General features: G+C 41.3%; 52 protein-coding genes and 2 pseudogenes (1 of these 54 running past the window's edge). 35 read left to right on the top strand and 19 right to left on the bottom strand.

Annotation, left to right across the window (positions count from 1 at the left end; translation table 11 throughout):
* A protein-coding gene (locus RMY64_RS23990) for a M28 family peptidase (protein ID WP_322701312.1) crosses the window boundary here: on the top strand, position 1 shows a 1-nt sliver of it. 848 nt of this gene lie to the left of the window's left edge; just 1 of its 849 coding nucleotides falls inside the window; the start codon falls outside the window, past its left edge; the stop codon is cut by the window's left edge — 1 of its three bases falls inside, at position 1.
* Positions 2 to 87: 86 nt separating this feature from the next.
* On the opposite strand, the gene RMY64_RS23985 is transcribed toward RMY64_RS23990, so the two are convergent.
* Positions 88 to 1,002, bottom strand: coding sequence for a bestrophin family protein (locus RMY64_RS23985; RefSeq protein ID WP_322701311.1), 915 nt, complete (start codon positions 1,000 to 1,002; stop codon positions 88 to 90).
* A 448-nt stretch (positions 1,003 to 1,450) separates the two neighbouring features.
* The gene (locus RMY64_RS23980; RefSeq protein WP_322701310.1) at positions 1,451 to 1,858 is read right to left on the bottom strand and encodes a VOC family protein; all 408 of its coding nucleotides are present in this window, start codon (positions 1,856 to 1,858) and stop codon (positions 1,451 to 1,453) included.
* Between the two features lie 577 nt (positions 1,859 to 2,435).
* On the opposite strand from RMY64_RS23980, the gene RMY64_RS23975 reads away from it, so the two are divergent.
* Complete coding sequence (locus tag RMY64_RS23975; protein WP_322701309.1) at positions 2,436 to 2,654, top strand: hypothetical protein; 219 nt, start codon at positions 2,436 to 2,438, stop codon at positions 2,652 to 2,654.
* Positions 2,644 to 2,946 carry a type II toxin-antitoxin system PemK/MazF family toxin gene (locus tag RMY64_RS23970; RefSeq protein ID WP_322701308.1) on the top strand — a complete coding sequence of 101 codons (303 nt, stop codon included), beginning with the start codon at positions 2,644 to 2,646 and terminating at the stop codon, positions 2,944 to 2,946. Before RMY64_RS23975 ends, RMY64_RS23970 begins: the two co-directional genes overlap by 11 nt.
* 634 nt (positions 2,947 to 3,580) lie before the next feature.
* Here RMY64_RS23970 and RMY64_RS23965 read toward each other — a convergent pair.
* The 3 genes from RMY64_RS23965 to RMY64_RS23955 form a co-directional block, all read right to left on the bottom strand.
* Positions 3,581 to 4,402: an SIMPL domain-containing protein gene (locus RMY64_RS23965; protein WP_322673287.1), complete on the bottom strand. Its 822-nt coding sequence runs from the start codon at positions 4,400 to 4,402 to the stop codon at positions 3,581 to 3,583.
* Between the two features lie 178 nt (positions 4,403 to 4,580).
* A complete protein-coding gene (locus tag RMY64_RS23960) occupies positions 4,581 to 4,955 on the bottom strand; it encodes a hypothetical protein (RefSeq protein ID WP_322673286.1) in 375 nt (124 codons plus the stop codon).
* A gap of 508 nt (positions 4,956 to 5,463) precedes the next feature.
* Entirely contained in the window at positions 5,464 to 6,552 is a 1,089-nt protein-coding gene (locus tag RMY64_RS23955) for an NAD(P)/FAD-dependent oxidoreductase (RefSeq protein WP_322701307.1), read from the bottom strand.
* A gap of 128 nt (positions 6,553 to 6,680) precedes the next feature.
* On the opposite strand from RMY64_RS23955, the gene RMY64_RS23950 reads away from it, so the two are divergent.
* The 3 genes from RMY64_RS23950 to RMY64_RS23940 all read left to right on the top strand — a co-directional run bounded on the left by RMY64_RS23950 (position 6,681) and on the right by RMY64_RS23940 (position 9,687).
* Complete coding sequence (locus RMY64_RS23950) at positions 6,681 to 7,523, top strand: YaaW family protein (RefSeq protein ID WP_322673284.1); 843 nt, start codon at positions 6,681 to 6,683, stop codon at positions 7,521 to 7,523.
* Positions 7,505 to 8,893, top strand: coding sequence for an O-antigen ligase family protein (locus tag RMY64_RS23945; RefSeq protein WP_322673283.1), 1,389 nt, complete (start codon positions 7,505 to 7,507; stop codon positions 8,891 to 8,893). The genes RMY64_RS23950 and RMY64_RS23945 overlap by 19 nt, the downstream gene beginning before the upstream one ends.
* A 542-nt stretch (positions 8,894 to 9,435) precedes the next feature.
* Positions 9,436 to 9,687, top strand: coding sequence for a hypothetical protein (locus RMY64_RS23940; RefSeq protein ID WP_322701306.1), 252 nt, complete (start codon positions 9,436 to 9,438; stop codon positions 9,685 to 9,687).
* A 9-nt stretch (positions 9,688 to 9,696) separates the two neighbouring features.
* Here the strand turns inward: RMY64_RS23940 and RMY64_RS36890 are convergent.
* Positions 9,697 to 9,774, bottom strand: a pseudogene (locus RMY64_RS36890) (DUF6888 family protein); the annotation flags it as partial.
* 341 nt (positions 9,775 to 10,115) lie between these two features.
* Here RMY64_RS36890 and RMY64_RS23935 point away from each other — a divergent pair.
* The 4 genes from RMY64_RS23935 (at position 10,116) to RMY64_RS23920 (ending at position 13,775) form a co-directional block, all read left to right on the top strand.
* A complete protein-coding gene (locus tag RMY64_RS23935; protein WP_322673282.1) occupies positions 10,116 to 10,637 on the top strand; it encodes a Ycf51 family protein in 522 nt (173 codons plus the stop codon).
* Between the two features lie 517 nt (positions 10,638 to 11,154).
* Positions 11,155 to 11,310, top strand: a complete 156-nt coding sequence (locus tag RMY64_RS23930) for a hypothetical protein (RefSeq protein ID WP_322689236.1) — start codon at positions 11,155 to 11,157, stop codon at positions 11,308 to 11,310.
* 45 nt (positions 11,311 to 11,355) lie between these two features.
* The gene (locus RMY64_RS23925) at positions 11,356 to 12,546 is read left to right on the top strand and encodes an iron-containing alcohol dehydrogenase family protein (protein WP_322701305.1); all 1,191 of its coding nucleotides are present in this window, start codon (positions 11,356 to 11,358) and stop codon (positions 12,544 to 12,546) included.
* Positions 12,543 to 13,775, top strand: a complete 1,233-nt coding sequence (locus tag RMY64_RS23920) for an aspartate aminotransferase (protein WP_322689238.1) — start codon at positions 12,543 to 12,545, stop codon at positions 13,773 to 13,775. Before RMY64_RS23925 ends, RMY64_RS23920 begins: the two co-directional genes overlap by 4 nt.
* 529 nt (positions 13,776 to 14,304) lie before the next feature.
* Here RMY64_RS23920 and RMY64_RS23915 read toward each other — a convergent pair.
* Entirely contained in the window at positions 14,305 to 14,709 is a 405-nt protein-coding gene (locus RMY64_RS23915) for a hypothetical protein (RefSeq protein WP_322673279.1), read from the bottom strand.
* A 196-nt stretch (positions 14,710 to 14,905) separates the two neighbouring features.
* Between RMY64_RS23915 and ppsA the strand changes: the two genes are divergently transcribed.
* From ppsA to RMY64_RS23865, 10 genes are all read left to right on the top strand, one after another.
* Positions 14,906 to 17,386 (top strand): phosphoenolpyruvate synthase, encoded by a 2,481-nt coding sequence (gene ppsA, locus RMY64_RS23910; protein WP_322701304.1) that lies wholly within the window; start codon positions 14,906 to 14,908, stop codon positions 17,384 to 17,386.
* Between the two features lie 12 nt (positions 17,387 to 17,398).
* Positions 17,399 to 17,836, top strand: a complete 438-nt coding sequence (locus RMY64_RS23905) for an element excision factor XisH family protein (RefSeq protein ID WP_322701303.1) — start codon at positions 17,399 to 17,401, stop codon at positions 17,834 to 17,836.
* A complete protein-coding gene (locus RMY64_RS23900; protein WP_322701302.1) occupies positions 17,806 to 18,165 on the top strand; it encodes a XisI protein in 360 nt (119 codons plus the stop codon). Before RMY64_RS23905 ends, RMY64_RS23900 begins: the two co-directional genes overlap by 31 nt.
* 146 nt (positions 18,166 to 18,311) lie before the next feature.
* Positions 18,312 to 18,935 (top strand): GNAT family N-acetyltransferase, encoded by a 624-nt coding sequence (locus tag RMY64_RS23895; protein WP_322673275.1) that lies wholly within the window; start codon positions 18,312 to 18,314, stop codon positions 18,933 to 18,935.
* A 279-nt stretch (positions 18,936 to 19,214) separates the two neighbouring features.
* Positions 19,215 to 20,816 carry a dolichyl-phosphate-mannose--protein mannosyltransferase gene (locus tag RMY64_RS23890; protein ID WP_322701301.1) on the top strand — a complete coding sequence of 534 codons (1,602 nt, stop codon included), beginning with the start codon at positions 19,215 to 19,217 and terminating at the stop codon, positions 20,814 to 20,816.
* A gap of 322 nt (positions 20,817 to 21,138) precedes the next feature.
* Positions 21,139 to 23,445, top strand: coding sequence for an ATP-binding protein (locus RMY64_RS23885; protein WP_322685361.1), 2,307 nt, complete (start codon positions 21,139 to 21,141; stop codon positions 23,443 to 23,445).
* A complete protein-coding gene (locus RMY64_RS23880; protein WP_322673272.1) occupies positions 23,390 to 23,836 on the top strand; it encodes a response regulator in 447 nt (148 codons plus the stop codon). The genes RMY64_RS23885 and RMY64_RS23880 overlap by 56 nt, the downstream gene beginning before the upstream one ends.
* Before the next feature lie 125 nt (positions 23,837 to 23,961).
* On the top strand, positions 23,962 to 25,125 hold the full coding sequence (locus tag RMY64_RS23875; RefSeq protein WP_322673271.1) for a hybrid sensor histidine kinase/response regulator: 1,164 nt from the start codon (positions 23,962 to 23,964) through the stop codon (positions 25,123 to 25,125).
* Between the two features lie 529 nt (positions 25,126 to 25,654).
* The gene (locus RMY64_RS23870; RefSeq protein ID WP_322701300.1) at positions 25,655 to 26,284 is read left to right on the top strand and encodes a helix-turn-helix domain-containing protein; all 630 of its coding nucleotides are present in this window, start codon (positions 25,655 to 25,657) and stop codon (positions 26,282 to 26,284) included.
* Between the two features lie 16 nt (positions 26,285 to 26,300).
* Positions 26,301 to 26,531, top strand: coding sequence for a hypothetical protein (locus tag RMY64_RS23865; protein ID WP_322689636.1), 231 nt, complete (start codon positions 26,301 to 26,303; stop codon positions 26,529 to 26,531).
* A gap of 304 nt (positions 26,532 to 26,835) precedes the next feature.
* Here the strand turns inward: RMY64_RS23865 and RMY64_RS23860 are convergent, their stop codons facing one another.
* From RMY64_RS23860 to trmB, 3 genes are all read right to left on the bottom strand, one after another.
* Entirely contained in the window at positions 26,836 to 27,057 is a 222-nt protein-coding gene (locus RMY64_RS23860) for a hypothetical protein (protein WP_322685357.1), read from the bottom strand.
* Between the two features lie 42 nt (positions 27,058 to 27,099).
* On the bottom strand, positions 27,100 to 27,504 hold the full coding sequence (locus RMY64_RS23855) for a hypothetical protein (protein WP_322701299.1): 405 nt from the start codon (positions 27,502 to 27,504) through the stop codon (positions 27,100 to 27,102).
* 397 nt (positions 27,505 to 27,901) lie between these two features.
* Entirely contained in the window at positions 27,902 to 28,549 is a 648-nt protein-coding gene (trmB, locus tag RMY64_RS23850; RefSeq protein ID WP_322673266.1) for a tRNA (guanosine(46)-N7)-methyltransferase TrmB, read from the bottom strand.
* A gap of 397 nt (positions 28,550 to 28,946) precedes the next feature.
* Here trmB and RMY64_RS23845 point away from each other — a divergent pair, with 397 nt between their 5' ends.
* The 3 genes from RMY64_RS23845 (at position 28,947) to RMY64_RS23835 (ending at position 31,219) form a co-directional block, all read left to right on the top strand.
* The gene (locus tag RMY64_RS23845) at positions 28,947 to 29,675 is read left to right on the top strand and encodes a MotA/TolQ/ExbB proton channel family protein (protein ID WP_322673265.1); all 729 of its coding nucleotides are present in this window, start codon (positions 28,947 to 28,949) and stop codon (positions 29,673 to 29,675) included.
* A gap of 42 nt (positions 29,676 to 29,717) precedes the next feature.
* A complete protein-coding gene (locus RMY64_RS23840; RefSeq protein ID WP_322673264.1) occupies positions 29,718 to 30,410 on the top strand; it encodes an ExbD/TolR family protein in 693 nt (230 codons plus the stop codon).
* Between the two features lie 446 nt (positions 30,411 to 30,856).
* A complete protein-coding gene (locus RMY64_RS23835) occupies positions 30,857 to 31,219 on the top strand; it encodes a phage holin family protein (protein ID WP_289798955.1) in 363 nt (120 codons plus the stop codon).
* Between the two features lie 75 nt (positions 31,220 to 31,294).
* Here the strand turns inward: RMY64_RS23835 and psb29 are convergent, their stop codons facing one another.
* Entirely contained in the window at positions 31,295 to 32,002 is a 708-nt protein-coding gene (gene psb29, locus RMY64_RS23830) for a photosystem II biogenesis protein Psp29 (RefSeq protein ID WP_322673263.1), read from the bottom strand.
* Between the two features lie 209 nt (positions 32,003 to 32,211).
* On the opposite strand from psb29, the gene RMY64_RS23825 reads away from it, so the two are divergent.
* The gene (locus RMY64_RS23825) at positions 32,212 to 32,817 is read left to right on the top strand and encodes a chromophore lyase CpcT/CpeT (protein WP_322701298.1); all 606 of its coding nucleotides are present in this window, start codon (positions 32,212 to 32,214) and stop codon (positions 32,815 to 32,817) included.
* 76 nt (positions 32,818 to 32,893) lie between these two features.
* On the opposite strand, the gene RMY64_RS23820 is transcribed toward RMY64_RS23825, so the two are convergent.
* Both RMY64_RS23820 and hemF read right to left on the bottom strand, forming a co-directional pair.
* Positions 32,894 to 33,262 carry an STAS domain-containing protein gene (locus RMY64_RS23820; protein WP_094351701.1) on the bottom strand — a complete coding sequence of 123 codons (369 nt, stop codon included), beginning with the start codon at positions 33,260 to 33,262 and terminating at the stop codon, positions 32,894 to 32,896.
* Positions 33,263 to 33,523: 261 nt separating this feature from the next.
* Positions 33,524 to 34,564, bottom strand: a complete 1,041-nt coding sequence (gene hemF / locus RMY64_RS23815; RefSeq protein WP_322701297.1) for an oxygen-dependent coproporphyrinogen oxidase — start codon at positions 34,562 to 34,564, stop codon at positions 33,524 to 33,526.
* A 447-nt stretch (positions 34,565 to 35,011) separates the two neighbouring features.
* Between hemF and RMY64_RS23810 the strand changes: the two genes are divergently transcribed.
* The 8 genes from RMY64_RS23810 to RMY64_RS23775 all read left to right on the top strand — a co-directional run bounded on the left by RMY64_RS23810 (position 35,012) and on the right by RMY64_RS23775 (position 44,696).
* On the top strand, positions 35,012 to 35,536 hold the full coding sequence (locus RMY64_RS23810; RefSeq protein WP_322673260.1) for an SRPBCC family protein: 525 nt from the start codon (positions 35,012 to 35,014) through the stop codon (positions 35,534 to 35,536).
* 345 nt (positions 35,537 to 35,881) lie between these two features.
* The gene (locus RMY64_RS23805) at positions 35,882 to 36,952 is read left to right on the top strand and encodes an Mrp/NBP35 family ATP-binding protein (RefSeq protein ID WP_322685435.1); all 1,071 of its coding nucleotides are present in this window, start codon (positions 35,882 to 35,884) and stop codon (positions 36,950 to 36,952) included.
* Between the two features lie 154 nt (positions 36,953 to 37,106).
* Entirely contained in the window at positions 37,107 to 38,420 is a 1,314-nt protein-coding gene (rodA, locus tag RMY64_RS23800; protein WP_322673258.1) for a rod shape-determining protein RodA, read from the top strand.
* A 95-nt stretch (positions 38,421 to 38,515) separates the two neighbouring features.
* Positions 38,516 to 38,713 (top strand): NAD(P)H dehydrogenase subunit NdhS, encoded by a 198-nt coding sequence (locus RMY64_RS23795; protein WP_322673257.1) that lies wholly within the window; start codon positions 38,516 to 38,518, stop codon positions 38,711 to 38,713.
* 79 nt (positions 38,714 to 38,792) lie between these two features.
* A complete protein-coding gene (locus RMY64_RS23790) occupies positions 38,793 to 39,449 on the top strand; it encodes an HAS-barrel domain-containing protein (RefSeq protein WP_094351696.1) in 657 nt (218 codons plus the stop codon).
* Between the two features lie 148 nt (positions 39,450 to 39,597).
* Positions 39,598 to 41,736 carry a cation:proton antiporter gene (locus RMY64_RS23785; protein WP_322673256.1) on the top strand — a complete coding sequence of 713 codons (2,139 nt, stop codon included), beginning with the start codon at positions 39,598 to 39,600 and terminating at the stop codon, positions 41,734 to 41,736.
* A gap of 469 nt (positions 41,737 to 42,205) precedes the next feature.
* Positions 42,206 to 43,156, top strand: coding sequence for a UDP-glucuronic acid decarboxylase family protein (locus RMY64_RS23780; protein WP_322673255.1), 951 nt, complete (start codon positions 42,206 to 42,208; stop codon positions 43,154 to 43,156).
* A gap of 148 nt (positions 43,157 to 43,304) precedes the next feature.
* On the top strand, positions 43,305 to 44,696 hold the full coding sequence (locus RMY64_RS23775) for a UDP-glucose/GDP-mannose dehydrogenase family protein (RefSeq protein ID WP_322685431.1): 1,392 nt from the start codon (positions 43,305 to 43,307) through the stop codon (positions 44,694 to 44,696).
* Positions 44,697 to 44,837: 141 nt separating this feature from the next.
* Here the strand turns inward: RMY64_RS23775 and RMY64_RS23770 are convergent, their stop codons facing one another.
* The 6 genes from RMY64_RS23770 to RMY64_RS23745 all read right to left on the bottom strand — a co-directional run bounded on the left by RMY64_RS23770 (position 44,838) and on the right by RMY64_RS23745 (position 51,629).
* Positions 44,838 to 45,632, bottom strand: a complete 795-nt coding sequence (locus tag RMY64_RS23770; protein ID WP_322673253.1) for a DUF2993 domain-containing protein — start codon at positions 45,630 to 45,632, stop codon at positions 44,838 to 44,840.
* A 561-nt stretch (positions 45,633 to 46,193) separates the two neighbouring features.
* Positions 46,194 to 47,165: an aldo/keto reductase gene (locus RMY64_RS23765; protein ID WP_322701296.1), complete on the bottom strand. Its 972-nt coding sequence runs from the start codon at positions 47,163 to 47,165 to the stop codon at positions 46,194 to 46,196.
* Positions 47,166 to 47,409: 244 nt separating this feature from the next.
* The gene (locus RMY64_RS23760; RefSeq protein ID WP_322689627.1) at positions 47,410 to 47,715 is read right to left on the bottom strand and encodes a DUF4090 family protein; all 306 of its coding nucleotides are present in this window, start codon (positions 47,713 to 47,715) and stop codon (positions 47,410 to 47,412) included.
* Positions 47,716 to 47,870: 155 nt separating this feature from the next.
* On the bottom strand, positions 47,871 to 48,125 hold the full coding sequence (locus RMY64_RS23755; protein WP_322673250.1) for a hypothetical protein: 255 nt from the start codon (positions 48,123 to 48,125) through the stop codon (positions 47,871 to 47,873).
* A gap of 51 nt (positions 48,126 to 48,176) precedes the next feature.
* Positions 48,177 to 51,290, bottom strand: coding sequence for a phosphoenolpyruvate carboxylase (locus RMY64_RS23750; protein WP_322701295.1), 3,114 nt, complete (start codon positions 51,288 to 51,290; stop codon positions 48,177 to 48,179).
* A gap of 84 nt (positions 51,291 to 51,374) precedes the next feature.
* Positions 51,375 to 51,629 (bottom strand): hypothetical protein, encoded by a 255-nt coding sequence (locus RMY64_RS23745; RefSeq protein WP_322701294.1) that lies wholly within the window; start codon positions 51,627 to 51,629, stop codon positions 51,375 to 51,377.
* A gap of 467 nt (positions 51,630 to 52,096) precedes the next feature.
* Here RMY64_RS23745 and RMY64_RS23740 point away from each other — a divergent pair, with 467 nt between their 5' ends.
* The 3 genes and pseudogenes from RMY64_RS23740 to RMY64_RS23730 form a co-directional block, all read left to right on the top strand.
* Positions 52,097 to 55,111: a DUF1574 family protein gene (locus tag RMY64_RS23740; protein WP_322701293.1), complete on the top strand. Its 3,015-nt coding sequence runs from the start codon at positions 52,097 to 52,099 to the stop codon at positions 55,109 to 55,111.
* A gap of 101 nt (positions 55,112 to 55,212) precedes the next feature.
* Entirely contained in the window at positions 55,213 to 56,712 is a 1,500-nt protein-coding gene (locus tag RMY64_RS23735; RefSeq protein WP_322673246.1) for an MBOAT family protein, read from the top strand.
* A gap of 352 nt (positions 56,713 to 57,064) precedes the next feature.
* Positions 57,065 to 57,671: pseudogene (locus RMY64_RS23730) on the top strand (photosystem II q(b) protein); the annotation flags it as partial.

The raw sequence follows: 57,671 nt of genomic DNA, 5'->3' as shown, positions 1-57,671 counted from the left end.
AAAGCGTGAGTCTTGCATTTTTCACCTCACTTACTTGTTACAAACTGCTATATATTCTTTTTTATTAATCAATATCTTCAACTTTTTTCAATTAGTTATACTATCTTGTTGATGCGATCGCGCATTAGGAGTCAAAGTAATTAAATCGTCTATATTACGCTTCATTGTTTCACAAATTGCATCTAATGGTAAATCATTAGCGTCATAACCAAAGGGATTTTCTATCTCTAAGCCAATGGCTTCGATACCAAACACAGTGAACCCAACCAAAGCAGAAATTAAACCTGTCCACCAACCGAGCTTCTCAACTATTTGAAAAGGTAGCAGAAAACAATATAATATTAGCAATTGCTTCAAATGAAGGGCATAAGCAAGCGGCATAGGTGTTTTTAAAATACGTTCGCAAGCACCTAAATTATCCACAAGATTATTCAATAATTCTTGCATTGATGTTAGCTGGTAGCTATTAAGGCAGTTACGATTATACTGTTCTTGTAAATAATCTCCTATCCAAAAGGCAACCTCTATAGGGGGATTATTCATAATCTTCAGTTTTATATACTTAGTAGATGGCATTAAGTCTTCTAACTCGCTATTTACAGCCTCTCCTCGCAAATGTAATTTAGTTGTTACCGCAAAAGCCGCCAATAAGTTTAATGCTGTAATTTTCTTGTCTTTATCTTCTGGTGAAATTTCATCAACTGATACCCAAATTTGCCGCGCTAGATTTCGGACGTTATTTACTATAGATCCCCAGCATTTTCTCCCTTCCCAAAATCGCTCATAAGCAGTATTTGTCCGAAATACAAGTAACAAACCTAAAACAATACTAGGAATAACACTTCCTAAAATAGGTTGGGATACAGGCTTGTCAAAATGGTAAAGCAAAGAAATTAAAAATCCGAAAGCTCCACACCATAGAATATGTTTGAAAATTGCTTTCGTGACTGAACCTTTAGGTTGTAGTACTGTGCGTAACCATTTGATTTTTTCGGCTATCATGTAGTCACCCTAATAAAATATTTATTGAACCGATACACTCAATATTTATTAGCTTAAAAATAATTATAAAAGTAGCATATTTAATAAAGAAATACTTCCAAAAATATTTTTGCTAAGAAAATATACTGGCGACAATGTATTCTAGCTTTTGCGATCCAATATTAACTCTGGTTAAAATCAGGATTTACACAGAGAGTTTTTTGATCGTCAATTAGATAGACATTATATAAAAGTCAAAAGCGATACATAAGCAGCAATTGTAAATAAATGTAAAAATTTTTCTGTGGCTGCATAAACTCCACATTTCATCCCGATAAATCTATGGAAGAAAAGGTATACTCCTATCGTTAATGTTTATACAACATTAGTCGGTATTATGTACCTTAGTAAATCAAAAAGTTCTAGCCTGTAAAAATCCTGCCCTGTATATTAAACATCTAGACATAACTTATTGGGTTATGTCTTTTTTGTTGTCGTTAGTCTCGAAACGTTGAATTTCAATCAAATAACCATCAGGATCGCGGAAAAAGCAATGGTAAATGTTGTACTTTTCATTTAGTGTCGGTGGCTTTTCAAATTCAACGCCACGTTCTTTGAGATATTCAAACCATTCATCCACCTGCTGTGTTACTAGGGTAAAAATAACACTTGATTGCTTTTCGGTTGGAGGAGCTAACGTTTCGCTTGCTTGACACAATCCTAAGTATCCAGAACCACTAACAGTATAAATTCGGCAGGTTCCTTGGTCAAGCCATAACTCCAAACCTAGCTTTTGTTCGTAGAATTCTGTAGATACATTGAGATTATAGGTAGAAAGGAAGGTAATTTGCTGGTCTATTTGCGGATGAGTAGACATAAAACACATTTGAGTATATACCCTAACGACATCGGGCGATCGCAGATGTAAAAATTGATTGATGTTAGAAACCTGTTACTGCTCCAGAATGCCTTAAGTGCATCTGGAGTTTTTTTTGAAAAAAGCCATAAAAATTTTCCCAATCATCCTGATATGGCAAAACATAGCTGAATAAGGATGCATACTGAATTATCTATATTTAACATGGGCATCACTTATTGATGTACCCCTTCTATCAAACAACTCTCGCAAAACAGCCTCAGCTTATCTGGGGCTGTTTTGCGTTACTTCCAATAGAGAAGGGTGTAATGAGAATCCTCAAACACTTTTATCCGTATTTGAGTGTATACCCTGATGACGTAGGTTTATCTCAAGGTGAAAATTTGGTATAGGTAAATGCGTATCTTTCCTGGCTCCAGATTTGTCACAAACATTTCTGGAGTTTTTCCATTACTGAAGTTTGAAATCAGCAATCTAGTCTAGATTCAAGTGAATATTTGATTTTGAACACGCATATTATAGCTGTGCAGTAAAATAAATATAAATTAGGAATTTTTATAAAAATTACTGAGAAAGTATGGAAATCTCAAATTCTACTCCTCAGAGAGATATACCACAGCTACAAGCTTCGGAAATACTTGTACAAGCAAAGAGTATCAGTCGTCGGGAGTTTATGAAATTGCCATTAGAAGAACGGCGATGCATATTAGCGGCACAGGCTGAGTTAATGTTATTACATTACGAGCAAGATAGAGAAGGGCAGGAATTACAGACAGGAGACTTGATTGATTACTAAATATACATCTCCTAAACGGGGTGATATTTGGCTTGCTAATTTCGATCCGACAGTGGGAGCAGAAATAAAAAAAGTCCGTCCTGCTATAGTAGTAAGTTCTGATGGTGTTGGCAAGCTACCCATTAAGTTGATTGCACCAATCACAGACTGGAAAGAATATTATGCTGGCAATATTTGGCACGTTAAAATTGAACCAGACAGTGCAAATAGTCTAACAAAAACTTCTGCTGTAGATATTTTGCAACTGCGCGGTATGGATATACAAAGATTTATCCGTAAAATTGGAGGATGATCGAGTGAAATTATGGAGGAAACTGCTGCTGCTATTGCTGCTGTAGTTGAGTATTATTAGTGATTTGTATAATTCATTTATTAACGTGCATATTAAAACTATAGGGTGCGTCAACATAATGTAACGCACCTTGAATTACCTTACTATTTTTTGTTTTCTTTCCCGTAGTGATAGGCTCCTAAAGCAGCCCCTATTCCTAATACAGCAGGAGCAGCAACGCCAACAGCAATAGCAGCACCTCCTCCTACAATAAAAGCAGCAGCTCCTCCGGCCAGTCCTCCAGCTATTGATCCTATTTTTCCTGCATCTCTACCATTTTTCCTAGCTTCACGTTCATGTTCAGATAAGTTTTCATCATCTTCTAGAACTTTAGTAAATGCCGTAAAAATTTCCGATAAAGTTAAAGCAAAATATTTAGAGATACAGTTAGAAAAACTAAAATATTATTTAAGCAAATTTTGGGATATATCAAGAGAAAAATATGAAATATTATAGATAAAAGTTTGCAAAGTATGAAGTAAATAAGAAGCGCAATCGCACCTATCCTTCTTGATTCGACTCAGAAAAAAATAGTTAAGCGATCGCACTTTCAATTTTGACTATATAAAAGTGCGATCGCAGTAAATATAAATGTTTATTTCGTTGTATATGTTACAAAAATATCCTTTTTCATTTCAACTTCTGCCGGTGCTTCTGGATCGTAAGCTGGTGATAACAAAAAACTAGCAAACGACGGCAAAGGAACTCCAGTTTTAGAACTACATGAGGGATAAAATAATGTGTAAAATGGCTCGGCGACAGAAGGAGTACCAAGTTTAACTTCCATCGCAGATGCTAAAGCCTGGGCGCGGCTTTGAGCATCTTTCATCGCTGATTGATAAACTGAACTCTGCAAACTCTGGCAATCATTAACTGCGTACTCAACATCCACACTCTTGACAGAAAGGTTTTCAATTTGGCTTGTGGAATTGTTTGCTGTCGCAACAATTTCCTGGACGCGATCGCGCGTTGGTTTTTCTAGTCTCACCAATATCTTGGCGTTATTTTCACTGGAATTAGGATTAATTTGCACTTGAATTTTATCAGCCTTAATGCCTTTAGCAACTAAGCTATCCACTACAGGCTGAAGAGTTGCTTTAGTTAGGGATTTTTTGTTTGGTAAAGGTTCTGCTGCTGTTTTGTAATTAAAAAGTAGAGTTGGTGAGGATATGCGGCGGGTTTCTGGGAAGGATGATGGTTGCGTTTGTAACTCATCATTGCTACCTCCACTACTGAATACCAACTCAATATCCGCTGTATCTGCTGGCACTCTCACTACCCCTTGACCGATTACCATTAATGAATGGCGATCGCTTGCTGGTGGGTAAAACAATTGGGCATTAGTGACTTTAGGTGTTAATGCCCCTACCCCAACAGTCACGGAAATACTTAGCATTAGAGCAGTTATTTTTCTCATATCCTGGGAATATCCTTTGAACTTATGTGATTGTCAAAGTTTACACCTCAATAGGAATATACTTAAAAAAATATTGAGCTAATCTCACAACCTTTAGTCGTGGGATTAACTCAAATATTCAAAATTCACTGCGGACGTTATTGATATCTCAGCAAAGAGCCAAATCTGGTTAGAACTATTAACCAAACCAATGAGAGGGTTCACAAGCTGGTTGAACTGTTTCACAAACACGATGGCTAATCCAATCTGACTTTTCTTGAACGATTAGACAAATGCCTTGGTGAATCAAATTCTGTAAATGTAGTTGCTGCTCTAAAGGTTTACGAGGCAATTTGTAATAAGCCAAGCTTCCTTGTTCAGCCTCCGCTGGAATCTGTTCATTAGACATGACGCTGTAAAAGGAGGGAATGCGGTTGAGGACGAAAGTAATTAGCTCTTGGCGTAAATCAGGAATCGCAAAGGCTTGTTGATATGGATGGGATGGATATGTATTCAAAATACTTTCAATTTCTCCCACTATTGATTGTTGTGTTAAATTGACTACCGTTTTCATGGTTTTTAAACTCCTTTTTTAATCAAGTCAATGCTTGGTGGAGAGAATAACTTTTTTAGATGGCAAAGTCGTGATGACAATCAGTTAAAATTAATTAAACTTACAGATGCAATCAACCCCAAAACTAGCCTCTTATGTTGGTACAATCTCAGACATTTGGCTTTGCTTATTTTAGTTAAAGTTTATACTGTTTTACAGCATTACTTATTAAAACAGCGTCCCATAAGCTGGTAAGTCACCGACATTTTATATTTATAATCCTAATTATTTCAAATTTGTGCCTTTTTGACAGAAATCTACATAAAACGCAGTACAAAGACTAGGGGATCAAGGTTAACAGCAGTAAAATAACCTGAATTAGGAACAAGTTTTTCATTAAGTTAAGCTTTTTGGCTAATTGGCATCACTTTTTAGGTTCGCAGCAAAATTTGCTATTTCATCTAAAAAACTTATTTTTTGCACTTTGATTTAGTCAGTCATAAAAATAGCGACTCACGATAGTGCAGGATCAGTCTAGCGACAGATGAAATGATTGGGCAAAAATGTTTAAAAAGTTCACATTATCAAAAGATAGATGATGCAACTGATTGTTAATTTCATCAGCCGCAGCTAATCCAGAAAGCATCGCACCTTCGACAAGATTGCCGCCACACCAATCACCACAGCAAACTAAAGGTAAGGGAGTTTTGGCAGACAAAAAAGCTTCGTGCCAAGGACGGCTAGGAAAGGCATAACGCCAACGATGTACTTGCATCCATTCGGGAGTATTTAGCCAAGGAAGGGACAGAGATTCAGCTGCTCGTTGCAACATATATTGTCCGGCAGGTTGTAAATCCTGTGATTCTAGATGACTTTTGGCAAAATCAGCGCTACTTTGCACCACAAAATGTGGTTGTTGAGGGTTAGGACGCTTGCTACTGTCCAAACCAATCCATGCTAAATCAGCATCATCTACAAAAGTTAAAGCTTTCCACTGAGGGAGAGGTTGAGATGTAGAAGGATATCCAGCGATCGCACTAATCGAAGGATAAAATTCTACAGAACGCAAGTTATTAAGAAAGGCTGCATCCAATACACTCTCACCCAAAGATTCCAATAACATCACTGCTTGGGGTGCAGGAATAGCGACAACTATAGCTTTTGCAGTTAATTCTTCATTACTAGATTCCAGAGTCAGACGCCAGCTATCTTCGGAAGTTGGAGTAATAGCGATGACACGCTGATTCAGTAATATTTCTAAACCTGGAGCGAGGGATTTAGCGATCGCACTCATTCCCGCAGGCGCAACATAACGCGGACTGCGGTTTTTCGGTTCAGATAAAGGAGCGCCTGTTGTAAGTTCGTAAACCTCATCTGTCCAAACTTCTAGGATATGGTGGGATTGCAATATCTCCACAAAACGTTTCAACAATTCACCCTTTGGCTTCAGGTAACAAGCCCCATGATCCGCCAAAGTTCCATGCAAGCGGCGTGTAGCCAGTCTTCCTCCCAAACCACGCGACTTTTCCACCACTACCACCGAATATCCAGCTTGACTTAACTGCTGGGCACAGACTAAACCGGCAATTCCGGCACCAATCACTGCAATATCAGTCATGAGTCAATAGTCCTTTGTTATTCGTCCTTAGTCATTATTTATCAAATGACCAAGGACGAATAACAAAGGACAAAATAGCTAATAGTAGAATAAGGTACAGAAAGCTGCACGGAAGGGAGGAAGGGAAATTGGATGAAATGAGGGCGGCGCTAGAGTTAGCGACCGAAGAAGAATTGCAAGACTTAACGGCAATTCTATTTAGTCGTAAGTTCAATCCCTTAGACTATGTACACACACCCGAACCCATCGAAGTGCAAAGCCAAGACCGCAAAGCTTGGTTAGATGCACTAGAGGGCCGCTTTCGTTTTTTGGCGGCAGATGGGATGACAGTATTACGAGGACGCACAGGACAGGTAACTTACCGACAAGCGTTAGTTCAAGTATGTAAGTATCTAAAAATTCCCTATTCTCATCAGCTGGCAACTATTGATTTAGAAGCAGAAGTCTTTTTGCATCTACTAGGACAGGTGTGGAAAAAATTGCCGGAACAAGAAAAACAAAAATTGACTGTACAAGTGCAGCGCCAGCTGCTCAAATCAGAATTAAAACAACCTTTACCACTTTTATTACAACGCGACCCCTTGGGGTTACTTTTCAAAGGCGGTAGTGCGATCGCGATTACTTCTCTTCTCCAGCCGCTTGTACTTAAGCAAATTGCCCGTCAATTTGCCATCCACTTTGCTACTTATGAAGTAGCCAAACAAGCGGCAATTACAGGCTCAGAAGCAGCTGCAACGCAATTTCAAAGCTATGTAGCAATGCAAATGGCGCAACGGGGTATGACAGTGAGTGCAGCTCGTTATGGGGCAGCCCGCACGATGTTTGCCGTGATTGGGCCAATGATGTGGACTTGGTTTATTGCAGATTTGGGCTGGAGAGCGATCGCTACTAACTATGGTCGAATCATCCCCACTATCTTCGCCTTAGCTCAAATTCGCCTCACTCGTGAGGAATGTTGGGAGCCAGCTTGAACAAGGTTTTTGAATATTTCAAGTCTCGTTGGCAATCTTCTTGGAACTACTCTCTATGGGCACTGTTAATCTTCCCATTGAGTCCTTTTGTGGGGGCTGTAACTGTAGGTTTTGTCTCATTAATAACTTGGCTGAAACAATCCCGCAAAATTAATCGCCGCCCCCTCAACTGGGGATTTGCCCTGTTGAGTGTATTACTGATCGTGAGTGCTGGGTTTGCCCAAGACAAAACAGCAGCTTTCCTCGGCTTATTTAATTTATTACCATTCTTTTTACTTTTCGCTGCCCATAGCGCTCTGATTCAAACATTTGTCCAATTGCGGCAAATGGCTTGGGCTTTGGTAATTGGTTCCATGCCTGTAGCAATTATGGGCTTGGGACAATTATTTTTCGGCTGGAGTTTCAAGTTCCAGTTTATCTGGGTTGTGTTTAGTTGGACAATCACACCAGGCGGAAACCCACCAGGTCGTATCGCTTCACTTTTCTTGCACGCTAACACCTTCGCAGCTTATCTAGTAATAGTTTTCATTCTTAGTCTAGGGTTGTGGATCGAGCAATGGCGATTAGGGATGAGGTATTGGGGATTAAGCATAAGAGGCAGAGGGGCAGAGGGGCAGAGGGGCAGAGGGGAAAGACTTACTGCGCCCCACTCTCCAGTTCCCTTTCTCTTTCTAACGCTGGCGGTAATTACAAATTTCATTGCCTTAATTTTCACCAACTCGCGTAATGGGTGGGCGATCGCTATTTTTGCCTGTTTAGCTTATGCACTCTACCAAGGTTGGCGCATTCTTGTAGGTAGCGTTGCTGCGATCGTCTCTAGTATTCTTTTGGCAGCTTTTGCTCCCTCATCAGTCGCTCACATTTTTCGCTTCGTAGTTCCTGCCTTCTTTTGGGCAAGGTTAAATGACGATATGTATCCAGATAGACCAGTCGCTTTAATGCGAAAAACTCAGTGGGAGTTTGCCTGGTCTTTAGCTCAACAACATCCTTGGACTGGTTGGGGGTTACGCAGTTTTAGTACACTTTACAAAGCAAAGATGCAGATTCCCTTGGGTCATCCCCATAACTTGTTTTTGATGTTATCTGCTGAAACAGGTTTTCCCAGTACTTGTTTATTTTGTGGCTTACTAGCTTGGATTGTGATTACAAGTGTCCAATTACTGCAAAATTCAAAATATATAGATGCAGGAGACAAATTGATATTTTTCAGTTATCTTCTATCCTTTGTTGGGTGGATTTTATTGAATACAGTAGATGTAACTCTCTTTGATTTTCGTTTGAATGCGCTTTCATGGCTAATTTTGGCTGCTATTGTTGGAGTGGTACATCGCGATCGCGATAAAGACAAGCTTGCATCTCGTCAAAATTAACTATTAGTTTTTTCAGTGTATGCACTGGGGACATTGAGAGTTTTAAGTTAATAAGATTGTTATATTCACGTCTGTGAGTGTGACTAATACCTAATTAGTCACTGTTGCTGATTGTTGGGAAGGTGTAGGGACATCCCTTTGGGGTTTTCCTGCATGACGGGCATCTCTTGTAGATGCCCTTTTGTATATTTATTATTTTTATTCAGTTAAACACTATTTTAAAAAGATTGAATCTAACGCAATATCTGAAAATTTTTATCTTTGATAAAGAAACATAAAATATGATTGCTGAAATTAAACTAGGTCTTTGTAACCCACCAAAACCTATTTATTTATATGTGAAAAGCGGAGAATTAAATGGTGAATCCTACTTGTGGTAGAACTACGATAAAGATTAAACTATTCATGTTTACAAAACAGGGCTAACTGGGTATATATCGGAACTTAAATTAACGACGAGAGAATATAGAGAAAGGGACAACAATAAGTTAGATATCTTTGTTAGAGCAGATGAAATTTATGTTATTAGGACTGGGAGAGAAATGAACTTTGCTAAAAGTTTCCTTTTAGCTGCATCATGTATCCAGGACTTTTCCAAGCCACTGATTATCGCTGCAACTGCTGGAAAAGAAAATGTGGTTTTTTGTAACCTCTACGACGCAGCAACTAAAACCAGGATTCACTCTGAATGGAATAGAGATGCTGATTGGCTAGCAATAATTGATAGTATTCAAACTAGGTTGCAGACATCTAAAAATTCCCATATCGTCTCTAGTGAACCAATACTGTTTTAGGAAAACTAGGTAAACCAAGAGATACATTCGCGTTAACCAAGTCAAGACTCTGTATAACTGTTTCAATTGTTCTGACGTTGGCTCCATTCACCGCTAAACTTAGGCGAAACTCGATAACCTTTATGATCTGGTAGCAATTCTTTGTGAAACTGCACAAAATTAGGCTTGGTGATATATAGCGTTTCCCGACCTGCTGAGGTACTGAGTAAATCACTAATAAAATTAGGTAAGCCTCTGCGTACCTTTGCGTTTGACTCTGCGCTCCTCTGCGTTTAAAAACATTATTTCTGTACCTCACGTAACTAGAAATTGCTATAAGCGGCTTGAGCAAGTTGTTGTATCTATGCAACCTCACAGGTAATCGGTGTAAGCTCTCGGTAAAATGGGTGTGTCGGTAACGAAAAAAAGACGCCTCCATAACCAACCTTATGCTCACAACAGCTAACTTTTTTCAGTACACCCAATGGTCAGGTATAGCTACATTGGTATTTGCTGCCTTGACATTTTTGGCTTTTATTCTCAAATGGGGCATCCGCTTTCGGTTGGTGGGTACGACTGGCTTTATGCTGGTGGTGACTGCTGGTTTATTTGGACTCTCAATAGTCCCCTTGAGTCGGACTGTGATTCCTGGAGCAGCCCGGTACACTCTAGTTTATGACAATGGTTCAACACAAGCGGTGATTGCCACATCACCCCAAATTACACCCACACAATTAGAAGCAACTTTACGTCAAGCAGCTAGCAATCTTTTTTCTTATGGCCGTTCAGGTACACAGGAAGACGGAAACTTGACAGTTCGCGCCCGTACCATTATCCACCCAGAAACAGGGATTTCTGTCCCAGTTTACTTGGGTGAGGTCAAGCGATCGCTCGTTTCTCATCAAAATTCTCCGGTAACAGTCAAAATTTACACAGACAATTTCGCCAAATTGCCAAAACCTACTGCTTAAGAGGCAGGGAGCAGGGGAGCAGGGGAGCAGGGGAGCAGAGGGGCAGGAACAGGGGGAGAAGAATTAATAATCAGTGCCCAATGCCCAATGCCCAATGCCCCATGCCCAATGCCCAAAGAACAAAAGTAAATTACCTGTTATCAGGATGACAAAAATTATTTTGTATTTACTGATACATTAATGGTTATTTTTAGATTAAGATATTCACACTTTAGTGGTTATACTGTGGGAAAAAGTTAATCAGCGTGGGGTAATGGGTACTGACAGTTGTAATTTGTCAGTTGTTGTCCTAATTGCCCCTGTTGCCATTTTCAAAATTCTTTGCAGCAAATCAAGGGATTGTAGGGAAATATATTTGCATACCTTTACATATATATCTGTAGCTAAAAATTGCATCAAATAATACAACCGCCTACACATTATCAATTCTCGATTGCTTTTCTTGAGAATCTGACAATGTTAATGTTAATTAATTATACGGTTATTCAAAACTTTGATAGTTCGGAATTTCAGACCAATGGGTATTTATAGATTCAAGCAATGTCGTCAAACTACTCAATCAGTCGGCAACAGGACTTATCTATTTAATTGCTTGGTTCAAATCCAGATCGGCTGGGTGTCAGGTTGGAGCCAGCCAAAAACCAGTTTGGCAACAAGTATCCTCGATCGCTAGTCTATTTATATTAAGAAGTATCAAGGTTTTGGTAAACGAGATTATATGCCCAATAATTTTTCTACTCAACCTTCTTTGTCTACTCAAACCTCTAGTTCATTATTTACGCTCACAGTTTCCCCCGCAAAAGTAATCCGTGGTTCTGGGGTGTTGCAAACAGCCGCAGCAGAAATTGCCTGTTTGGGAAGTCGTCCCTTAATTGTGGCAGGTAAGTCTACTCTCGCTATCAGCCAACAAAATTTGCAACCAGTTTTAGAAGCGCAGCAGTTACATACTGTCCAAGCTTCTTATGGTGCAGATTGCTGCGAAGCTAGCCTAAAATCTTTACAGAAGAAGGCAAAAGAACATAAAGCTGATGTAATTATCGGTGTTGGTGGTGGCAAAGCCTTAGATACAGCGAAATTAGTCGCACAACAGTTACATCTACCAGTGGTGACAATTCCGACTTCTGGGGCTACTTGTGCAGCTTGGAGTGCCTTATCGAATGTTTATTCGGAAGATGGGGCTTTTCTCTACGATGTGGGGCTATCTCGTTGTCCCGATTTATTGATACTCGATTATGACTTGATTAAAACTGCACCACAACGTACCTTAGTAGCTGGAATTGGTGATGCGATCGCTAAGTGGTACGAAGCCTCAGTTAGCAGTGGACACCTGCAAGACACTTTAATTATTGCTGCGGTGCAACAAGCACGAGTTTTACGAGATATCTTGTTGCAAAAGTCAGCCGCCGCCCTCGAAGAACCAGGTAGTGAGGTTTGGCGAGAAGTGGTAGATGCTACTGTGTTACTAGCTGGAGTAGTTGGGGGACTGGGAGGGGCGCAGTGTCGCACAGTTGCCGCCCATGCCGTGCATAACGGTTTAACTCATATTTCTGGACATGGCAGTATTCATGGCGAAAAAGTTGCTTTTGGAATTTTGGTGCAACTGCGTTTAGAAGAGATGCTACAAGGCAATCAACTAGCAGCATCGGCACGACAACAGTTGTTAAAGTTCTACACAGAAATTGGACTACCCCAGAAGTTAAGTGATTTGGGATTGGGCAATATTACATTAGGTGAATTGCAAACAGCCGCCGAAATGGCTCTAGTTCCTAATTCTGACATCCATCGACTACCGTTTAAAGTCCCGCCAGAACAGTTAATGGCGGCAATGGTTTCTACCACTGCACCTATAGATAGTAGAGATACTGCAAATCGAGTTTCGCCCAAGGGAATGAGTGACGAGGTTTTATGAGTTTAAATTGGATTGTCCCAGCAGAACGCATACAAAAACTACCACCTTATGTATTTGCCCGTTTAGATGAACTGAAAGCTAAAGCACGGGAACAAGGGTTAGATTTAATTGATTTGGGTATGGGAAACCCCGATGGTGCAACGCCAGCACCAGTAGTAGAAGCAGCGATCGCAGCTTTAAAAGATTCTAGCAATCACGGTTATCCACCTTTTGAGGGTACAGCTAGTTTCCGCCGTGCCATTACTAATTGGTATCGTCGCCGTTATGATGTGGTTCTCGATCCTGATAGCGAAGCCTTGCCATTGCTGGGTTCTAAAGAAGGATTAACCCATTTAGCGATCGCCTACATTAACCCTGGTGATTTAGTTCTGGTTCCTTCCCCAGCTTATCCGGCACATTTTCGCGGCCCGGCGATCGCTGGTGGGAAAATCCATAGTTTGATTCTTAAACCTGAAAATGACTGGTTAATTGATTTAGCTGCCATTCCTGACGAAGTTGCAAGACAAGCCAAGATACTCTATTTCAACTATCCCAGCAATCCCACCGCCGCTACCGCCCCCCGCGAATTTTTTGAAGAAATCGTTGCCTTCGCCCGCAAATATGAAATTTTGCTGGTGCATGATTTGTGTTATGCCGAGTTAGCTTTTGATGGTTATCAACCCACTAGCTTGTTAGAAATTCCCGGTGCGAAAGATATTGGTGTGGAGTTTCACACCTTATCTAAAACCTACAATATGGCTGGTTGGCGCGTCGGCTTTGTGGTGGGCAACCGCCATGTAATTCAAGGTTTGCGGACGCTGAAAACTAACTTGGATTACGGTATTTTTGCCGCATTACAAACAGCAGCCGAAACAGCTTTGCAACTGCCAGATGTGTATTTGCACGAGGTACAACAACGCTACCGTACCCGCCGCGATTTCCTGATTCACGGGTTAGGAGAGTTGGGTTGGGATATCCCCAAAACCAAGGCGACGATGTATCTTTGGGTGAAGTGTCCCGTTGGCGTTGGTTCCACAGATTTTGCCCTAAACGTGTTGCAGCAAACAGGCGTTGTGGTTACTCCCGGTAATGCCTTTGGCGTTGCAGGTGAGGGTTATGTCAGGATCAGTTTGATTGCAGACTGCGATCGCTTGGGTGAAGCTTTAAACCGCTTCAAGCAAGCTGGCATCCGCTATCAGCCTGAAGCTGTAGTCCCTGCTTCAGAAGCGATCGCCGATCTGGTTAGTTGATTAGAGAAAAAAAACCAATATTACATGACTAAAATTTTTGCTGACGATCTTTGAGATTGTGTAACAAATACGATTATACGAAGCGACAGCTATTGCAAGTGAACTCTCTAACCTAGACTTTCAGGTTGAGACAACCCGTAGCTATATTCAATAGACTTCTTGCAGTAGTGGGGGAAGGGGCAAAGGTATGGAACTTTCCCTTCCCCTTTAACCTTTCCCAACATCTTGCAAAAATAACTTTGCAAGATGTGTAATATCTGCTGCCAAAAGTTAATGTAGCATTTATTACCCGCAAACTAGGATATTGAATGAAGACGGAGGGCAGTTCGAGTTTACGGAAGACTGCCTTCTGCTTGCTGTCTTTCTTAATAAATACCTAATCTTAAATCCAATATCTAATTTTTTTGCTATGGTGATCCCAAAGGAATTGTTAAGTGCTTACGAGATGTAAATTAAATGACTAATCAATAATTAAGTATTACTTGATACAAAAAAATAAATAATTTACCTATAAAATACATCTTTCTTATTACTTATTGGGTTGGACAATATGCGTTTCAATATCTTCTAATGTTTGTAACAATAAACGATTTGCCTGCAATTTCCAACCCCATTTCTGAACTCTATAAGCTAATACACTTCCAACTACACACGCTAACAAGCCTATGAGTTGATTTAAAGAAATTCCTAGTAACAAACCCAATCCAGCAATTCCCCAAAATGGTAAGGCTACTGCTTGTCTTTGTTCTTCTACAACTTGGGTAATTAGATTAGATTTCATCGTAGCAAGTAATGCCTCTTTCACTTGCTGCTGTTCTGTTACGGATACTGTTAAACCTATTTTACGGCGTAGTTTTTCTATTTTACGGGCATCAGTACTGTATTCAGTTAGTTCATCTTCTGCCATTTTCAGGAGTCGTTCTAGCTGCGCCATAATTTATTACATCCGGTATTTCGATCGAGTTATTAAACTGAATAATTGTTAATTTTTATTGCTTATAATTTGGTATTTTATCGCCAAATATCAAACTCCGCGACAGAACCAAAAATCTCAAGTTGAATATGGGAAAAATAAATATAGTAGCAGTTATGCACTTACAAATTGAGTATAAACTGAAAAGGTAATATTTATGACTACAGTATCTAAAAGCACTTTGTCTCTATCTGCCCAAGAGCGATCGCTCATTCTCTGGTTTGATGAAATTGGGATTGCTGATATTCCAGTAGTTGGTGGTAAAAATGCCTCACTGGGGGAAATGATTCAACAGTTAACACCCAAAGGCATTAACGTTCCCACAGGATTCGCCACTACTGCTTACGCTTATCGTCATTTCATTCAATCAGCGGGGTTAGAAGCAAAGCTACGCAAACTTTTTGCTGACTTGAATGTTGAAGATGTCAAAAATTTACGAGAACGCGGCAAAAAAGCGCGATCGCTATTAATCCACACACCATTTCCTGTAGAATTGCGCGAGGCGATCGCCACAGCATACCATAGTCTCTGCGAACGATACCATGCAGATACAGATGTGGCAGTCCGTTCCAGCGCCACTGCTGAAGACCTTCCCGATGCTAGTTTTGCTGGACAGCAGGAAACTTACCTTAACGTTGTCGGTGTCGAAGGAGTTTTAGCAGCTTGTCACAAATGCTTTGCTTCTCTATTTACCGATCGCGCTATTTCTTATCGCCACACCAAGGGATTTGACCACTTTAGCATTGCTCTGGCTGTGGGCGTGCAAAAAATGGTGCGCTCTGACTTAGCAACCTCTGGGGTAATGTTCTCTATTGATACAGAAACAGGTTTTAAGGATGCGGCACTAATTACAGCCGCCTACGGTTTAGGTGAAAATGTTGTCCAGGGGTCTGTCAATCCCGATGAATATTATGTTTTTAAACCAACTTTAAAAGCTGGTTTCCGCCCAATTATCGATAAAAAATTGGGCAGCAAAGAACTGAAAATGATTTATGATGACGGCTCCAAATTTACGAAAAATGTTTCGGTTTCACCCAGCGAAAGAGGTAAATTCGCTCTGAGTGATGAAGAGATTTTACAACTAGCAAGTTGGGCATGTTTAATTGAAGACCATTATTCTCAAGTCCACGGCATTTTCACCCCAATGGATATCGAGTGGGCAAAAGATGGGATTACGAACCAACTTTTTATTGTGCAAGCGCGCCCCGAAACCGTCCAGTCACAGAAGACGGGAAATGTGTTGCGGAGTTATCGGTTGGTATTGGGGAATAAAGAATCGGGAATCGGGAATGGGGAAAAATCTTTCCAATCCTTAATTCCCCTGGTTACGGGAAGTGCAATTGGGGAAGCAATTAGTCAGGGAAAAGCACGCCTAATTTTGGATGTTCAGAAACTAGAACAGTTCCAAGTCGGGGAAGTTTTGGTGACAGAGAGAACCGATCCCGATTGGGAACCAATTATGAAACGTGCTAGTGCAATTGTCACCAATTCTGGAGGTCGCACGTGTCATGCAGCAATTATTGCGCGAGAATTGGGTGTACCTGCGATCGTGGGATGCGGCAATGCTACAGACATCTTGAAACCTGGTCAAGAGGTAACAATTTCTTGTGCTGAAGGGGAAGAAGGAAAAGTTTATCCAGGCTTATTACCTTTTGAAGTTAAAGAAGTTCCTTTAGAGAACTTACCCCGCACTCGCACTAAAATTTTAATGAATGTGGGTAATCCCCAAGAAGCATTGAGTTTATCGGCAATTCCCAACGATGGCGTAGGTTTAGCGCGGACAGAATTTATCATTGCTAACCAAATTCAAATTCATCCAATGGCCTTGATTCACTATGATTCGTTAAAAGATGAATTTGCCAAAGCTAAAATTGCTGATATTACCGCACTTTATAACGATAAACCCCAATATTTTGTAGATAAATTAGCTCAAGGCATTGGTAGAATTGCCGCAGCATTTTATCCCAAATCAGTGATAGTCCGAACCTCAGATTTCAAAAGTAATGAATATGCCAATTTATTAGGTGGACGACAGTTTGAACCCCATGAAGAAAACCCAATGTTAGGTTGGCGAGGGGCGGCGCGTTACTACGATGAAGGCTACAGAGAAGCTTTTGCCTTAGAATGTCATGCCCTCAAAAGGGTACGGGAAGAAATGGGTTTGATAAATGTCATCCCCATGATTCCCTTTTGCCGCACTCCTGACGAGGGGCGTTTGGTTTTAGCAGAGATGGCAAAAAATGGTTTAAAGCAAGGTGTTAACGGCTTGCAGGTTTATGTGATGTGTGAATTGCCCAGTAATGTGATTCTGGCTGAGGAATTTGCTGAGGTATTTGATGGCTTCTCAATTGGTTCTAACGATCTAACTCAATTGACACTAGGGATAGATAGAGATTCGGCGTTGGTTGCCAGATTGTTTGATGAACGCAGTCTAGCTGTCAAGCAAATGGTAAAAATGGTCATAGAAACAGCGAAAAAATGCGATCGCAAAATCGGCATTTGTGGGCAAGCACCCAGCGACTATCCAGAATTTGCCCAGTTTTTGGTGGAACAGGGAATTGACTCGATTAGTCTAAATCCAGATTCGGTTTTAAAAACGATGCTAGAAGTGGCAAAAGTCGAAGGTACTAATTCGTAATTCGAGTAATTTATGCCAGTTAGAGACCGTTACCACAAAAACGTCAAAAATGCCCTAATCAAAGATGGCTGGAATGTTACTGACGATCCCTTTCATCTGAAGTGGGGAAAAAGGGATCTTTACGTGGATTTGGCAGCCGAAAAGTTGCTCATTGCAGAAAAAGGAACACAGAAGATTGCTGTAGAAATCAAAACCTTCAGTGGCGACTCAGAAGTAGCAGACCTAGAACAGGCAATTGGTCAGTACTTTACCTACCTTGCTGTAATGTCCCGCAATTATCCAGATACGGTTTTGTATATCGCTGTTCATGAGGATGTTTTTACTGACATTTTTGAGGAAGAACCGCTTGGTAAACTTATATTGGAAGATTACAAAATTCCTCTCATCGTTTTTAATCCAAAGCGGGAGGTTATAGTCCGATGGCTAATCTGGAGCAATACAGGCAGTTAATTTGCAGCATTCTTACTGAACATACAAAGATTCCTTACTCTTACAGTAATATTCAGCATGAAACTATTTTTGATAAAGAACAAGATCGATATTTGGTAATGATTCTTGGTCGAGAGCCAGTGCCAGAACTCTCTCCAACTGCAACGCGTCGCGTTCATGGCTGTCTAATTCACATTGATATTATAGATGGCAAAATTTGGATTCAACGTGATGGCACTGAAGAGGGGTTAGCAACAGAATTGGTAAGGGCTGGTGTGCCGAAGGATCAGATTGTGTTGGGATTCCGATCTGAAGAACTGCGGAAAAATTCAGAATTTGCTGTTGCATAACCAACGGTAGTTAAACTTCTGGATAATTGCCCATAGCATAGCGATCGCTATATTTTGTTTGTTAATTGTCTACAAAACTTTTGACTGCTCAACCATAAGTATCTTAGTATTTTGCAGAATGGCAATTTATTTTAGCCAAAAGCAAGATGACAAATCTTTTGGAAACCGAACGCTTGATCTTTCGCAGTTGGATACCCGAAAGCGATGCTGAACAAGCGTTTGCAATTTACAGCGATCCTGAAGTTACGCACTTTCTTGGTAAATCTTCTCGCGTCACAAGCATTGAGTCACAGCGTCAGCGCTTGATTGAAGGTATCGAGCGAATGCACCAACGCAACAATGGTACTGGAGCCTGGGCAATTGTTGAAAAGGAAAGTACAACAATTGTGGGAACTATCCTTCTTAAACAATTGCCCGACAAAGATGGTTTACCCACTCAAGATTATGAAGTAGGCTGGGAATTGCGGCGAGCTTCTTGGGGTAAAGGGTATGCAACAGAAGCCGGACGAGTTATGCTCAATTACGGATTTAGTGTTTTGAACTTGCCAGTGATTTATGCCGTAGTGAAGCCAGAAAATCATGGTTCAATCCGTGTAACAAAACGATTGGGTATGAAACCAATAGGGCGGACAAACAAGTATTACGGTATTGAACTACTCCTGTTTCAACTAGATGCACCTGAAGAGTGGAAGGGGAATAGAGGAGCAGTTCTTGAGCAGAGGGCAGGGGGGCAAAGGAGTGGAGTTGAAAGACTCATTCACGAGTATTAAAGACTCGTCGGCGAGTATTAAAGACTCATTCACGAGTATCAAAGACTCATCGGCGAGTATCAAAGACTCATTCACGAGTATCAAAGACTCGTCGGCGAGTATCAAAGACTCGTCAGCGAATATAAAAGACTCATCGGCGAGTATCAAAGACTCGTCGGCGAGTATCAAAGACTCGTCGGCGAATATAAAAGACTCATTCACGAGTATCAAAGACTCATCGGCGAGTATCAAAGACTCATTCCCTATTCCCCATGCCCAATGACAAATGACAAATGACAAATGACTAAAAAGTGGTTCCGAATTGGGATGGTGAGTGTATTTCTTTTCTCACTCGCCTTAAGGTTTTGGGGGCTAGAGCGATTCAACACTCTGGTATTTGATGAAGTTTACTTTGCCAAATTTGGTAATAATTATCTTACGCATACGCCATTTTTTAATGCTCATCCGCCGCTAAGTCAATATATGATCGGCATCGGCATTTGGATTGGCAGTCACATTCCTTTTTGGCACGATACGGTTAATGGATTAACAGGATCATTGCGATCGCCTTGGACTTATCGTTGGTTCAATGCCCTCACAGGCTCATTTATTCCTGTAGTTGTGGCTGCGATCGCTTATCAGTTAAGTTATCGTCGTACCTTTGCAATACTTGCAGGATTATTCACAGCTTGTGATGGTATTTTTCTAGTTGAGTCTCGGTATGCTTTAAGTAATGTTTATATCGTCATTTTTGGTTTGTTAGGGCACTGGTTTTTATTATTGGCATTAGATAATCAAAATCGTCGACGTTCTTTTTGGTTAGTTTTTGCTGGCATTGGTTTTGGTGCCTCAGTTGGTACTAAGTGGAATGGTTTATGGTTCCTATCAGGTGCTTATCTCATTTGGATAGCAGCTTGGATAATTTATTTGATACATTCTTTCTCTAACTCCAAATTCTTTTTTAAATCCCTTTCATTAGAACAGGAGGCAGGAGGCGAAAGTCAGGAGTCAGAAGACAGGAGGCAGGATAGCGCCGCGTTAGCGAGTCCGCGAGCGTCGGCAGGAAGCAGGAGTCTGGAGGCAGGAGTTTCTACTTATTCTCCCTCATTGCTTTCATCTTCCTCATCTCAATCACCACTACAAAATTTAATTCAGCTAAATATTTTTCAAATGCTGTTTTATCTAGGAATTATCCCAGCTTTTATCTATAGCATCATCTGGATTCCTCACCTTCAACTAGATAAAACTTATGGATTTATTGCAGTACATCAGCAAATTTTGAAGTTTCATTTACATCTAGGTGGTAATAGTCCTAACGTACATCCTTACTGTGCTGCTTGGTATAAATGGCCTTTGATGACTCGACCAATGGCATATTATTATCAAACGGCTGAAAGTATCAGCGAACCCTTACCTGTGATGGGGCCGCCTTTACCTGCTGGTGCTGGACAAGTTATTTATGATGTCCATGCAATGGGCAATCCATTTTTGTGGTGGTTTGGTGTTGCTGCTATGTTGTTTTTAATAGGGATGTTGGTGTCACAAGCGGTAATTCCTTGGGTGAAAGAAAAGCGTTTTTCTATGCCTGCAACTCTGAGTATTGATACTTGGATTGCTTTGTATTTAGTTATAAACTATGCTGCGAACTTATTACCTTGGGTGAAAGTGACAAGGTGTGTTTTTATCTACCACTATATGTGTGCAGTGGTGTTTGTATTTTTAGCGATCGCCTGGTTTGTCGATCGGTGTCTTTGGAGTTATTATCAACAACTCCGGGCGCTAGGTGTCACCATTACTTTTATCATTCTGGCTGCTTTTATTTTCTGGATGCCCATTTATTTGGGTTTACCCCTTTCTCCTAACGGTTACAAGCTGCGAATGTGGTTCAATTCTTGGATTTGATTGAAGGGCATGGGGTATTGAAATAATAACTCCTAACTCCTAACTCCTAACTTATGTTTCAACTTAACATAGCTATACATATACAGAATTGTTTAATCACATGGTTTTCATATTTCTTATCGCTATGTAACTTTAGTCACTGTTAGACTTTTCAAAGCACAAGCAGATAAAACTAAGGCTGCAAAACGCAACACTAGGGCATGGGAAATTAGATACTAAGTAAAAATGATGAATGGAAAATTATAAAATTTTTACATTCATCATTCTGCATTATTATAGATACTCTAGTTTTGATGCTCCCGGACAACACAGGAGGATCGTCATGGAAATGAACTTACAATTGCCAGGTATTAATTTAATTAGCTTGAAAGAGGCTCCGATTCATATTTCTAGCCAAATTCAGCCTCATGGTGTCCTATTAGTCTTGGAGGAGCCTGAGCTAAAAATATTACAAGTTAGCACTAATACGCTAAAGATTTTCGGAATTGCTCCCGAAAATATGTTACATAAACAACTAGAAGATTTACTAGATCCCTTTCAAATAGAGAGAATTAAAACAGGGCTATCCGGGGAAAATCTTGATTTTATTAATCCCACCAAAGTTTGGGTGCGAAAAAAAGGTGATGAATACGTAGTATTTGATGCAGTATTTCATCGCAATACAGAAGGATTTTTAATCTTGGAGTTAGAACCTGCTCTTACTCAAGAAAATATCCCATTTTTAAGCTTTTATCATCTAGCTAGAGCATCTATCAACCAACTAGAAAAAACAGCAAATCTCCGGGACTTTTGTCAAGTTATCGTTCAAGAAGTTCGGAAAATAACGGAATTTGACAGGGTAATGTTATATAAATTCGATGATGATGGGCATGGTTCCGTTGTCGCTGAAGAAAAACTAGAAAGCTTAGAACCATATTTAGGGCTGCATTATCCAGAGTCAGATATTCCCAAACCAGCGAGAAAGTTATTTGCTGCTAATTCGATCAGAATTATCCCGGATGCTTATTCCCAGCCAGTCAAGCTGTTTCCTGTCAATAATCCAATTAGCGATCGCCCCATTAATTTAACCAACTCCATTCTCAGAAGTGCTGCTTCCTGCCATACAGAGTACTTGCATAATATGGGTGTTGGTGCTTCGCTGACGATCTCTTTAATTAAAGACCAAAAACTCTGGGGACTAATTGCTTGTCATCATCAATCCCCTAAACATGTTTCCTACGAATTGCGTAAAGCTTGCGAATTTTTGGGACGAGTCATATTCGCAGAAATTTCAGCTAGAGAAGAGACAGAAGACTACTATCACCGGATAAATCTGACACACCTTCAATCAATCTTGATTGAATACATGTCTCAAGAAGAAAACTTCATTGATGGTTTAGTTAAAAACCCTCAACATCTTTTAGATTTGGCCAGCGCTCAAGGTGCAGCCGTTTGTTTTGGGGGAAATTGTACGGTAGTTGGTGAAACCCCTAGAGAAGAAGACCTGAATTTTTTAGTCCAATGGCTAAAAAATAATGTTGAAGAAGAAGTTTTCTATACAGATTCTTTGCCACAGATTTATCCAGATGCCGAAAGTTTTAAAAATGTTGCCAGTGGTTTGTTAGCAATTCCCATTGCCAAGCGCAATTATGTTCTGTGGTTCCGACCAGAAGTAATTCAAACTGTAAATTGGGGTGGAGATCCTAATAAGGCGTTTGAAGTTAACCAATCAGAAGGAAATGTCCGCTTGTGTCCACGGAAATCATTTGAACTGTGGAAAGAAACAGTTCGCTTAACATCTTTACCTTGGAAAGATGTAGAAGTTAAAGCAGCATTGGAACTGCGGAAAGCAATTGTTAATATTGTGCTGCGTCAAGCCGATGAACTAGCCCAGTTAGCCCAGGATTTAGAACGTTCTAACGCCGAACTGAAAAAGTTTGCCTACGTTGCCTCCCATGACTTGCAAGAACCGCTCAATCAAGTTGTGAATTACGTGCAACTGTTAGAGATGCGCTATAGCGAAGAACTTGACGAAGATGCTCAGGAGTTTATTAGCTACGCTGTGCAGGGAGTTAGCCTGATGCAGACGTTGATTGATGACGTACTAGCATACTCGAAAGTGGATATGCAGGCGATCGCATTTCAAATGACCGAGGTAGAGAAAGCCTTAAGTCGGGCGTTGGGCAATTTGCGTCAACGCATTAATGAAACTGGCGCTATTATCACCCACGATCCCTTACCCGTAGTTATGGCTGACAGCACCCAACTGATGCAGCTATTCCAAAACCTCATCGGTAACGCGATTAAATTCCACAGTGACCAGCCCCCACAAATTCATCTGGGAGCAGAAAGGATAGAAGATGCATGGCTCTTCTCAGTTCGGGATAATGGTATTGGCATTGATCCGAAATTTAGCGATCGCATTTTCGTAATTTTTCAGCGCTTACACACGCGGGATGAATATACTGGTACAGGTATGGGTTTAGCCATCTGTAAGAAGATTGTCGAATGTCACCGGGGGCGGATCTGGGTAGAGTCAGAACTAGGTGAAGGCGCAACCTTCTACTTTACGATTCCAGTTGGAGGACGCGAACTTGAGCGTAGAAACGGGAGAAAGACACAAAACCATCTTTTTGGTCGAGGACAATAAAGCTGACATTCGCTTAATCCAAGAAGCGTTGAAAAATAGTTCAGTGCCCTACCAAGTGGTAACGGTCAGGGATGGCATAGATGCTATGGCTTATTTACGCCAAGAAGGTGAATATGCTGATGCAGCACGCCCTGACCTTATTCTGCTGGATTTAAACTTGCCTAAAAAAGATGGTCGAGAAGTGCTGGCGGAAATAAAAGCCGACCCACTACTAAAGCGTATTCCAGTTGTTGTGCTAACAACCTCAAAAAACGAGGATGATATTTTTCACAGCTACGATTTACATGTGAATTGCTACATCACTAAATCTCGCAACCTTAGCCAGCTATTCCAAATCGTCAAGAGTATTGAAGATTTTTGGCTCTCTACTGTGACGCTACCATCGGAGTAAGGCAGGGGGCAGGGAGCAGGGAGCAGGGGGAAGGGGAGGCAGGGGAAGAAGAACTAATGACAAATGACTAATGACTAATGACTAATGACAAGATAGAGGAGCAATAGGGGGTGAAACCCAAAGTTATGGTTGTAAGCTACTCAGTAAAAATCTTGTTAATTGAAGACAACCTAGCTTCTGCTAGGTTGTTACAAGAGTTTCTGACGCAAGCCCAATCCCAAGAGTTTACTCTGGTTCATGTGACGCGATTGGGTGAAGCACTTCAGGAATTAAATCAATGTAATTATGATGTTATTTTATTAGATTTAACTCTACCTGATAGCCAAGGATTGTCATCTCTACCTCCTCTGATTGATCGAGCGCCAAGTATACCGATTGTTGTTTTAACAAATACTAATGACGAAGAACTAGCAATTGAAGCAGTGCGGCAAGGAGCGCAAGATTATCTAGTCAAGCGACAGGTAAATGTAGATGTGTTGGTTCGCTCTTTGCGTTATGCGATCGAGCGCAAGCAGGTTTTAGAATCATTACGCACTGTCAATGAAACGTTACAAACTAGGGTTGAAGAACGAACTGCGGAACTCGTAAAAGCCAATGAACTCAACCAGTTCAAATCTGAATTTGTCTCAATGCTCTCCCATGACATCCGCAATCCGCTAAATACTATTCTCTTGGCTGCTGGATTGCTACAAAATCAGGATGAAAGATTAACCAAAGAGAAAAAACAGAATCATTTGAAAATGATTCGGTCAGCAATTAAAAACATGGCAAAGCTATTGGATGAAGTTACATTCATCGGCAAAGCTGATTCTGGTAACATGGGTTTTGAAGTCATCTGCTTAGATTTAGAAGCTTTTTGCCGCCAAATGGTCGATGAAGTTCGATTGATTGCAAATGATAAGCATCTGACTTTGGTATTTGCCAGTTTTGGGCAATTAGATGACGCTTTATGGGATGAAAGCTTACTGCGGCACATTTTGGGCAATTTACTTAGTAATGCTATTAAGTATTCACTACCGGGCGGCATAGTACGCTTTGAATTAATTGGTCAGGAAAAAGCGGTAATTTTCAAAGTTCAAGATTGGGGAATTGGTATTCCTCAAGAAAACCAAAAACGATTGTTTCAGCCTTTCCGACGGGCGGACAATGTGGGAAACATACCTGGTACTGGCTTGGGGCTAGCGATCGCCAAAAAATGTGTCGATGCACATGGGGGCGAAATTGTAGTTAATAGCCAAGTTGGAGTAGGTACAACTTTTACCGTCACCCTTCCTTTGCTAGAAGTTTAAGCGGTTACAGCAATTTTCATATATAGGGAATACAGTTCATTATTGAGGCACAATAAATATATTGTGCCTTTACGTATGCGATCTCTAAAACGAATTTTTATCCGTGGTAATGGCGACTCCGTTATCACTTTTTTCTCTGCTCAAAAGAAATTTATATTTACAAAAAATTTACTAAAATTTAACGACTATTTTCGGAATTTACAAATTGGATTTGTAGCCTAATATAGACTGACAAAAGGAATGTTTAAAAACTGTTGTCAAATATATTACTTAACTCAATTATTGATTGCATAAAATAAAAAACAAATAGTAATAAGTATTACATCTGCAAAAAAAATTAGTTTTTGCAATATCTCTAGAATTAGGATATTGCCAAATTTTGCATCGTTTAAAAAATATTTGTGTGTCCACCAATCTAGTTAATTATACGTATATGTCGGACTGCCAAAGTAAAATTGAAACAAAATACATAAATGTAACTAACAGTAAGTATTTAACATCATTTCAACGGAAATTACTGTTAGCAAGTTTGGAAAAAACTTTACCCGAATCTTACCAACAACGTATTGAAATCATGTTGTTGGCAGATGATGGAAAAACCCAAACTGAAATTTGTCAAATTTTGGGGTGTTGTCCAGCAACAGCAAGGCATTGGATGCACATAGCCCGAACAGGGATGGCGCACCAATGGCAAGATTGCCCTATTGGTCGCCCGAAGGCAATAAATGACGAGTATTTAGAACGTTTGAAAGAACTGATTAAAAGTAGTCCCCGCGATCATGGGTATTCTTTTAGGCGATGGACAACAAACTGGCTGGGGAAACATCTAGCGAAAGAATTTGGGATTGAGGTAAGCGATCGCCATATCAAACGACTGCTCAAACAGATGGGATTATCCACACTACCAAAACCCAGCAATTTTGAACAAAACAGCACTGAACAGACTCAAGGTTCCAAAATTTTGATTAATGACCTGAAATCGGCAGTTATTCCTGATAATCCCGAATTTTTATCTATTAACTTTGCAAAATTAGCAAAAGATGTAGACATTCATGGCGCAAGATATATTAGCTCAGTTAGTGACTCTACAACAGTTCAACAAAATTCTGGGGCATTCTCTTTCGACAGAGGAATTTCAACACTATCTTCAACAAGTTAAATTTATCAACCCGAAAGTGGGCAAATTCTGGCAAGGAACTGCTGTTCAACCAGGAATCTATATTGCGATCGCAGCTCCTAATACCAAAGAAACAATCCTGCGCTCCATCGACCTAATGATTACTCTCAAGCGCCATATGCGTCCCGGCACTCAACTGTTTCTCCACACAAGAGAAGGGCAAGTCCGCCTACTTATCCCAGAACTAGAAGGCGTTACACTATTACCTAATTCTGCGATCGCCTGGTAAAGTAACTAATAAATTAAAGTTTTTAGCTGTAAGTAATTCTACCTTAATCGGTGGTTGTTCTAACTGATTACATAATCCCTGTTCAATTAAATAATCGACAATATATGATAGTTTAAGACAAATGTCATAATTTTTAAATTTATCAACCAATTTTGATGTAGAGAAAATTGTGGTAGTTAAGTTACTACCACAACCTGTTTTTGCAAGGATTATTAAAACTAGTACCGCACCTTGGAAATAAATCATCCATTCCAAAGTAATCAAATATCTGCGGTATATAAATTACAAATTACACCCAGCAGTACTAACCCAGTAGATAGCCGCCTAATAAAATTATCGCATCTCTCACATCTGTTGCTACTCCACTACCCGTAATGTTTTTCTGTTCTTCTTCAGACAGTTCTGAGAGTGAGTTTTGTTCTAAAACTTGTTTTCGTCTTGCAGATGCATTCACAACAGCTTCTTCAATCAAGTTCGTAATTTCAATTTGACTTGTGAGATATTTGTGATGAATGTTCATTGACATGATATTCTTCTTAAATTACTTAAATAAACTTTGTAGCTTTGTTTAGCCAACAGTCGGTGTCGCCACCTTAACTAGTAGTTCAGAGGGATTGTAGTTATCTGTAATAACTTGTGGACAACGCATACAAGCTGCCTTACCTTCTTGTTGCCACCACTGACAATCTCGGCGTATGGAACAAGGTGGTAAATCCTCTACTACCTTTGGCAAGTTTTCTACAACTCGCATTGCCAGACGACAATCTTTACCATCAAAATGTTGACAACCCTTAGTTGCACAGGGTGCAGCCGTCCGAAAAGCAACGTTTGCCATTTCTTCATCAGACAGAGTTAGCAAAGCATCTTCTGAATCCTGATTTGGGTTTCGTCGTACTAGTGCATTGCTAACAGCATTATCAATCAGATTGCTAATGTCCAATTGAAAATCTGAATTCTTTTTATTCCTTTTCATTGTGATTTTCCTCTGAATATATAACTAGATATAGGCGGAATCACTAAGGACTGCAATTACCTAATCTGTATACATTTTAAGCATAGTAATAATGATTTAATTATGTTTTGAAAATTTATAAGTAGATATAAATAAACCTTTTATGTCACTAAACAATAACTTGAAAGTTTTACTTATAACTATTTATTGATAAAGTTTATATCTCTATCAATCACTTCAACTGCAGAGTTGTGGCCATTAATAAAACATTTATGTCCCAAAAAATTTTATAATCTTGGGCAATGTTTAATAAAAAGATAATAAGCAATACTTAAGTAATATTAACAAATATTTATAAGGCTGCTCAATAAAACTTCAAATTCAAAATTGGGAAATAGAGTTGGTATTATAAACATCTCTATTCTGTAGTTTTCACTCTTTCAAACAAAGCCCGATAAATAGGTTCACCTTTTTTTTGCGTACCTATTTCCCTTTCTGTGGAGACTGGTAAGGGGTTTTCAGCCAACCATTCTTCTGTACCAACTTTCTGAAAAGCTGAATTAGCTGCAAAGCGATCGCGCATTTCCACAGCCACAAATTCCATATCTGATTGCAAAAATACCAACCCTCCAACCGCAAGATACTTAGCTAAGTCTGCCACTAGTTCTGGTTGGACTACACGACGTTTAGCGTGGCGGGTTTTAAACCAAGGATCGGGAAATTGAATAGTGACGCGTTGTAAACTTTCTGGAGGCAGGGAAGATAAAAGTGAGTGCAATGAGTTATTCACGTTGCAAAATAAATAGTGCAGGTTTGTTAAACCTAATTCAGAACGTAACTTATTCGCCTCCACCACCAGCGGTTCTCGAATTTCCAAGCCGAGAAAATTCCAGTTAGATTCTATCTTGGCCATATTCAACAAAAACAGTCCCTTAGCGCAGCCAATATCTAAATGTAGTGGTTGATTTGGCTTTGCATAAATTTCTTCCAAGTCTTGGGGACTTGCTGGTGTTTGATACTTTTTACCAAGTGGATTAACATGCTGGCGGACTCGGACTGCTGCCAAAATTTTTCTCCTTTACGTGAAAATATCCTGTAATCAAATTTCAGGTTATATCAATTTAAAAAATGTTTGCGACCAGATGCCCACGCTTACTGACGCACACCCTCCCCAAAGCCTTATAGAGGGTTGGGTAAGGTCTTATCTATGTATTGCATTCTTTTTTCAAATTGGTATTACAAGGAAGTCTAGCAAAAGTATGCCAAAAATTACCGGTCTATGATTCGATTGCCTACCCAGCAGCAAATTAGTACAGCAGTCTCAGTCAAATACATGATCCTTGCACTGTTTTTTTAGGTTTTCGAGAAATTTATATTTTGGAAGTCCCTCATTTTGCATTAATCTCTAGAATTAAAATGCCTTAATACATTTGCTTTAGTCCTGGAGGGAGGAAATTTAAACAGTGGATATTTTAGATTTGTTTTACAAGGGTGGGCCAGCTATGTGGCCTTTACTCATTTTGTCGATTCTGGCTTTGAGCGTCATTTTCGAGCGTATGTGGTTCTGGTTGCGAATTTTGACTCAGGAAAAGCAAATAGTCGATCGCGTCTTAGATGCTGCCCAGGATAATTGGGAAGTAGCTGCGGACATGGCTAGACTTGCAAGCCATCAGCCTGTCGGGCGTTTTCTCTACGCCCCTCTACGTTTTGCCAAAACTGATGCGGAAACTTTTCGACTAGCACTGGAGGCTACAGCAGAAGACGAATTAGCTGGGATGCGTAGGGGCGAAAAACTTTTAGAAGCGGTGATTGCTCTAGCGCCGTTGCTAGGATTGTTGGGTACAGTTTTGGGTTTAATCCACTCTCTGCGCTCAATTCGGATTGGCGATTTGGGAACTGAATCTACCGCTGGGGTGACTACTGGTATTGGTGAATCCTTAATTAGTACGGCAAGTGGGCTAATAGTTGCCATCATTAGTTTGGTATTTTACCGTCTATTTCAAAGTTTTGTAGTCAACCAAGTCAAAGTTTTTCGGAAGGCAGGGAATGAGATGGAATTGCTCTATCGCCAGTCTCCTCCTGACTTTAGCAATAGGACATCAGCAATTGTGCCAGAAAATTTCACTCCACCCCGCAAGCCAGGAAAGACTAGAGTTTCTGAACCTCCTGAACCCCCGAATACACCTAATTAATAGTCAATAATTCAACCCCCAAACCAGGTTTGTGAATGAGACATGAAAGTTAATCTACATACTCCAATTGAAGAAGTCCAAATTCAAATCATCCCTTTAATTGATGTCGTTTTTTGTATCCTGACATTTTTTTTATTAGCGGCTTTACAATTTACACGGCAACAGGCAATAAATGTTGATTTGCCTAAAGCCAGCCCCAGTACAGTCTCTGGAATAACGTCACAAAGTGGAAGTGTGATTGTTACCATCGATGCTGTGGGCAATACTTACATAGAAAAACAGCCTGTAAAACAGGAAGATTTGAGACAGAGTTTAAAACAGTATCTCCAAGCAAACCCTAATGCTGTTGTTGTGCTGAATGCTTCGCGCACAGCAACTTACAATGATGTGATTGAGACATTAGATTTGCTACGACAAGTAGGGGGCGATCGCGTTTCTTTGGGAATTATTCCTGGCCCATCTCAACCATCCATAAACTCGCCTAACCAGCCTACTGTCCCCTCTTTCCCAATCAATCCTGGAACTGGTGCAGTACCAGGAATCAATCCCGAAGGGAATATTACCCCAAAATTCCCCTTAGCACCTAATTCTGTGCCCTTTCCTAGCATCACTCAGCCTCCAGCTGGACAAGGCATCAGTCCTATCAATCCTGGCATTTCTCCCGTAGTTCCTAACTCACCAGCGCCTCAAGCGCCTGTAGCACCCAAACAAACCCAACCTCCTCTTAAAAGATGAGATAGGGAAAGGGGAATTGGGCATGGGGCATGGGGCATTGGGCATTGGGAAAGAGGAGACTGGAGGCAGAAGTTCTACAATGTTTGAATTTTGAATTTTGAATTTTGAATTGATTTCTCCCCCTGCTCCCCACTCCTTCTTCTCCCTTGTCCCCTTGTCCCCCATTCATCACCTCCCCTGCAAGTCTTTTCCCAAACCTAAAGATATCTAGAATAAATTTCGGCTAGATAAAAAAAAACTGCTAATTTACAAATAATTGGTTGAGCTTTAAAGATTTTTCCACCTATAGATTGAGCAATTTATCACCAATTACCATCCACATTTCATACCAAATTGGAGAAGGATGTCTAAATAGGTTAACAGATTGAAAAGCGCTTATATTAAGCGTATTTCAGTGTGTCTGAATTACGAATTACAAACTACTAATTAGTATCAGGGGTTGTGGCATGAACATCGTAACGCTTTTAATTGTTTGGGTCGTAACAGCTATCAGCTTGTTGATAATTAGTAAGTTGCCTTTGGGAGTTGAAATTGATACTCCTGGTAAAGCGTTTCTTTCTGCCGCAGTGCTTGGTATCGTGACAGCAATAGTCAGACCAATTTTAAGCCTCATTTTTGCAGTACCAAATCTACTCACATTAGACTTATTATCTGGCATTTTCACATTTATGATTGCCGTGGTTTGTTTTAGTATTGCTGCTTGGTTAGTCGAGGGCTTTCGCTTGCGTTATGGGATTTGGAGTGCTGTTATTGGGGCATTTACGCTGACTATAATTAACAGCTTAATCTACAAAATATTGGGCGTATAAAGCAAAGAGTTAGGAGTTAGGAGTTATTAACAATTCCTCACTCATAACTCCTAACTCATCACTGCCAAATTCTAACTATTCGTTGGAACTTGGAGGAGCAACTGGAGTAGTTGATTGTTGTTTACGTTGCTCGCGTTTTTTGCGATCGGCTGAGAGGATATCTGCCATCACCACTAGCGCTTGCGCCATTTTGTCTAGGTTAGAACGGTATAACTCCAAATCCTTGTTGAGTTTGTCATCAGAAAGATGCAAGCCAGCAGCGATCGCTTTTAGCGCCTCAGTGAGTTGCTTTTCGTCTTTGACTAATTCGGGATCTGACTGTTCTAATAACGAAAATACACCAATTGCGAACAAACGGTTGTATTTAAAGTTAGGATTATTGGCGATCGCTTGTAGGGTTGCTTGCAAGTCAGCATCTCTATCTAAGTAAGTAGTTTGACCCAGCCACCCAATTAAATCTTTAACTGGTAAACCTTTAGCTACAGCTTGCAATCTCTGGGCATCCTGTCGATATTGTTGCGGATCTGTTTCTATAGCCTGACATAAGGCGTTAAAAATTGATTCTTGATCCCGTTCTGGTTGATAGCCTTCCATGAAGCGATCAAAAGTAGTGACGACACCCAAGGCATAAATTGGATTGTAGCTAAAATCGATATTTACTGACAGCAGATGCATTTCCACCATCAATTCTTCTACTACCCGACGATAAATAGTGTTGATCGGACGGGTGTGAAGATTGTAGAAAGTTCGCTTTGTATCAGAGACTGTACGGACGTTATTCACAAAGAAAAAAGAAATGTTAAGGGCGACGTATCTTTATTTTCTCGCTTAAAGGCTACTTTGCCAAGTTGAGCTTTTAGCAGGTGACGGTTTCATTTACAATATATACACATCAAAAGTATTTTATAAGCTGGTAGCTACAGGAAATAAAACCTTTTCTCCTAAAAAACTAGCCGAAAATTATTATCCTTAATGATTTATTTATTGTAATTATGAACTTCTCGCCACAGTTAATTGCTTTAGGTGAGTACCTAGCTGGTGAATTTGATAATCGGGAACAAGCCATAGCAGAACCAGTTTGGTATGTCCACCTCCGTCTGTGGCAAAGACCAGTTAATCTGTTCCTAGAAGATAGCATCACCTTATTTGCTGAACAGGCTAACGTTAATACCTTAGATCAACCTTATCGCCAACGAATTATCCGGTTGCGTCAAAGCAGCGACTCTGACGCAACGGTGGAAGTTCAATATTATATGCCTCAAGATCCAGGTGGATTAAAAGGCGCAGGTGATAATCCTGCTCTATTAAACACACTGACATCCGAACAATTAGATTTACTACCAGGTTGTATCCTAACAGTTACTCAGGAGAAACTAGCTGGCGATCGCTATAAGTTTACCGCTACCCCACTACCAGAGACTCGTTGTAGCTTTACTTATCTTGGCAATAGTATCCATGTTTCTTTAGGTTTTGCAGCTACAACAACAGAATTTCACAGCTACGACAAAGGAATCGATCCCGCAACTGGAAAAGCAACCTGGGGAGCGATTATGGGGCCTTATCGCTACACCAAGCGAAATCAGTATTCAATAAGATAAAGTTATGAATTATGAGTTATGAGTTATGAATTTTGAATTAACTCCTCACTCCTCACTCCTCACTCCTAACTGTTTTTTAGCTAGCAATGCTACGAGGTACACCTTCTAAAGCTTCCTCTTCTGTTTCAAAGATTTCAAAAACAGTATCCATCATCGTCACTTCAAACACGAGTTTGGCTTCTGGATGTACATTACAGATGCGGAAACTGCCCTTGACTTTATCAGCATCACGCATTCCAGCTACCAAAGATGTAAGACCAGAACTATCAATAAAATTTACCTGAGCCAGATTTACAACCACATGGCGACTGAGTTTGGAAATACACTCTTGTAACTTCAGGCGAAATTGCCAAGCAGTGGTGATATCCAGACGGCCTGATGGTGTCAAGACGATAACGGTGTTTCCGTCTTGGGTTGTATAAGTTTTTTGGTCTATATGAATCACTAAAGCCCTCCCCGTGGCATTCCTTTTAAGATTAACTGGTGACAGAATTTTCTAATGCTGTCACTTGAGATTAACAAGCTATAGCTAAATTTGTCACCTTTTTCGGCTAAGTGCTTAACTTTAGTAGTTATAACTCACCAAAATAGTGGAGAATAGGGCATTGGGAATAGGGCATGGGGCATGGGACATAGGGAGATGAGAAAGGTGGGGGAGATGAGGAAGTGAGGGATAAAGAATTAATAACCAATGCCCAATGCCCAATTAATGTGGTGTCCAGTTGATCCAATCTTGAGGTTTAAGGAAGGTTTTATACAACTCGGCTTCGGGGGAATTGGGTTCCGGTTGATAGCCATATTCCCAGCGCACTAAAGGAGGTAGGGACATGAGAATTGATTCGGTGCGTCCATTGGTTTGCAGACCAAAAATAGTACCTCTGTCATAAACCAAGTTAAATTCTACATACCGTCCTCGGCGGTAGAGTTGAAAATTCCGTTGGCGATCGCCATACTCTATCCCATGTCGCCGTTCTACAATTGGTACGTAAGCTGGTAAAAATGCTCTGCCACAGCCTTGTACAAAGCCAAACAAATCTTCCCAATTACGGGTTGCTGGTGTTCCCACCTGGTTGCTATAAATGGCAGCTTCCCCACTGGGATTTGGGCCGCGGTATAAAGCACCTTGGCCATCTTGGTAATCAAAAAATAGACCACCGACACCCCGTGTCTCATCACGATGCTTGAGATAGAAATATTCATCACACCAGCGCTTAAACACCGGGTAATACTCTGGGTGGTGTTGGTCGCAAGCTTGCTTTAATGTTTTGTGTAAATGTGCCGCATCTTCAGCAAAGGGGTAATAAGGTGTCAAGTCTAGACCGCCACCAAACCACCACACTGGCCCCGCTTCAAAGTAGCGATAATTGAGATGAACTGTGGGCACATAAGGATTGCGAGGATGTAATACCATTGAAGTCCCTGTGGCATAAAAGCCATGCCCTGCGGCTTCTGGGCGTTGGGTTAAAATTGAAGGTGGCAAATGGGAACCCTGAACTTCAGAAAAGTTTACACCGGCTTGTTCAAATATTGCACCATCTCGCAGTACGCGCGATCGCCCTCCCCCTCCTTCTGGGCGTTCCCAACTATCTTCATTAAATTTAGCCACACCATCTAGTTTCGCTAATGATTCGGTAATTTCGTCTTGCAGTTGTTTCATAAACCGACTGACCCTAGTCTGGGCATCAGGTGCTGGCAAAGACTTTGATGATTCTGCTTCTACAGTTGGTGTTTGCGAGTTGGTCAACATAGATTCCCGAACCTAAATTACAATTTCCAGAAAGCCACAAATTTTTCATTTTAAAATTTGGGGGAAACAAGCGCCAACAATCTAGCTTTATTTGCCCAACCCGCTTTTTTCTTCTTGGGTTAAGCATTTATCCGATTGATGGCCATCACTAGAGTTATTTTCCCTCAAATGCGTATAGGCTTGTATATTGAATTAGTTTTGTTTGAAATTCTTAATTGGAATATTCTGGTATAAAGACTAAATTTTAGTCTTCAGCTTGAAGTATCAAAGATTTGACTGGTCTACTCAGAACTTTGCCATATTGCTGATGCCGGCTGTTTAGGTCTGTATCGAATCGAGGCTTGCTATGTTTAGGACATTTTTGAGAAAGTTTTAATTTAGCAATTGCTCGTAGTTGCACACCATACCAGATTTCCCAGAAAGTATCTAGGGAGGAGGATTAGGAAAATGCAAGGTTGGTTATCCAAATTCATCCACCGCAAACGTCGTCGGTTTTGCGCTTCTCTGGTGTGGACATATCGAGAGATTAGTTCTGCTTCTGTAGATGAACTGTGGCAAAAAGTGGTTGACTTAACAGATGTTTCTTGGCATCCACAACTTAAGAGTACTAATGTTCCCCACGGATTAGTACCCAAACCAGGATTAATTTTTCAAGCTGTAACACGCTTTTCGCCGATTCCCATCAGAATTTTTGTGGAACGCGTCAATCCCAGAGAGATGCTGAGTATCCGAGTGATGGCGATTCCTGGAATAGAGGAACGAGTAACTTACCAAGTAGAGTCAACGGTTTGTGGTACTTGTTTATCTTATTCTGTAACGTTACGGGGTTGGTTATCACCCCTGATTTGGTCTTTATCCCGTCCTTATGCAGACAGAGTTGCACGATCTTTAGTCGAGGCAGTAGAAAAGACGGCATTACCAGCGGTATCTGGTAATAAAAAATCCCTTAATGACAGTTGTTTTGATTTTTAGGTAGTGAGGATTGGGGAAGAAGCAAGGGAGTAGAGAAGCAGGGGGCAGGGAGATGAGGGGACAAGAGGACAAGGAGATAAACAAAACTCCTAACTCTTAACTCCTAACTCTTAACTCCTAACTCAGCACGGGCTAAACCTTAGCTTTCCGCTAACAGCACTCAGCACTCCCAATGCCTAATGCCCAAAGAAAGTTAAGATTCTATTAGGTAATAATGCAATTTGCTAAGTTTTATCACGGCAGTAACAGTGATAACACTAAGCTGACCTTACTTAAGAAGGCATCCAGTTAATAGCTAAGATGTTCCCCACAAGTGTATTTATTCATTTTGAATTTTGAATTTTTATGTACGATGTCCTCGATTCCCGCTCTGTCTTAGAAATTTTGCGACCAGTGGAAGACCCAGAACTCCGCAAAAGTCTGGTAGAACTGAATATGATTCGCAACGTAAAAATTGATGGTGGTAAGGTTAGTTTCACTTTAGTGTTAACCACCCCTGCCTGTCCTTTACGTGAATTTATTGTCGAAGACTGTCAGAAAGCTGTCAAAAAACTTCCAGGCGTGACAGATGTCAGCATAGAAGTGACGGCAGAAACACCACAACAAAAAAGTTTACCCGATCGCACTGGCATTTCTGGAGTCAAAAATATCATTGCTGTATCCAGCGGTAAAGGTGGCGTTGGTAAAAGTACCGTGGCGGTAAATGTTGCAGTGGCTCTAGCCCAAACTGGGGCGAAAGTCGGCTTGCTAGATGCTGATATTTACGGGCCCAATGACCCAACCATGCTGGGTTTGTCTGATGCTCAAATTACTGTGCGTTCTACTGAAACAGGTGAAATCCTGGAACCTGCTTTTAATCACGGCGTCAAATTAGTTTCAATGGGCTTTTTGATTGACCGAGATCAACCAGTAATTTGGCGGGGGCCTATGCTCAATGGTGTAATTCGCCAGTTTCTCTATCAAGTGCAGTGGGGAGAACTGGATTACTTGATTGTAGATATGCCACCGGGAACCGGAGATGCTCAGTTAACTTTAACACAAGCAGTGCCGATGGCAGGAGCAGTAATTGTCACCACACCGCAAAACGTAGCTCTGTTAGATTCTCGCAAGGGATTGCGGATGTTCCAGCAAATGAATGTTCCAGTATTGGGGATCGTGGAAAATATGAGCTATTTTATCCCCCCCGATCGACCAGATAAGCAATATGACATCTTTGGTTCCGGTGGTGGCTCCAAAACAGCTGCGGAATTGGGAGTGCCACTCTTGGGGTGTGTGCCGCTAGAAATTTCCACGCGAGTTGGTGGTGATAGTGGTGTACCGATAGTTGTTGGCGATCCAGATTCAGCTTCAGCCAAAGCATTAATAGCGATCGCTCTTACCATTGCTGGTAAAGTATCAGTTGCTGCCCTGACATAATTATAAATTTTATATTTCTATCTACTTCCTGGGCTATAGCTTGGGAATACTAGAAATTGGGTGTTAGGGATTAGAGAAGTTGGGGAAGAATAAATATTGATTATTGACCAATTCCCAAACCCCAACAATTAAAGCTAAAGTCTAAACTGGCACAATGTTGTTAAAACGATCGCTCCCCAAAATTCGCTGGAAGTCTTGGGTTAAGCCCTGGCAGCATGTAGATTGGCTACTTTTTTGTTTGCCGATTGCTGTTAGTATTTTTGGCGGCCTGATGATTCTCAGTACGGAACTGAAGCAGCCAGTAACTGACTGGTGGTGGCACTGGATGGTAGCGGGTATCGGCGTGCTTATAGCCCTATTTTTATCTCGCATTCGTTACGAACTCTTGATGCAGTGGCACTGGGTAACATACACACTGACGAACTTCAGTTTAATTGCCGTGATGATTGCTGGTACTAGCGCCAAAGGGGCACAACGGTGGATTAGTATCGCCGGTTTTAACGTGCAACCCTCAGAATTTGCCAAAGTCGGCATGATTATCACATTAGCAGCTTTGCTACACAGGCGGACTGCTTCTAGCCTCGAAGGTGTTTTCCGCGTTTTGGCAATCACCGCTATACCTTGGGGACTAGTATTTTTACAGCCAGATTTAGCAACATCACTGGTATTTGGTGCGATCGTCTTAGGAATGCTTTACTGGGCAAATGCTAACCCAGGCTGGTTAATTCTGATGATTTCTCCGGTGGTTGCCGCCATTTTGTTTAGTATCTCTTGGCCTTTAACAGCGCCGATAGTTTTATTCAAAGAACTATCTTTTGGCCCATTAGGATTAATTTGGTCAGTTGCAATGGCTATTGTGGGCTGGCAAACTCTTCCCTGGCGTCGATTTGGTTTGGGTGCTATCGGTGCGTGGACTCTCAATATACTGGGTGGCGAATTAGGAGTCTTCGCCTGGAACCATGTTTTGAAAGAGTATCAAAAAGACCGACTAACTGTATTCATGAATCCCGATCACGATCCACTCGGTGCTGGATATCACTTAATCCAATCTCGCATTGCTATTGGTGCTGGTGAAATCTGGGGATGGGGTCTGTTCAAGGGGCCCATGACACAACTGAATTTTGTACCAGAACAGCATACAGACTTTATTTTCTCCGCAGTAGGGGAAGAATTTGGTTTTGTCGGTTGTTTGTTAGTACTGTTTGTCTTCTGCTTAATTTGCTTCCGTCTACTGCATATTGCCCAAACCGCCAAAGATAACTTTGGTTCTTTGTTGGCTATTGGTGTTTTGTCCATGATTGTGTTTCAGCTGATTGTCAACATTGGCATGACTGTTGGTTTAGCACCTGTGGCAGGAATTCCCTTACCTTGGATGAGTTATGGGCGTTCTGCGATGCTGACCAACTTCATTTCCTTGGGAATAGTAGAATCGGTAGCAAATTTTCGACAAAAACAGAAGTATTATTGATTCGTCATTAGTCATTTGTCCTTTGTCCTTCGCTAATGACAAATGACTATTAACAAGTATTAAGCTATTAAAAGGAAACAAACGAGGCTAAAAAAATGATTCTGCCTGGAGCAACTGTTCGTATTAAGAATCCCGCAGATACCTATTATCGCTACGAAGGACTCGTGCAACGGGTGAGTGATGGCAAAGTAGCCGTATTATTTGAAGGTGGTAACTGGGATAAATTAGTTACCTTTCGTTTGAGCGAATTGGAACTCGTAGAAACTACCGCCGGACGTAAAAAAGCCAAATAAAATTAGTCATTAGTCATTTGTTCTTTGTCATTTGGCAAAAACTAATGACTAATGACGAATGACTAATGACTAAATCACTATGCGCCTCCCCCTACCACAGTTTGCCACTGGCGATCGCCATCCGAACCACATTGCGGAGGTGATTGAAACTACTAGTACTGAATTTTTAGCTCAGTGTTTAGAGCCAGAAGATTTAAGCTTTCCCTCCATGCCACCCTTTGGTAGTTGGGTCTGTTCTGTAGATGAGGAATCTGGCAATCAAATTTATGCTGTAGTGTATTATGCCACAACTATGCCCATAGATTCCGTACACAGAGCAAGAGCATTAGGGTTGTCCTTGCAAGACTTACGGGAAGAACAACCCCAAATATTTGCCATGCTCCGCACAGAATTTAGGGCTGCGATCGTGGGATTTGAACTATCTTCGCAAAATCAAAGTTATAACCAAAGAGTATATCAGTATCTTCCACCCCGTCCCCCGCAAATTCATCAAGCTGTTTATCGATGTGAACCAGAAGCGATCATTAAATTTACTGAAGAACTAGATTTTTTACGGACACTGCTGTGTATAAATGGTGCGCCAATCGAGTCTTTAGCCGCAGCTGCCATTCGAGATGTATACCAGTTACGCAAAGCTGACCGACAATGGCTAATTAAAGCTGGACGTAGTTTAAGTGTGCTACTTAAAGACGACTACGATCGCTTACGATTCATTTTGAGTCAAATCCACCCGTAGGTAGTTAATTCTTAAATAATTGCCTAGTTAGTGTAAATTAAGAAGATTTTTGATTTTTTGTCAGGTGGCTTCCCTATCTATTCATATTGATCGGGCGATCGCCTCCAAGGTAATCGCTGTTTTACCATAGCCCCTTCAATTCCTATATATGGAACTAATATCACAAGTTCTTGTTCTGGAACCAACTTCCCAAGTTCTTGGCAAAGAACCAATTGTTCCCTTTGCTATTTTGCTGGTGGTCATCTTAGTTATACCCATCATGTTTGAGCGGCTAAGATTACCAGGATTAGTGGGTTTGGTTTTCTCAGGGCTAGTACTTGGGCCCTCAGGTTGGAATCTTTTTCAGTCTGACTCACCCATGATTAACCTACTATCAGACATTGGGTTAATTTATTTGCTATTTGTCGCTGGGCTAGAAATTGATTTAGAACAGTTTCGTCGGAAAAAAAGTCGTGCTTTTGGGTTTGCTAGTTTTACTTTCAGTGTACCCCTACTCATGGGAACCTTAGTAGGGCTGATTTTCGGCTATGGCTGGAATACTTCAATCTTAATTGGCTCTTTATTTGCTTCCTATACCCTTTTGGCATACCCCATAATCAGTCGTTTGGGAGTAATAAACAACGAAGCTGTTACTGTCACCATTGGAGCTACGATTTTTACAAACATTGGTGCAGTATTAATATTAGCCATTTGTGTAGCTGTCTCTCATACTGAAGCATTCAGCTTTGCGAAACTACTAACTTTGTCTGGTTGGTTAATTATTTACTCTGTGGCTGTTGTGACAGGCTTTGATTGGGCAGGCAAAGAATTTTTCAAACGGTCTGGAGACGATGAAGGAAACAAGTTTTTATTTGTGTTGCTTTCTGTGTTTCTGGCAGCTGTGGGCGCTCAATTGATTGGGGTAGAAAAAATTGTTGGTGCTTTTTTAGCGGGTTTGGCAGTGAATGAAGCTGTGGGTGAAGGTCCAGTCAAAGAAAAGGTGGTATTTATTGGCAGTGTGCTGTTCATTCCTATTTTCTTTGTTGACCTTGGCTTACTGATCGATTTACCCGCCTTTGTGAATAATCTGAACACGCTCAAATTAACGCTGTCGGTCGTAGTTGGTTTGATTATCAGTAAATTGATCGCAGCTTTGTTGACAAAACTGGTTTACCGCTATAAATGGCAAGAAATGCTAACGATGTGGTCGCTGTCACTACCCCAGGTTGGTACAACGTTAGCAGCAACTTTAGTGGGATATCAGTCTGGGTTGCTGCCAGTAGAAGTATTACATAGTGTGATTGTTTTAATGGTGGTCACATCAACCTTGGGGCCGTTGATAACTAGTCGAATAGCTGTGAGTTTGAATTCCCCACCAGATGAAGATCCAGCACCACCCCTAGCTGAGGAGAATGCATCAAAAACAGACAATGCTTTTACTATAGTCGTACCTATATATAATCCTCAGACCCAGCAGTATTTGATTGAAATGGCAGCGTTATTAGCACGTCAGTCTCATGGCAAAATTATACCCCTGGCGATCGCTACTGCTGCTGCTCACATGGATGCACCCCAGTTAGAAGCGTCTCTACAACGGAGTGAGTGGTTATTGAATAAAGCCACGACACAAAGTCGAACCTTGGGCGTAGCCGCAGAACCAATGCTGCGAATCGATGATGCTTTTGCTCAAGGAATTAGCAGAGCGGCTCGCGAACAAAAGGCTAATTTAATTGTTATGGGTTGGGGTAAACGGACTGGGTTACGAGCGCGTTTATTTGGGAATGTGATTGATGGTGTGCTTTGGGCATCTCATTGTCCAGTAGCAGTGACACGTCTAGTAGAATCACCGAAAAAAATTCAGCGGATCTTAGTACCAATAGAAAACTTAACAGCACCAACATTACAACCCGTACAATTTGCCCAGCTGCTAGCACAGGCAAATCAGAGCCACATTACTGTGCTGAATGTGTGCGATCGCCGTACTAGTTCTAGTAAAATTGCTTGGAGGCGATCGCATCTCTCCTTATTGGTATCTAAATTGGCTTTAGCCAATGCCCCAGAAATTCAAATCATCGCTCACGAAAATGTTGCCCAAGCGATTTTACAGGCAGCAAGATTATATGATTTAGTAGTTTTACCTTTTATACGTAATCGTACCAGTCCTGGAGGGTTAGCCATTAGCGATGTCACAACCCAGTTAGCCAGACAACTCACCTGCTCAATTATTATGCTTGGAGAACCGCAACGCACTCAAAGCACAAATTTAATTATGTCTACCACGGCTAGCAGCATTACATCTGCTGTATGATGTAAAGCAGAATACAGTTCAAGTAAGTAAACCTGGGCTGCATTAGAATAGTCCGCCGGAGGCATCAAATTTCCGAAAATATTGTTAATAAATGAATAAGCTGTAGGGATTTACATCTGTATTATTTGGATATATTTGTAGCGCGAGTGTCAACGCCATCTCGACTAATTTTTTGTATCCAATTAAAAACTTGATAACCGTAAAAATACTTTATATTTTTGAAGATTTGATAAAGTTCGGCTGAACAACAAACAACTTTTAAACAATTTCTGTTATTTTGCTAATTAAATTCTTAAGAAAACAGGTAAAAATATAACAAAACTACAACTGTGAAAAAATAGGTAAGTTCAACAACAATTTTGGATTGAGCCTTGTTATTTTTTTTTGTTTTGTATTTTTGTGCCCAAGGTGGGTAATCTAAAAGTAAGTGCAATAGCTACTGAAAATATTTGTAAGTAACTGGGAAACTATGAGAATTTTGGTGACGGGCGGTGCTGGGTTTATTGGTTCCCATCTCATCGACCGACTAATGGCTGCTGGGCATGAAATAATATGCTTGGATAATTTTTACACTGGTCATAAACGCAACATTTTAAAATGGTTAGACCATCCGTACTTTGAATTGATCCGTCACGATATTACCGAACCAATTCGGTTAGAAGTCGATCAAATTTATCATTTAGCTTGTCCTGCTTCACCAGTACATTACCAGTACAACCCAGTTAAAACCGTTAAAACCAACGTGATGGGAACACTGAATATGTTGGGGCTAGCTAAACGTGTGAAAGCGAGGTTTTTCTTAGCTTCCACTAGTGAAGTATACGGAGATCCAGAAGTTCATCCCCAAACTGAAGAGTATAGAGGTAGCGTCAATCCGATTGGAATACGTTCGTGCTATGACGAAGGTAAAAGAATTGCTGAGACTCTAGCATTTGATTACTACAGGCAAAATAAAGTTGATATTCGAGTTGTGCGGATATTCAACACCTACGGACCGAGAATGTTAGAAAATGATGGTCGGGTGGTGAGCAACTTTATAGTTCAAGCCTTACAGGGTAATCCTTTAACCGTGTACGGTGATGGTTCGCAAACTCGTAGTTTCTGCTACGTTTCCGATTTGGTAGAAGGATTCATCCGCCTAATGAATAGCGACTACATTGGCCCAGTCAATCTGGGTAATCCTGGTGAATACACGATTTTACAATTGGCACAAACTGTGCAAAATATGATCAATCCAGACGCGCAGATTAAATTCGAGGCACTACCTTCGGACGATCCCCGACGTCGCCAGCCTGATATCACAAAGGCAAAAACTTGGTTAAATTGGGAACCTACCATTCCTCTACAAGAGGGTTTAAAACTAACAATAGAAGATTTTCGCGATCGCATTCAAAGCGATGTCAATAATTCAACCACCTGAGTTACGTCTAGCGTCGCTCTAAATTTTCATGCAGGCTAACCCCATCGGTAGCTAGTATATTTAGTTGCTGATTTTTCCCAAGCGTCTAAGTGTAAAATTGATAATTTCTTTTTGAAGATTAAACCCAAATAAGTGAGGAGTTAAATAAATGCGTGTTTGCGTTATTGGTACTGGTTACGTTGGTTTAGTTACAGGCGCTTGCTTGGCTCATATTGGGCATGATGTAATTTGCGTAGACAACAACGAAGAAAAAGTTAAGTTAATGAAGTCTGGGCAGTCTCCAATTTTTGAGCCGGGACTCTCAGAAATTATGCAGTCTGCCATTCAAACAGAGAAGATTCATTTTACTAGCGATCTTGCTGCTGGAGTTTCCCACGGAGAAATTCTGTTTATTGCTGTGGGAACGCCACCTTTGCCCACTGGTGAAAGTGATACTCGTTACGTCGAAGCTGTAGCTCGTGGGATTGGTGAAAATCTCAACGGTGGTTATAAAGTCATAGTGAATAAATCTACAGTACCCATTGGCTCAGGTGACTGGGTACGGATGCTTGTTCTAGATGGTGTTGCAGAGCGGCAGAAAACACTGGTACCCGCAGGTGGAGTGCCGAGTGATGAGAAATTACCTGAATTTGTAGCCGAGTTTGATGTAGTCAGCAACCCAGAGTTTTTGCGCGAAGGTTCGGCAGTTCACGACACCTTTAACCCCGATCGCATCGTACTAGGAGGCAATAGCCAAAGAGCAGTAGCTTTAATGCAACAACTGTATGCCCCAATTGTAGAACGCAAGTACGCTGACGATCAATCTTTACCCCCAGTGCCAATTCTGGCAACAGACCTGAGTTCGGCGGAGATGATTAAATACGCTGCTAATGCCTTTTTAGCCACTAAGATTAGTTTTATTAACGAAGTTGCTAATATTTGCGATCGCGTTGGTGCTGATGTCACCCAAGTAGCTAGAGGTATTGGTCTAGATTCCCGCATTGGTAACAAGTTTTTACAAGCTGGTATTGGTTGGGGTGGTTCTTGTTTTCCCAAAGATGTCTCTGCTCTAATTCACACTGCTGATGACTATGGTTATGAAGCCCAGCTACTGAAATCTGCTGTCAGTGTCAACGAACGTCAGCGGTTGATTGCTTTGGAAAAACTCCAACAAGTTCTAAAAATTCTCAAAGGCAAAACAGTCGGACTACTCGGACTGACCTTCAAGCCCGATACCGACGACTTGCGCGACGCCCCAGCACTCAACCTAATTGAGCAGTTAAACCGACTGGGAGCTAAAGTTAAAGCCTATGACCCCATTGTTTCCCAAACAGGTCTACGTCATGGACTTTCTGGTGTGCTAGTAGAAACCGATGCCGAAAGACTCGCTGACGGCTGTGATGCCTTAGTACTTGTCACCGAATGGCAGCAATTCAGCACTCTGGACTATGTGAAGATGGCGAAACTGATGGCCCACCCCGTTATCATCGACGGTCGTAACTTCCTCGACCCCGAAGCAATGATCCGCGCTGGATTCCAGTATGTAGGTGTGGGAAGATAAAAAGTTAAAAGTTAGGAGTTATTAATTACTCCTAACTTTCTTCAAAAACTAAAGATTTAAATTACCGTCTAGAATCATTTAGGCGGTATTTAATTTGTTTAAAGCTTCACTATACTTTAATTTTTTGCCTATAATTTTGGATTAAGGACTATTTGGAATACGTTCAATTTCAGCATATCCACTGAAAATAATTTTTTGACCTTCAGTTTCTAATCGGTTGAGGCGCATTTTCACTCCATCAAGATCAAAACGATCCAAATCGACCATATTATCTAAAATTTCTACCAGTGCTACGCTCAACGTTTGCGAGATTTCTCGTTGCCCTTCTGGCACTTGGTCAAGTTGAATTTTCGGATCTTTGAAAGAAACTCGCCGCCGTCTTTCAATACCTACAGTTAAAATCATGTTCAGGGGTACGAGTTCGCCATTATTTAAATCTGCTTTTGCTACAAGCTGTAAGCGATTTTCTGGCAATAGCTGTACCTGAACATCTGTAAAGGAGACTGGTTCTCCACCAGATAATTCTGTCAGTGATGGTACGGTGAGGTTAAGCAAGCGCTTTTTCACCAGTTCTGCATTAAAAGCTTGGTTTATGCCTGCTTCTGATAAGATTACTTGAGCGATCGCTTGAGTAGGTTGCTTAAGGCTAAGTTTGCCCTTTAAAACCGAGCCGAAGTCAATGGCCACCGCATCAGTTTCAAACGACATCTCCTCAACCGCGAAATCTCTCCGAATCACCAAGCCACGGCCGCTCATTTTGAAGCTATCAATGCTGCCTTGCAAGAGCTTGCTGGAAGGATAGCAGCGCACAAAGACTTCTACTGACTCGCTCGTGCTAAACAGGTGGCGAATCGTTTGGCTAGCGACTGTGTTGAGCATTCGCTCTCCCCAATCTGTGCCTTTAGGATCTTGTAAACCAGTAAGTCCGCCGAACATGTGGTTTTGGGTCTCTAGAAGTTCTTTGTACTTTTGTAACAAATCATGAAGAATACAGCAAGCGATCCCGTGATTAATTGTGCTGATGAATAGGCATAGAATGGCTGATAATTGATGAATTATGTATTAAATATTACTATGTGATTTAAGTTGAGAGAAAGTCGTAGTATTCATGACAATAGTAATCCTAAGAGAATCAGATTACTGCGGCGTAGTATTTTATAGATGGTTAAAATGTATCATTTATACGGTTATAATACATTTTGGGTACTCTAGTACTACATAAAAGAAGGCTGAGTCTTCCTGAATCAGCTTCAACCTCATGGTTTCCACACGTATCGCGAAGTCTTACGATCCGCTCAAATACTGCATTAGCAATATTAATCGTGCTAATTTTGATATGATTCTGGATTTATTTAATGCATAAAACCAGAATCATATCAAGATATTCACGTTCTTTGGTAATTTTCGTTATAGTTTCTGTGGCGATCGCTCCATAGTTTTTATAATTTTAAATTCATTAATCAAGTTTCTAGAATTCAAAATATATTGGTATTGAGTTTATTTTCTTGATGCTGACATCAATTCCTGGATGCCCTGTGGTTCTTCTCCCAGCCAATCTTGATTTTGGGCAGTGCTGTCGAAGATTGATGAGGTTTTGAAAGGCTCAAACTCGCCGCGTGATGACGCTTCTGCCGTTTTTGCTAAGAGCGATCGCACTTGCTCGTCGTTCATTGGCTGGAACGTCCGCACTGCTTCAAAAGCTTGCTCTAGAATCTCCATACTGTCAATTCCGGTAATCACAACTGATGTAGGCAGATTCAAAGCATAGTGTAAACATTCAATTGGCGTTACAGTATTTGACCGTAAAAGAATACCATTTGCCAAGCTTTTCATTCCCAGAACCCCGATGTTTTGTTTAACTAGCTCTGGTAAAACCAGCTTTTCAAAGCTTCGGTAGTGGGCATCCATCACACTCAGAGGCATCTGCACTGTATCAAATTTAAACCCGTTACTGGCTGCAACTTCCAGCATATGCAGATGAACATAGGGGTCTTTATGCCCAGTAAAACCTATATATCGGAGTTTGCCAGCTTTCCGTGCTTCAATCAAGGCAGCATTCGCCCCTTCTTCGTGAAAAACTCGATGCGGATCTTCATGCCGCAGGATTTCGTGGTGCTGAACCAGATCGATGCAATCAACTTGCAGGCGTTGCAGTGATTCGTCTAGCTGTTTTGCTGCTGCTTTTTTAGAGCGACCATCGATTTTCGTCATCAGGAACACTTTGTCTCGATAGCCATGCAAGAGCGCTTTTCCCATGCGAATTTCGCTGACTCCACCGTTGTAATCCCAACTGTTATCCATAAAAGTGATGCCGCGATCGATCGCAGTTCTAACAATTCGGATACCTAGTTCCTCATCAACATGCTTCAAGGCGATGTGCCAACCACCCAATCCGATGGCGGAAACTTTCTCTCCTGTACTGCCGATAACTCGGTATTGCATTTCTGAATTTGACGTAGTTTCTGACATGAGTTTTCCAAGTCTTTCAGCTATTACTTAAGTACATATAGCCATCTGCCAATTCAAACACAAGAGAAAGTTGACAATATCTTGCTGAAGATACACTTTTCAACTCATCGGGAAATTACTGAAGAAGCCAAAATATCGATGGCAATTTGCTATGTTTGAGGTAAAGAATCGAGGGCACAGCATTGCTGTACCCCTAGAACATATTTGGTTCAAATAAATGAAAACTGTTGTACGAAATTAACAATTATTTACCACTATAAAAAAAGGCAATTTCTTTTTCTTTTAGGGGTGCGAAACCAGCATCTACAAGTAATTGGTCGAGTTCTGCTTGGGCAATGTGTTTTGCGCCAATTCGTACAATGCGCGATCGCATAGTATTAGATACACCACTGCGCTGTCTATTGGCTTCTAGCGCCATAACTTTACTATAAAGTTCTAGCTTGGCAGGCGGAATGGGAGAACCATCAAAATCAATTCCCTGTGCGATCGCTTCATCAATCGCATCAGCTCCTGTAGTAGTTTGATTCCCTGGGTTAGTTTCGGTAGGCATGGTGATTTACTCTTCTTCGCTATGGGTAGATTTTACCAGCGTTACTGACACCAAAGTTGCCCGAACTCACGTTTACAGAAGTTTTCATGTATTTGAACCACATTTGTTGTAGGGGCGCAAGGCTTTGCGTCCTTACAACTGCGTGGTTCTCTTTATTAATCACGAGCTTGTCGCGTCACCACACCACCAACAAATGCCCCTAAAATAGTGCCTGTCCATAGCCCTGTTGTGCTACCTTGCCATATTGCTCCTGGTGTAATCCAAGCGTTGCACATCTCCTTTAAACCCCAAGGTTGGTTTTGACACTTTTGACTATGCAGCATTATGGTAATTTGCCCACTGGTGTAAGCGCCAAAAAAACCTGATGACAGCGCCAAGAAAGTGCAAATTAAAATTCTGTTTTTTGTCATTTGTCATTTGTCATTTGTCATTGGTCATTATGCCCAATGCCCTATTCCCAATCAACCTGTATTTCTCATCCCGGCTGCAATCCCATTAATAGTTAACAATGCTCCTCGCAGTAACTCGCCTTTGCTGTAACGAGAATGAATTACTCCAGAAGTAGCAGTAGTATTTTGGGACTGCCGTAGACGCTTGAGTAGTGAAACTTGGATAAATCCCAAGGGGACAATTGTCCCATTCCGTAACTGCACAGATCGTTGCAATACCGGATCGCCATCTAAGAGTCGATTGTGATCGGTGATTTTTAACACCAAATCCCTTGTCAGATAGAACTCGCTAGCAATTTGGTCAAAAACCTTGGCAAAACGAAGTTGATCTTCTGGTTTTGAGAGTTCTTGGACGTAGTGATGTGCCATTTGCATATCTACTTTTGCCAAAGTCATCTCGGCCTTAGAAATCACCATCTTGAAAAACGGCCACTTAACGTAAAAGTAGCGCAGTAATTTCAAGTGTTCTTCTGGTTCTGCGTTCAAAAATTCTTGTAAGGCTGTGCCAACGCCATACCACGAAGGAAGTAAAAAGCGAGTTTGCGTCCAGCTAAATACCCAAGGAATAGCTCGCAGACTGCTTAAATCTTTTTTACCAGATGGCCGACGGGCGGGACGGGAACTAATTTGCAGTTGGCTAATTTCTTCAATGGGGGTTACTTCATGGAAGAAATCAACAAAATCAGGCTGTTCGTAGATTAAAGCTCGATAATGTTGACGCGATCGCACTGCTAATTCTTCCATAATCTCATTCCAGGGTTCAATATCATCAAACCCTGTCCGCAGCAGGCTGGCTTGAATCACAGCCGTAGTGATGGTTTCCATGTGATACAAAGCCAAGTCCAACAAGGAATATTTGGAAGCTAAAACTTCTCCTTGTTCGGTAATCTTGATTCGCCCATTGATACTATGACCTGGTTGAGCCAAAATCGCTTCGTAAGCAGGGCCCCCACCTCGTCCCACAGAACCGCCGCGTCCGTGGAAAATTCGCAAATTTAGATCGTAGTTTTCTGCTATTTGTTGCAGTGATTTTTGAGCTTTATGAATTTCCCAATTACTGCTTAAAAAACCAGAGTCTTTGTTGCTGTCAGAATACCCCAGCATTACTTCTTGCAAGTTGGGGGTGATGGAGGAGGCAGGGGAGCAGGGGAGCAGGGGGGCAGGGGAGGCAGGGGAGGCAGGGGGGGCAGGGGAGGGTGAATTTTCATCTGCACCTTCTGTTTTTGTCTGTTCGTAACCACCGGCTAATAAAGCGCGATATAACGGCAGTTCAAACAGTTTCCGCATGACGCTTCTAGAGCGTTGTAAGTCTTCTACTGTCTCAAAAAGGGGGATAACTTGAATAGTTCCGACGGCAATGGCGGGGTCAAAAAGTCTGGCTTCTTTAGCTAAAAGCAATACTTCCAGCACGTCGCTCACGTCGCGGCACATACTGATAATGTAAGTTTGGCAGATGTTCAGACCAAATTCTTGCTGGAGCGATCGCACGACGCGAAAGGTTTCAATTACATCGTTGGTTTTTTCGGAAAATGGCAATTCTGCGGGAATTAATGGTCTGCGGGTTTGCAGTTCGCCTGTAAGCCAAGCAACTTTTTGCTCTTCGGAGAGTTCGTTGTAAGGTTGGGGTAATATTTGCAGGTATTCCAGAATCTCATTGAGCGCATCGGCGTGGCGGGATGATTCTTGGCGGATATCTAACTGTGTCAAGTTAAAGCCAAAAATTTCTACCTGACAAATCAGATTTTCTAATTCTCGACAACTTAAACCTGTTTCTGTTAAGTTGCGCTGAATCATCCGCAGTTCTGCTAAAAAATCGGCTCCTGAACGATATAGGGGACTGTCTTGATTTGTTGGCGTTTCCCGATTGTACAAAGCTATATTGCGATCGCGAGTATTTTCCAGCCGTTTCAGTACGTAAGCCAGTTTGAGCCGATAAGGTTCTTGTCGATAACGCAGTGCCAGTGCATCGTAAACTTCACTCAATTGGGACTGATCCAATTCTAGAGATTCCAGTAAGTCTGGTAAAACATCACTCCAGTGCATCGACACACTCAACAATTCAATCAGATTTTTCACTGACTGAATATATCTCCCGATCACCATTTTGCGCTGATAGCAAGCTGTTTTCCAGGTGATTTCAGGTGTGACTGATGGGTTTCCATCTCTGTCTGAGCCTACCCATGAGCCAAAAGAGCAAAAGTTTTTACTCGGTGGTTCAAGCCAAGGAAAGGTATTGGATAGAGCGTGTTTGAAACGTTTATACAGTTGGGGAATGCCATCAAATAAAACTTCTTGGAAGTAGTGCAGGGCATAATCTACTTCATCTAGCACTGTGGGTTTGAACTGGTGAAGTTCATCTGTACGCCACCACAGGCGAATCTCTTCGAGCAATTGTTCGCGGACATCTACTGCTTCCCAAGGATATGCTCCTGGTGTACTCCCAGAGTGATTTTCCAAGGTATCCAGTTTTTGCAAAAGTTGTACCACCTGTCGCTGCTTATCCCGGATAGTATGACGAACAATTTCCGTCGGATGCGCTGTAAAAACTAACCGCACATCCAGATGTGCAATTAGACGTTGAATTTGCTGGGGTGGTACATTCAGTTTGAATAAATAGGGAAACAAGGCAGCAAAAGTACCTTTTGGTTTGACTTGCGCCTTTTCGAGATAATTCTTTTTGAGGAAGGCTGCTGCTATTCCCTTGCTAACAGGCGCATCATCTTCTCTTTGATTGGAGGAATAGTTAACATTAGACGGTGTTTCCGGCTCCATAGCCTCTGTTTCTGCTTCATAACGACTCAATTGCTGCCGTTGTTCGTATTCCTGCTCTATGATGTTAATCAGCTGAAAATACAGAGCGAAAGCACGAGCCGCGCGAATTGCTTCGTTGATATTTAGTTGTTCAATTAATTTTACGGCTGAGGATGCTTGGTCATTTGTTGCTTGTCCCTCTGGCGAACATAGATCGCGCAACTCACGCAACAAGTCTACCATATTTTGACCGCATTCTTGCCGGAGAACTGACTCCCACAATTCTTCCACTACCTGGAGACGATGACGCAAAAATAATTCCGACACCGGGTATATATCAGCAGTTTGAGACGAAGAGTATAAAAGGGAACCCATATTCTCTATTCTTGTAAAGCTAATTACTGTTTACGGTTCTAGGTTTTGCACTTAATGCTCGCTGGGTTGTTCCTGAGCAAATAATTATTTGGTGTATATCTTCTCATCTTGATTGATTTCGCGTTCATCTGGGAAATCTAAATTGGGTAGGCGATCGCCTCGAAATAATTCTTCACTAGCTTCTCCTATGGCTTCTAGTGCTCTTACTGTAGTTTTTCCAGTAATCAGCAGCAGTAATATAGACGCTGTACCTATTTGTAAAAGGAGCGATTGAGGAATCGGAAACAAATCCAGATTGGATGCGGGTTTAGGTGAAGACTCTTGGTTGGTAGGAGGCATTGCTAATTTTTGGTTATGGGAATTATGAGTAAAAAGCAGTTAGGAGTTAGGAGTTCAGAGTTAGGAGTTAGGATGACTCCAACGATAAAGGAATGGAGTTGAAATGAGATAAGCTGATTATTTGTTTAGCCGATCCGGGACATTAGCGTAGTCGGACACAAATCCGGCTTTAAAGGACAAGTCATCAGCCAGTCATATAGAATTATTCTGACTCCTAGCTCCTGGCTCCTAACTTTTAACTCCTAACTCCTAACTTCTGATTTCTGACTCCCTATTAGTAAAATAAACGCAAAACTCAACACTTAGTCAGACTTGCAACCTATACAAGACTATCTTGTCCGATTTTGTGAGCTACGAAGGTAACAAAATTGTTAAAAAAAAACGTCAGAGTGTGATAAACCTATGGTTCTAGTTTACAAGTGCAGGCACTATCCCCCAACCATCGCTGACTGTAAAGTTAACTGAGCATGAAAACAGTAGTACCAGATCGCCAGCAATCCTTAGTGCAATGGGTAAGCCAAGCAACAGGGATCAACACTTTCGGAGTGAAAGTCCGGTTGCGGGGAAATGACCTTCATATTCTTTGTGAAGGTACAGAATGTCCGCAGCGTTGGCGTACTTTGTCTGATTTGCTGCAAGCACTACAGCAAACAAACTTAGATATCCTCACAAACAGCGAACAAACCTCAATATATCAAGTATTTGTCTATGGCCGCAGAAAAGGGGAGCAGCGTCCCTCGTGGTGCCATCGGGTTCACTTGAATCAAATAGATAAGCATCTCGATCAGGTGCAACAAGCGCTGCTAGCAGACTCGGAAAAATTAAAACAATCGGGTGGGGCGCTAATTGTCTCTAACGAAAGTTTGGCACGCCAAGGGAATCCAGAAGCGATCGCTCGATATCTTAGCGAAACTTTGAGTACGTTAGGTGTATCGGTACAGGTAAAGATTAAGCCATATAAGCCCAAGAATTCTCAGCCAGAAGAAAATCGTCTGTGGATATTTTGCCAGTCAAGCTATAGCCCTGATGCATCGTTGCTTGCTGAACCGATAGCACAAAAGTTGCGTTATCTCAAGCTTTCCGGGTACCAAGATGCCGTAATTGTTTCTCAGGTAAGCGGCGAAACTGATCCTGATTGGCTGCTGCAGGTGGATTTGACGCCACCAGAGGTGATGCTGAAAGAGTGGGCGCGTTGGGGAGATGTGCAAGCGATCGCTCGATTATTAGCTGAAGTACTATCAGGGTTAAAAGTTGGTGTCCAAGTTTCTTTAAAAGAATCAACGCTACATATATTTTGTATACCAGCTTTCGATCCTTTAGGAACAGCCCCGATCCCAGACAAGGTAGCGTGCTTAAAGGCAATTTTACCGCAGCTAGAAGCGATCGCTCCTCAAGCCATTCTCGCCGCCACCGTATACGGACAAAAAGCAGGCGACAAAGAACCCACTTGGATTGATTGGTTGAGTTTACCCGCAGCAAACTATCCCGCTTTTGCCATATCACCACTTGATTTGGCAAATACTGGTGATGAACCAGCGATGGTATTTTTACTAGAGCGCTTACTCAATCCTGATTTGGATTGGCGACTATTGACAGGTGGAATTCGCGTACTTCTACTGAACAAAAATGGTTTATTGCACATTATGTGTGATGCACCTGTTTGTCCACAGCGACAACAAGTAGCAAGTAAAATTACGCAGTTTATCCGCCAGTTAAAAATTTCCGGTATTATGGGAGTACGTATCTACGGTCGCCGTGCTGGGAATAAAGAACCTTTTTGGCATTATGGCGTCGATCTTGAACATCGCCAACGTTTAGTACCAGAAGCAACCCCAGAATTTGCTGCTACTTCTATATACATTGACGATTTAGTAACATCTGAGACTAGTGAACCAATTTTGCGCCCAGACTTAACGACAGAAGAAGTTCAAAATTTTGTAACCGAAGTAGCGCGAGATTGGATAGCAACGGCGAGTTCAACTGCGAGAAAATTCTTGTTGAAAAGCCAGTTATTTACCGAAAGCAGCGATTCAGCAGAACGTAACCATGATGTTCAAGGAATTAAAATTGCTCTAGTTTGGGGAACACTGGGATTATTGCTCACCCTGCAAACTGATTGGGTATTGGGTCGAATTATTGCACGTACTACGCCCACGCCAAAAGTAGCTAGTGCCACCCTCCCATCTCCATCTTCCGAGCAAAAGGCATCTTTGACATCTGGGAAAAATCCGAGTGAGAAAACGACATTTTTTAGCAGCACTTCCAAGAAAAAATCTCCTCCAAATCAGAGTTCTGTATTTAATGCTTCGGAATTTACCCAGAGTGATGATACCCCAAAAAATAATTTGGCAGCCGCACCATTGAAGGAAAAAGCAACCGCAACAGCTATTCTTTTAGCAGCGCGATCGCAGATGCCAAGTTTTAATGTTAGGCAGTTAGACGAGCAACTAGCACTGTATAAACAGCGTTTGGCTAGAACTGGTAGTCCGCCAGATGTGTTGATTATTGGCTCCTCGCGCGCCCTCAGAGGAGTAGATCCCGCAGCACTTTCTAAAGCTTTAGCAACTCAAGGTTATCCAAATCTTGACGTGTTTAACTTCGGAATCAACGGTGCTACGGCACAAGTTGTAGACTTTGTGATTCGTCACGTTTTAGAACCATCAGAACTACCCAAAATAATTATCTGGGCAGATGGGGCGCGTGCTTTCAATGGTGGACGCGAGGATATTACCTTTAAATCACTTGCGGCATCCGTTGGTTATAAGCAAGCATTCCAAAAAACAGCAACCACTGCAAATAGCAATGATTTACCAGAGAATATAGTAAATTCGGAAGAACAAAAAACAAACGAAGAAAAACAGGAGATTAGTACTTATGAAGCCGTCAATCAGTCATTAAATCAGGCTCTAGCCTCTGTTTCTGCTAGCTATCAAAACCGCGATCAAATTAAAAGTTTACTACAAAAACAACTGCTCGTATTTGGTAAAAATCAGACAGTTGCATCACAAAAACAGTTGACAGACGGTACTTCAGATGAAAGTATTTCCCAGCAAGCAGTTGACTTTGATGGCTTTCTACCTTTGTCGATTCGCTTTAATCCCGCGAGATACTATCAAAAACATTCCAGAGTTCCCGGAAATTATGACAACGACTATAAATCTTTCCAAGTAGAAGGACAGCAAGATACTGCTTTTCAAGAAGTGCTTCAGTTTACCCAGTCTCAGAAAATCTCCTTAGTATTTGTCAATATGCCTTTGACGGCAGATTATTTAGATCCAGTGCGTAAACAATATGAGCAACAATTTCAGCAATATATGTTGCGTTTGGCTACTAATCCCAACTTTATTTATCGTGATTTGAGCCAACAGTGGCCAAAAGTAAATGATTTCTTTTCCGATCCTAGCCACCTCAATCGGTTTGGTGCATACGAAGTATCGAAAAAGCTAGCTAACGATCCGATGATTCCTTGGCCAGTGAAGTAGGGAGTGGGGATGAGGGAGCAGGGGGCAGGGAGCAGGGGGCAGGGAGCAGGTGAGAATAACTAATGACCAATGACAAATGACACATGAAAAATGACTAAAAAATGAACTTTATCTCAATTTTCTTTGGGCTGTTCTTATTGAGTGTGTTAGGAATTTACTGGTCTTTAGCACAACATAAATTGCGATTATGGACGCTGCTAATTGCTAGTTTGGTTTTTTACTCCTCTTTGCACATCCAATATATACCATTACTATTAGCATTGACGTTTATCAATTTCCGTATAGGACTGAAAATTGGTAACAACACATCACCAGGGAAACATTCTCTTGACTGGCAAATTTCTAACGAAGAGTGGCAATTTGCTCAAGTTGATTGGAATCGTCGCCGTTTAAAGGTTTTGTGGGTGGGTATAATTCTAAATGTTTTTCTGCTATTAGCTTTTAAGTATTTTACCCCTTTATTCAAGTTTGTTTTTCATGTTCAAACAAACTCACCAGATAGCTCTTTTAAATTAATTGCACCCTTGGGAATTTCATTTTTCACCTTTGAATGTATTGCTTATTTAATAGATGTCTATCGCGGTGCCCCTGCTACTGATAATTTTCTCAAATTTGCTACGTACAAATTATTCTTCGCCAAACTGATTTCAGGGCCGATTACGCGCTACCACAACTTAGCAAATCAATTCAATACATTAGAATTACCCAATACTAATAGAGTAGCCCAAGCGCTGTGGTTGATTGCTAGGGGCGCAGTCAAAAAAGGTATTTTTGCAGACCACTTGGGAATTTTTGTAGATTTATGTTTCGGTAATTTGCAACGGGCCGGTAGTACGGATCTCTGGTTAGCTACATTTGCTTATGGGTTGCAGTTATATCTAGATTTCAACGGTTACGTAGACATTGCCCGTGGTAGTGCTATGCTTTTCGGTTTAGTTCTACCTGAAAATTTCGACTTTCCTTATTTCAGCACCAATATTTCTGAATTTTGGCGGCGCTGGCACATGACTCTGGGTGATTGGTTACGTAACTATGTCTACTTTCCGTTGGGTGGTTCCCGTCGCGGTTTAGTCCGTACCTGCTGGAATTTATTTATTGTGATGCTAATTGCTGGTATCTGGCACGGTGCTGCTTTGGGTTATGTCGTTTGGGGTATACTCCACGGATTAGCTTTGGTGGTTCATCGACTTACAGATTCTATAAGCGATCGCTTTGAAACTTTAGAACAATTCTGGCAAAATCCTCTGGGTATCTTTGTCGCTTGGTTCTTAACTCAAATGATGGTTTTTACCTCTTGGATTTGGTTCCGTCTACCTAATCTCCAAGACTCTTCTTTGGTAATTCGGCATCTTTGGGGTTATCCGGCTGACGCCCAGTTTGCTGAAAAGGTCTATGTCGAAGCCTTAAATATGAGCCAATCCCAACTCGCTTGGGTACTTCTAGGTTTAGCTGCGCTTATGGCTGTAGTCTATGCATTCAATCGAATGCTGAAGTTAGAGTTTAACTGGCCCCTTAAGCTTGTCTTCGTCCCCCTATGTTTTTACGCTGTTTGGTTATTAGCTCCTGAAGGCAGTTTGCCTTATATCTACTTTGATTTTTAACTGAATCATCAGACAATATAGAACTTAATATCTTGTTACAAATCAACAAGACTTAAAATGTTTTTCATCGACTAATTGTAAAGAAGTGTAAAGGTAAATAACTAGGCGATCGCTTCATTGAAAGTGGTAGCTAGTTTATTGTTGAAATGGCTGAAAAAGCTTGAATCTATTACTTTTATTTTGATTATTTCATAGAAGGAAAACTTTACAGATCGATGAGCTTGTTAAAGAATTACGTTACAGAATATTAAGCCAAAGATCCCGTCAAAGTAAATTCATGTAGACTGTATTTCAACAGGCGAAAATAAATCCGTTTGTTGCATATTTAACAACCCATAGCACTTATAAAACCATGACCACAACCTTACAACGGCGCTCCGACGCTAATGTATGGGATCGCTTCTGCGAGTGGATCACCAGCACTGACAACCGTATATATATCGGTTGGTTTGGTGTACTCATGATCCCAACCCTGCTAGCTGCTACAACCTGCTTCGTAATTGCATTCATCGCTGCTCCTCCTGTGGACATCGACGGCATCCGCGAACCAGTTGCGGGTTCTTTGATTTACGGAAACAACATCATCTCTGGTGCAGTTGTTCCTTCTTCAAACGCAATCGGCTTGCACTTCTACCCAATCTGGGAAGCAGCTTCTCTTGATGAGTGGTTGTACAACGGCGGTCCTTACCAGTTGGTAATTTTACACTTCTTGATCGGTTGCGCTGCCTACCTTGGTCGTCAGTGGGAACTTTCTTACCGCTTAGGTATGCGTCCTTGGATCTGCGTAGCTTACAGCGCACCTCTGGCTTCCGCTACCGCAGTATTCTTGATCTACCCAATTGGTCAAGGTTCATTCTCTGATGGTATGCCTTTGGGTATCTCTGGAACCTTCAACTTCATGATTGTGTTCCAAGCAGAACACAACATCTTGATGCACCCCTTCCACCAATTAGGTGTAG

The organism is Nostoc sp. DedQUE08 (assembly GCF_034530895.1).
GTDB lineage: Bacteria > Cyanobacteriota > Cyanobacteriia > Cyanobacteriales > Nostocaceae > Nostoc.
Note: the sequence above shows the minus strand (reverse complement) of the source record. Positions and strands in the feature narration are given on the sequence as shown.

Excerpts from the sequence above, each read along its gene's own strand:
- RMY64_RS23905 (WP_322701303.1), top strand. The coding sequence starts at position 17,399 with ATGCCAGTTAGAGACCGTTACCACAAAAACGTCAAAAATGCCCTAATC.
- RMY64_RS23895 (WP_322673275.1), top strand. The coding sequence starts at position 18,312 with ATGACAAATCTTTTGGAAACCGAACGCTTGATCTTTCGCAGTTGGATA.
- RMY64_RS23765 (WP_322701296.1), bottom strand. The coding sequence starts at position 47,165 with ATGTCAGAAACTACGTCAAATTCAGAAATGCAATACCGAGTTATCGGC.
- RMY64_RS23775 (WP_322685431.1), top strand. The coding sequence starts at position 43,305 with ATGCGTGTTTGCGTTATTGGTACTGGTTACGTTGGTTTAGTTACAGGC.
- RMY64_RS23770 (WP_322673253.1), bottom strand. The coding sequence starts at position 45,632 with ATGTTCGGCGGACTTACTGGTTTACAAGATCCTAAAGGCACAGATTGG.
- RMY64_RS23935 (WP_322673282.1), top strand. The coding sequence starts at position 10,116 with ATGCTCACAACAGCTAACTTTTTTCAGTACACCCAATGGTCAGGTATA.
- RMY64_RS23825 (WP_322701298.1), top strand. The coding sequence starts at position 32,212 with ATGAACTTCTCGCCACAGTTAATTGCTTTAGGTGAGTACCTAGCTGGT.
- RMY64_RS23740 (WP_322701293.1), top strand. The coding sequence starts at position 52,097 with ATGAAAACAGTAGTACCAGATCGCCAGCAATCCTTAGTGCAATGGGTA.
- RMY64_RS23755 (WP_322673250.1), bottom strand. The coding sequence starts at position 48,125 with ATGACAAAAAACAGAATTTTAATTTGCACTTTCTTGGCGCTGTCATCA.
- RMY64_RS23780 (WP_322673255.1), top strand. The coding sequence starts at position 42,206 with ATGAGAATTTTGGTGACGGGCGGTGCTGGGTTTATTGGTTCCCATCTC.
- RMY64_RS23890 (WP_322701301.1), top strand. The coding sequence starts at position 19,215 with ATGACTAAAAAGTGGTTCCGAATTGGGATGGTGAGTGTATTTCTTTTC.
- RMY64_RS23855 (WP_322701299.1), bottom strand. The coding sequence starts at position 27,504 with ATGAAAAGGAATAAAAAGAATTCAGATTTTCAATTGGACATTAGCAAT.
- RMY64_RS23930 (WP_322689236.1), top strand. The coding sequence starts at position 11,155 with ATGGGTATTTATAGATTCAAGCAATGTCGTCAAACTACTCAATCAGTC.
- RMY64_RS23955 (WP_322701307.1), bottom strand. The coding sequence starts at position 6,552 with ATGACTGATATTGCAGTGATTGGTGCCGGAATTGCCGGTTTAGTCTGT.
- rodA (WP_322673258.1), top strand. The coding sequence starts at position 37,107 with ATGTTGTTAAAACGATCGCTCCCCAAAATTCGCTGGAAGTCTTGGGTT.
- RMY64_RS23735 (WP_322673246.1), top strand. The coding sequence starts at position 55,213 with ATGAACTTTATCTCAATTTTCTTTGGGCTGTTCTTATTGAGTGTGTTA.
- RMY64_RS23980 (WP_322701310.1), bottom strand. The coding sequence starts at position 1,858 with ATGTCTACTCATCCGCAAATAGACCAGCAAATTACCTTCCTTTCTACC.
- RMY64_RS23750 (WP_322701295.1), bottom strand. The coding sequence starts at position 51,290 with ATGGGTTCCCTTTTATACTCTTCGTCTCAAACTGCTGATATATACCCG.
- RMY64_RS23925 (WP_322701305.1), top strand. The coding sequence starts at position 11,356 with ATGCCCAATAATTTTTCTACTCAACCTTCTTTGTCTACTCAAACCTCT.
- RMY64_RS23840 (WP_322673264.1), top strand. The coding sequence starts at position 29,718 with ATGAAAGTTAATCTACATACTCCAATTGAAGAAGTCCAAATTCAAATC.
- hemF (WP_322701297.1), bottom strand. The coding sequence starts at position 34,564 with ATGTTGACCAACTCGCAAACACCAACTGTAGAAGCAGAATCATCAAAG.
- RMY64_RS23860 (WP_322685357.1), bottom strand. The coding sequence starts at position 27,057 with ATGTCAATGAACATTCATCACAAATATCTCACAAGTCAAATTGAAATT.
- RMY64_RS23965 (WP_322673287.1), bottom strand. The coding sequence starts at position 4,402 with ATGAGAAAAATAACTGCTCTAATGCTAAGTATTTCCGTGACTGTTGGG.
- RMY64_RS23810 (WP_322673260.1), top strand. The coding sequence starts at position 35,012 with ATGCAAGGTTGGTTATCCAAATTCATCCACCGCAAACGTCGTCGGTTT.
- RMY64_RS23985 (WP_322701311.1), bottom strand. The coding sequence starts at position 1,002 with ATGATAGCCGAAAAAATCAAATGGTTACGCACAGTACTACAACCTAAA.
- RMY64_RS23875 (WP_322673271.1), top strand. The coding sequence starts at position 23,962 with ATGGTTGTAAGCTACTCAGTAAAAATCTTGTTAATTGAAGACAACCTA.
- RMY64_RS23745 (WP_322701294.1), bottom strand. The coding sequence starts at position 51,629 with ATGCCTCCTACCAACCAAGAGTCTTCACCTAAACCCGCATCCAATCTG.
- RMY64_RS23960 (WP_322673286.1), bottom strand. The coding sequence starts at position 4,955 with ATGAAAACGGTAGTCAATTTAACACAACAATCAATAGTGGGAGAAATT.
- RMY64_RS23885 (WP_322685361.1), top strand. The coding sequence starts at position 21,139 with ATGGAAATGAACTTACAATTGCCAGGTATTAATTTAATTAGCTTGAAA.
- RMY64_RS23795 (WP_322673257.1), top strand. The coding sequence starts at position 38,516 with ATGATTCTGCCTGGAGCAACTGTTCGTATTAAGAATCCCGCAGATACC.
- ppsA (WP_322701304.1), top strand. The coding sequence starts at position 14,906 with ATGACTACAGTATCTAAAAGCACTTTGTCTCTATCTGCCCAAGAGCGA.
- RMY64_RS23945 (WP_322673283.1), top strand. The coding sequence starts at position 7,505 with ATGTTGGGAGCCAGCTTGAACAAGGTTTTTGAATATTTCAAGTCTCGT.
- RMY64_RS23805 (WP_322685435.1), top strand. The coding sequence starts at position 35,882 with ATGTACGATGTCCTCGATTCCCGCTCTGTCTTAGAAATTTTGCGACCA.
- RMY64_RS23920 (WP_322689238.1), top strand. The coding sequence starts at position 12,543 with ATGAGTTTAAATTGGATTGTCCCAGCAGAACGCATACAAAAACTACCA.
- RMY64_RS23975 (WP_322701309.1), top strand. The coding sequence starts at position 2,436 with ATGGAAATCTCAAATTCTACTCCTCAGAGAGATATACCACAGCTACAA.
- RMY64_RS23940 (WP_322701306.1), top strand. The coding sequence starts at position 9,436 with ATGAACTTTGCTAAAAGTTTCCTTTTAGCTGCATCATGTATCCAGGAC.
- RMY64_RS23915 (WP_322673279.1), bottom strand. The coding sequence starts at position 14,709 with ATGGCGCAGCTAGAACGACTCCTGAAAATGGCAGAAGATGAACTAACT.
- RMY64_RS23835 (WP_289798955.1), top strand. The coding sequence starts at position 30,857 with ATGAACATCGTAACGCTTTTAATTGTTTGGGTCGTAACAGCTATCAGC.
- RMY64_RS23900 (WP_322701302.1), top strand. The coding sequence starts at position 17,806 with ATGGCTAATCTGGAGCAATACAGGCAGTTAATTTGCAGCATTCTTACT.
- RMY64_RS23785 (WP_322673256.1), top strand. The coding sequence starts at position 39,598 with ATGGAACTAATATCACAAGTTCTTGTTCTGGAACCAACTTCCCAAGTT.
- RMY64_RS23790 (WP_094351696.1), top strand. The coding sequence starts at position 38,793 with ATGCGCCTCCCCCTACCACAGTTTGCCACTGGCGATCGCCATCCGAAC.
- RMY64_RS23760 (WP_322689627.1), bottom strand. The coding sequence starts at position 47,715 with ATGCCTACCGAAACTAACCCAGGGAATCAAACTACTACAGGAGCTGAT.